The following is a 57,671-nucleotide window of genomic DNA, read 5'->3' as shown; positions in this document are numbered from 1 at the left end:
GTTCCGTGCGCATCCGGCTGCACTGTGAAATACCGGTTCCGAAGGAAGCGCTCTGTTATGTCAAGAAGCAGGATGCCGTGCCGCTGCACGCGGATGACGGCACAAGGTACCCGCTGCTTCGCGATTTGCCGGCGGGAAGGTCGGAGCTGCCGGAGATCGAGGTCGGACGCCGCGATCAGGTGCGGATTTTTTTGACCGACGGAAGAACGTATGGGGACCAATTCGAGGTCGTCCCGGAGTAAGTACCCGAAGCTCAGCAGGCTTTGCGTGTAAGCAAACCGGGGAGAAGGAGTTAAGGAGGAACGTGCATGCTGGACTTTTTCAAGAGCATATTCGATAAGAAAGCGCCCGTGAAGGAACGGCCGCCGTATTACAGCATCGTGTGTCCGTACTGCTTTGCCAAATGCGAGCCGTCGGATGTGGTGTTCCGCGCTGCGCACGTCAAGGAGAACGATGACGAGTTCGCCCTGCAGGAGGACGAGCGCCTCAACGCATGGCGCCGCAAGTTCCGGCTCGCCCTGCCCGACATGGAAGCGATCGTCGATCCCGAGTTGATTCCGGAGGAAAACCGGATCTATGCCGGGCAGGTGCTGGTCGCGGTGACGGACCGTTACGGCGTGACGACGCGCCGACGGCTGTGTCCGAGCTGCCACAACGAGCTGCCGATTACGGCCGGGCAGGTGCCGAGCAACATCATCTCGATCGTAGGCGCGTCGCAGGTGGGCAAGTCGGTCTATATGACGTCGCTGATCCATACGCTGCAAACGGAGACAGCGGCGCACTTTCAGGCAGCCTGCATGCCGCTGAGCGCAGACATCTCCCGCAAGTTCCGGCACAATTACCACGAGCCGATCTTTGAGCGCGGCAGCATGCTAGCGTCGACCAACCCGAACGAGCAGCAGGAGCCGTTTATTTTTCAATTCGTGTTCAAGGACGAATCGAAGCCTCCGCTGCTGCTTGTTTTTTTCGATGTGGCGGGCGAAGGCATGGTCGAGCGCGACTACCTGGACATTTATGCGGCGCATATCCAGAACTCGTCGGGTATTTTGTTTCTCGTGGACCCGCTGCAGGTACGCACGATCCGCGACAAAATCCGCCTGAACCTCGGCGGGGAGGAAGGGGAGTTCGCGGGACGATACGACGAGCCCCGGGAAGTCGTCATTTCCCTGTACGAAAACTTCATCTCGCACCAGCAAAGCGGCAAGACGGACATTCCGACGGCCATCGTGCTGACCAAGAGCGATATGCTGCAGTATTTACAGGAGGAGGACAGCGACTACATCCGGCCGAACAGCAACGTGTTCCGCGATGTGAGGCACCGGGGCTATCTCGACCGTACGGAATTCGAGAATATTAACGGCGAAATCCGGCGTTTCCTCGAAAAGGTGGACCGGCCGTTCAAGGATGCGGTCGACGTTTATTTCCGCAATACGGCATACTTTGCCGTATCGGCGCTCGGTTCGAACCCGGTGAACCGGCGCGTGCATGGCGTGATTAGCCCGATACGGGTGGACGAGCCGTTCATCTGGCTGTTGAACCAGCTCGATTATATCGACAGGAGAGATGCCCCGTGAATGCAAATCCGCATCGCAGCATTCAACAGCATTATTTTACGCGGGAGCGGGAAGGCGTCTTTCGAACGAACGAAGGCTTCGATACGGTAGCCGTGTCGCCCGGTCTTGACCCGGCCTTCATCAAAAACGCGCTGCATCCGTACTGCTTCTACAAGGGTCCTCGCGACCTGCCGGAATCGGGGGACGGGCCATCGGAAGCGGCGTACCCGGCGGCGCTGTCCGTGTATCATGCGGACAACGGCGACCTGGTGATCGGGCAAACGGTCTATACGTCCTCCGATTTCACCGGACAGCGGAGCGCGTTTTTCACCCATCAATACGTCGTGCCTTCCGAACGGAAGGATGAATGGCTGCGCCATCCCGAACGCCTGTTTGTGTTAGGGGGCTTTGCGACTTCCTACGATATCGCGCAGGGCAAAAGCTTGCCGGAGATTCACGATCCATCCGCCGTTTACGGCCATTCGGAAGCGGGGAAGCGGGTGGAGACGGATCGGCTGCTGGCCCGTTTCGGCCTCACGCAAGAGGTGTTCGAACAGCTGCTCGCGTCGCTGATGGTATCCGTAACGAACCGGCGGAAGGTGTACGTCGTGCTGGACGCCGAGGCGGCGCAGGCGGAACCGGACGCCCGGCAGTTGATGAGGCTCCTGTTCGATTGTCTGCCTTACGCGTTCCGGCGACGACTGGGCGTGTTGACCTTTGCGGGAGAACCGGAAGGGAAACAGCATATTCATGTGACGTTTCTGGAGAAAGGGGCGCTGCGCCAAGCAGACCGGCAGCTCGAACGGGACATGCTGTTCGAGCTGCCGGCCGGGAAGACGACGGGGGCCGAGTCGGCAGGGACGGCGCGCAGACTGCTCGATACGATATGGACGCTGCGCAAGGAGGCTGAGCGTTTGCAGGAGCTGTTCGCGTTCTGCGAGGAGGCGCTGCTCGGGCAGGATGCGGTGCAGTCGCTTTCCTTGCCGGCGTACGACGAGCTGTCCGTGCTGTTCGGCATCGAGCAGGGCGAAGACGCCTTGTACGACGCCGACCGTGTCGGCGTGTGGAAGGCGCTCGGCGTATATAGCAGCGGGCCGGGAGCCGGTCGCGGCAAGCCGCGGCTCCGCGAGCTGCTCGTCCGGCTGCTGCGCCTGGAGACTGCCGACGTCAAGCGCATCGCCGACCGGGCGCAGATCGAAGCGATGCTGGGCTGCGAAGCCTGCTTGGAACGCGGCGAACGGGCCCTGCTTTGCCGCGCGCTGGCGTTATACGTGCTGCGGGCGGCGGCAGGCGGGGATATTCGCGCTGCCGCTCCGCTGTTGGAGCCGGTGCAGCAGCGGCCGGAGACGTTCCGGGCCGTATTCCGCGAGCTCTGCGGACTGTCTCCGCGAACGGCCGAGCGCTGCGCAACGTTCGCGCTGGAACGGGCCGAGGGGGCTCGCGCCTTGCAGACGGTGCTGACATTCTGGCTGGCCTATGCGGGTGCGCTGCCGGTGACTTTCCTCGCCGGCGAGACGCTGACAGCCGTCAAGCGGCTGCTCGGCAAGGAATCGCCGGCACGGAAGACCGAGACGGCCTCGGCGCTGTTCCGCTTCTTCGACGAACTGGCCGAACGGGAAGGCCTGCAGCGTTACGTGGATTACGGAGAGCTGATGAAGCTGGAAATTCAGCTGGGGTTGCTGGAAGAGGTGCCACTAAGCGAGCTGGGGGCGGACGATTTGGTCCGATTGGGCTTCATGCTGGACCCGCCGGCTCCTGAGCTTCTGCCTCACCTGACGAAGGGCCATCGGCTGACGCTTGAATTGTGGGCGGCGGTGTACCGCGTGCTGACCCTGGAACGCGGCGGTGAGGCCCAAGCGGAGGCCTGGCTTGCCAAGCTTGGACCGCTGGAATTGGAACGGGCGCAAGCCTTCCTTCGCAGCGCGTGGGACGACGGCCTGTCTCGCTCCGTATTTTCACGCATCGCCTTCGGCTTCTATCAGGGCGGAGACGGGGTGTCCGGAAGCCGCGGATCGTACGATTTCGATTCCTTGCTCGATTACTTGGCGGCACAAGGCGGCAAAGAGACGGTGTACGATTTCATCGAGTGGAGCGCTGCGGAAGAACGCTTCCCGGGAGCGCGGGGCGGAATCGATCCGCATTACCGGGCTGCGCTGAACCGCTATTTCGATCGGTACGACAAGGGAGCGATGCGTCAGAAGCAGGTCCGGCAGCGGCTGATGGCCGTGCCGAATGCTGCATTTGCCGCGCTGTTCCGCGATATCCGGAAGCGGCAGGCTCCCGCGTGGCAGCGTTTCGCGCTGCGCAGGAAGAAATCGACGCTGCTTGCGGCGATTGTCGGGACGGCAGCGTTGATCACGCTGCTTCTCGCCTGGAAGCCGGTCGTGGCGTTCTTCATCGAGCCGATTCCGGAGCTTCAAGTCGATGAGCTGCCGGAGCGGACGACATCAGGCATTGTGACGCTGAAGGCGCAAGCCACGGATGGTTACGACCGCTCGCCGGGCATTTATATCAATGGCGAGCTGGCCGGCAAGAGCAGCGTCAGTCGAGACATTGTGCTCTCGTCCGGCTCGAACGTCATTACCGTGAGGGCGGAAAACAAGTACGGCGGCAGCAGCGAGCCGGTTCAGAAGACGATCGTGCTGGAGTCGCCGATCGGTCCTAAGCTGCCTGCCGCTCCGCCGAGCGGCATCAACAGCGGCGGCCGGTAGGACGGTATGACAAGAAGGGGCTGCGCGAGCGGCCCCTTCTTGTCACTGCTATCGGTCCTGTTAAACACCGTCTTTTTATGTGACGGTGTCAAGTAATAGCTGAGTTCCTGCTTCAGCTAATTTTCAAAATGGGTTTGATAGCTACCCCTTTTTTTGAATCTTCAAATGCATCATTAATTTGAGTGAAATCATAGAATTTGACCAATTTATCAAACGGAAACATTCCTTTTTTGTAGTACTCAACCAATTCAGGAATGAACAATTGAGGTACAGCGTCGCCTTCAATGACTCCTACCATTGTTTTTCCTTCTGCCATAATTTCTTCATGAACATTGATATTCATCTCAGGGGTGACCCCTACAATCGCTAGTTGACCAAGCGGACGCAGTGCTTGCAGACCTTGACGCACCACAATAGGAACACCTGTAGTGTCAATGCCATAGTGGGTTCCACCTTTGGTAACTTCCTTAATCTCTTTAACAACGTCCGCATGTTTACTGTTGATTACATAGGTAGCTCCCAATTCTTTAGCAAGCTCCAAGCGGCTTTCATGGATATCAATGGCAATTATATGTTTACATCCAACTATTTTAGCTGCCATGATAGCACTCAAACCTACCGCACCCGTACCATAAATAGCAATAGAACTGCCAAAAGGCGGTCTTAGTTTGTTTAACACGGTTCCACTACCTGTTTGAATACCGCAGCCTAATGGGCCTAATAAGGCTATATCAACATCTTTGTCCACTTTTACTACGTTTCTCTCATTTGCTATGGCATAAGTACCGAATGAAGACTGTCCAAAAAAAGTAGAAAGTTCATGATGATGTTGATGTAAACGGTGTGTACCATCTTCCATTTTGCCGCCAAAGTTTAATGCGTTAAAATCCACACAAACAGATGGATGGCCTGTCAAACAATTTTCACAGTGCCCGCAAGATGCATAAGATAATACAACATGATCTCCTGGTTGGACGGTTCTGACACCTTCCCCTACTTTTTCTACAATCCCGGAACCCTCATGTCCAAATACGGCTGGAAATGGGGATAACCCTATATCGCGAGCAACTGCATCCGTATGACATACACCAGAAGCAACAACTTTAATTAGTACCTCATTTGCCTTAGGATCGGATAATTCCACTTCTTCAATTTTAAATTCTTCTCCCATACTATGAGTAACTGCAGCTTTTATTTTCATTTTTTTCCCTCCTGAAATTCATATTTCATTAAATAAGGAACATAGGGTAACCAAAACCGGCATTCAAGATTTCATTCAAAAATGATTATGTCCTTCTTAAAGTTGTTTGATACTTATTGAACCAGCTTTTTTCTTGAGCGATCTTGAAAATCTCTCATAGCAGAGACTACCCGGTATTTCCAAGGATTCTATGAAAACTCGAAATGTTCTGTGACCCATAACGATCATGTTTCTGTTTGGCATGTTTATTATTGCTCTTTTAACATACATCAGTAATAACAACAAGAGAAAGTAAAAACCCACCCCAAGTTTGGCAACGCGGAAGGTGGGTCTTTGTCTTTCGAGAGCTCAGAAGGGAATCCCATCCAAGCCAATTGTACGAGGCCAAGTGTTAGCAGCACTTGGTCTTTATTAAATAAATCATAACATATGATGAGCATCCCAGCAATTATTAGTTACCATGACCGAACAACGGATTATTGTAGATGATGCAGCGGACTGAATCGGGGCTCTCGCTGCGATGATGTTCGACCGATGTGTTTGTCATCTTCCGCCTCATGCGGACAATTGAATAATCAATTCCATTGCTTCTTACTTAGAATTGCGATAAGATTAGAATAATTATAAATAGTGAGATTCATTTCGCGGACAATAAAAAAATTTACGCGCGTCGAGACTAAAGGAGAGTGCATCCATGATGGTATTGGAACAACTCGACAAAATCAATCGGCAGTTGAGGAGCAGCAACTATAAATTAACCCCCCAGCGCGAAGCGACGGTTCGGGTTTTATTGGAGAATGAGCAGGAACATCTGAGCGCCGAGGATGTGTATATGCTCGTGAAAGACAAATATCCCGATATCGGCCTGGCTACTGTATACCGGACGTTGGAGCTGCTGGCCGAGCTTCATATCGTGGAGAAGATGAACTTCGGAGACGGGGTTGCCCGCTTCGACCTCCGCAGCGAAGAACATACGCATATGCACCATCATTTGATTTGCACGGTATGCGGGGCGCTCAAGGAAATCAAAGACGATTGGCTGCTTGAATTGGAGAATCGACTTCAACAAGAATATGGCTTTAAAGTAACGGATCATCGTCTCGACTTCATGGGCACCTATCACACCTGCAAAAGTAGCGAATGTAAAAGAGCAAGCAAGGCAATATCTTAAAATGCCTTGCTGACGGGGAGTCTTTCGATCTTGGAAAGACTTCTTTTTGTTGTGCAGGAGAAGACCCGCCTGCATAACCGTTGCGAAGTTACCGGAAGACCGAGAGGATCTATGGAGCTGGCAAAATCAGCCTAAACTCGTCGGCGAGGTAAAAACTTCAAGCTTCGCAGTTGACTGGCCGTTAAGGTTAAGGTATGATGTGAAGTAATCGTAAAAATTACAAATATTATTGTCGTGAACGGCCCCGGTCCAAGTTGTAGTGACAAAAATGCTAACATCCGGTCAGGGAATTGTGCCCTAACCCTGCGTGCTGGGTTTATAGCGGTTTACATGGGGGGGTGTGATATTGAAGAAGAGCACACAAAACGATGATGAGACGATCATTAGTCATCACTCCCAGACACAATGGCAACGCCGGGAACAGGAATTGGCCTGTTGGGTGCAGCGGGCGAAGCCAAGAAAGCGTCCCAAACAAACCGTTATTTTGGGGAACACCCCGGTTGATGCCGAACTGCTTATGGCTCTTACCCTCCTTAAGCGGACGCGCATCCAGACGGAATTTTCTTGCGCGGGCGTAAGTTTATTGGATGAACCTGAAGATCATTCGCTCTATGCGTATATAACCATCACCGGCTCGGCGACAGCGGATCGATTCGTACAGCTGGCCCTGACACGGATGAGACACCGTCTGCTTGTAACATGGGAGCCGCGCCGGAACCGGTACGATCTTTCTTCATTTTTTATCGGACACAACCGTTCTTTCTGCTTGCTGATGCAACGATGCGCGGAAATATTCGCTGAGCTTGAGGACGAGCAATCAAGGTAATTGGCAACTGTAGAGGAGGTGAACAGGATGAGGGTAATCGTAACATTGGCTTGCACGGAAACGGGAGATCGTAACTATACGACGACAAAAAACAAAAAGAATCAAACCGGACGATTGGAAATGCGCAAATATTGTCCGCGTCTCCAAAGACACACCTTACATCGGGAAACCAGATAAACATATTTCCTTGACTTATCAAAAATGTTTGTATATCATAAACGTACGCTTAATTTCCGGTTTTCGAATCGGAAAGCGGGGGAACCAATGTAATTGGGGCGAATCATGTAACGATGTAGGGAACCATCTTTCCCGAGCCCGGCAGCTAACCTCGTCAGCAGGAGATGGGTCAAGTTTCTACATGCATTAACCTGCATCTATTGACCCGAGATCAGGGTCTTTTTGTTTGTTTGAAGACCCTTCGAATGACGATCGGTTATCGCCATGCTGCGATATCGTTCGTCTCGATCGGGTCTTTTTTGTTTTACTTGTTAAAAGAAAGCACAAATCGTTTATTCCAGGAAAAGGAGGGAACAGATCAGGTCTGTGGTTTGAAAAAACTCGTAGTAGGAGGAGCAAATATGACACAGCCGAAATATATAACGGATATTGATAAGATACTGGAAATTCCTGAGGATGAAAGAAAGAAGCTTAAACCGATTACAGATAAGTTTGTATTTCGGGTGAACGACTATTATTTGAACCTGATTGATTGGGACGATCCTGAAGATCCGATCCGAAAGCTGGTCATCCCTAATGAAGGGGAGTTATCCGAATATGGGCGCTGGGATGCCTCCGATGAGGATACCAATTACGTAGTGCCGGGCTGCCAGCACAAATATCGGACTACGGCTCTCTTGCTGGTTTCTGAAGTATGCGGTGCATACTGCCGATATTGTTTCCGGAAGCGACTCTTTCGCAATGACGTTCATGAAGCGACGAAAGATATGGATCCCGGTCTAGCCTACATTGCGAGTCATCCGGAAATTAACAACGTGCTGCTTACCGGAGGAGATAGCTTGATTCTGGCAACAGCCAAATTGGAAAGCATCCTGAGCCGGTTAAGAGAAATCGACCATGTTAAAATTATACGGCTCGGTTCGAAAATACCTGTTTTTAATCCGATGCGGATTTATGAAGACGAACGATTGCTGGAAGTCATCCGCCGTCATTCAAGCGTAAACCAGCGGATTTATGTGATGGCGCATATCAATCATCCTCGCGAGATTACCGCCGAAGCCAAGAAAGGCTTTGAAGCTCTTCATCAAGCCGGCGCTATTGTTGTCAATCAGACGCCTATTCTTAGAGGGATCAACGATAACCCCGAACGATTGGCAGAGCTGCTGGATAAGCTGTCATGGGCCGGCGTAACCCCCTATTATTTCTTCGTCAATCGTCCGGTGGCCGGCAATCGCGAGTTCGTTCTGCCGCTGCAGCAAGTGTACCGAATCGTGGAAGAAGCCAAGGCGCGCACTTCAGGCTTAGGTAAAAGGGTGCGTCTATCCATGAGTCACACCTCCGGCAAAATCGAAATTCTGGCTATTGATAACGGAAAGGCCTATCTGAAATATCACCAGTCGCGGGATAACGAATACGGCAAGTTCATGGTGTTGGATTGCCCTGAAGATGCGGCATGGTTCGATGATCTGCCAGGTAGCGATCAATATTGGCAGAAGCCCCAAAAGAAAACCGATGAAGTTATTTCGGTGAATGAGCTCCCTGATCTGCCGCGAGCGCATGCTAGATGAACAACCACATAAGTCATGTAATAAAGCATCGCTGTGCTATATTCTAACTTGATATAAACAGGATAATAGGATAAGATCTTAATTAATTACAACTGAAAACCTGTGGGAACAAGGTGCTCTAGCCATAGCTAAAGCTTAATAGGGAAGTCCGGTGCAAAGCCGACGCGGTCCCGCCACTGTAACGGAGGAGTCTCAGCTATACTGCCACTGATCTTGATAAACGTGGATCGGGAAGGCCGCTGATGATGTGAATTCCGGAGCCAGGAGACCTGCCTGTTCTGACAACACTGCTTCAACCTACGGAAGATAGGAAAGTGTTAATGACGGGCCGCTGCTTGTTCGCATGCAATCATAGGCATCTTTTCCTTCTTTTTGTTGAGGTGAAGATGTCTTTTTTGCATGGTTTTTCATTTGGATCATCCTATGTGGAGTGAATCCGGCTTCACTACATCCTATTTTAGAAGAGGAGATGTGCAAAATGACGGCAGTACTGGCTAAAGGACCATTCCGGGCAGATCATGTAGGTAGTTTTTTAAGACCGGAGCGACTTAAACAAGCGCGTTTACAAAAGCAAAATGGGGAAATTACAGCAGAGCAATTGCGTATCATTGAAGATGAAGAAATCGTCCGGCTTGTTGACATGCAAAAAAAATTGGGCTTGGCCGCTGTGACGGACGGTGAGTTTCGACGCGCTTGGTGGCATTTCGATTTTCTATCGCAGCTTGTTGGTGTTGAGCTCTATGAAACGGAGCAAGGGATTCAATTTCAGGGTGTTCAAACCAAAGCTCACGGAGTGAAAGTAACAGGTAAAGTAGATTTTCATAACCATCCTATGATCGAGGATTATAAATTCCTTCATCAAATTGCAGGCAATCATGTTGCTAAATTTACAATTCCTAGTCCGAACATGTTATTTTTTAGAGGGCATATTGAAGAAGACGTTTATCCGAATTATGATGAATTTTTTAATGATTTGATCACAGCTTATCAAAAAGCGATTCAGGCTTTCTACGATGCCGGTTGCCGCTATTTACAATTGGATGATACCTCGTGGTCCGTATTTTTCTCCGAGAAAGGTCAGGAACAAATTGCGGCAAGAGGCTTTTCTGCGGAACAATTAGCACAGCTGTTCACCAGGGCTATTAACGAATCGATAGCCAATAAGCCGGAAGATATGAAGATTACGATGCACATATGCAGGGGCAATTTTAAATCTACTTATGTGGCCAGTGGCGGGTATGATCGCGTATCCGAATTTATTTTTGGCAAACTCAAGGTAGACGGACTGTTTTTAGAATTTGATGATGAGCGATCCGGCGGATTTGAACCTTTACGTCATGTAAATAGAAAGGATATCCAACTTGTATTAGGATTAATCACGTCCAAATTCGGTGAACTGGAAAATCCGGAGCGTATCAAAGCAAGAATTCATGAAGCTGCCCAGTATGTAAGCTTGGATCAGCTCTGCTTAAGCCCCCAATGCGGTTTTGCTTCAACGGAAGAAGGCAATCTTCTCACGGAAGAGGAGCAGTGGGACAAAATACGTCTTGTCGTTAATATTGCACAAGACGTTTGGAATTAATACGGGAATGGTGTGACAAAACCTTGAGAAATCAAGGTTTTTTATTTTTTTCCAAATAATAGTCCGGTTGAGGAGTCAACCGTCAATCATAATTTTTATCTCTTTAACGAAAAATAAATAACAATAATTTTAAATTAAGGAGTCCGATAATGCGATGTTGAAAATTTTGCTTTCTTTGGCTTACTTGATCATCGTTATTTCTTTGATCGCTTCCATTGTATTGATCCGGAGGCAGCGAACCAAAGAAATGGATAAAGGAGTGAATCCCACTTCAGTCAAGCATTACTTCATCGCTAACCCCATGATGATAGCTTATGTGCTGTTTCCGATTGTTCTTGCGATCGGAGCCGCTATTTGGATGTATTATTTTTATTAACGCGGAGGACTAACATGGAGAGAAATAAGTATTATGTATCGGTTCAATCCAGGTCGATCATGTCTAATCAAGGCGATGCCGCCTATGAATTAGAAATCGAGGCAACCGACGAAGAAATTAAGCAGCTTCAGGAGTTGTTTGAAGTCGAGGAAGATTTCGAGATAGACACTTTTTGGAGAGCGCATGCGGCAGGCATTCCTTATCATTACGACCAGGCCAACGTCGGATACGATATGGCCTTACAAGAAATCTATCGAAAAATTCACGCTCTAGGGACGAAGGAAACGAAAGATCAAATTGAAAAAATGCAAATTTTGAATCAATCTTTAACCGGAAAGAGGGACTAGGGTCCCTCTTTTTTAGTCAGGAAAGCGTTAAAAACAAGCAGTAGACTCTATTCCGGAATATCCGGAAAAAGGTCTATTTTTTTTGCACATATGATTTTACAAACGATTTCAATGTAATAAAAAATGACACAATATTTATAATCAATCGTTTTTTGTTAAAAAGACACAATAAAAATCCACATTAATTGTTGAATGATGATAATGAAATCAGGTTTTTTACGTCATATAATATAACAATAAGGGACGGGGATCATACATTAACAACCTTTTCCCAAACATTTGTTAAGTTATATATCATCGTTTAAGCAGGGAGAAAGGGATGTGATTTTATGCAAGTGGAAGCGAACCCGTACAACTGGCCGTTTGACGGGAAGATTGTGCCGGAGAAAACGGCACTTGTCATCATCGATATGCAAATCGATTTTTGTGGAAAAGGGGGGTATGTGGATCGGATGGGCTATGACATTTCCTTGACGGCAAGAGCCATTCAGCCTATTCAAGCGCTGTTGGAGAGGGTACGGAAAATTCCAGGTTTTACGGTCATTCATACGCGGGAAGGGCATAAGCCCGATCTTTCCGATCTTCCTGCGAACAAAAGATGGCGAAGTAAACAGATTGGTGCGGAGATCGGTTCTCCCGGGCCCGCGGGCCGTATTCTTGTTCGGGGGGAGCCGGGCTGGAACATTATTGAAGAACTAAAGCCTTTGGAAGGGGAACCGGTGATCGACAAGCCCGGCAAAGGAAGTTTTTATGCGACGGACCTGGATTTGATTTTGAAAAACAAAGGCATTACACATTTGATTTTAACTGGCATTACCACCGATGTATGTGTGCATACGACGATGCGGGAAGCGAACGACAGAGGTTATGAATGTTTGATTTTGGAAGATTGCACCGGGGCGACGGATATCGGCAATCATCAGGCGGCTCTCAAAATGGTAACGATGCAGGGTGGGGTTTTCGGCAGTGTATCCGACTCTTCCCGGGTGCTGAAAGCGTTGGAGCATTTCTAAACGGACAATTCGGCTATCTATCGTTGAGGAGGACATCACATGATCACGGGAAATGAAACCAAAGTTATTGTTGGCGATGAGATGGAATGGGAGCTAATGCCCAACCACAGAGAGCTGTATCACCGGGAAATCTTGAATGCACAGCAGGCGGATGGGCTGGGAATAAGGACCAGCTCCATCCTCTGGGAAAAAATCGGTCCGGGCGGACAGGTGCTCCCGCATTATCATGATGTAGCGGAAATCATCCATATTACGGTTGGGAAAGTAAAGCTGCTGTGTAATGGGGAGTGGAAAAACTATCAGGCCGGGGATACCTTTCACGTTCCGGCAGGAACCGTACACTCCGTACTTAACGACGATATCGTTCCGTCGGAGCAAATCAGTATCTTCCTGCCGGTTGAGGAAGCTGTGCCGCCGAATCAATTTTTTAACACGCACTTGGTAAAGGATGTTACAAAAAAGGATGGTGATAATGGATGAACACCCGCATGCTTCCGAGAGAATTGTCGATTTCTTGGTTACGGGAAATGTATCAAAACAATGTTTGGAGTCCTGAAGAAGTTGTGAATGAAATTATAAACCGGGCCGCCGAAGATGCGGAAATGAATATATGGATTACGCCGCCCAGCATGAAGATGATTCAGCCTTACTTGGACCGTCTGAAGCTTTTGGACAAGGGACAAGCGCCGCTGTGGGGGATTCCTTTTGCGATCAAAGACAATATTGACTTGGCGCATGTACCGACAACGGCGGGTTGCCCGGATTTTGAATATACGCCGACAGAACATGCGACCGTTGTAGAACGATTAATTGAAGCTGGAGCTATTCCCGTCGGCAAAGCGAACCTGGATCAATTCGCAACCGGTTTGGTGGGAGTAAGAAGTCCTTACGGCGAGACAAAAAACGCCTTGCGTGGAGAACTGATCAGCGGGGGTTCAAGCTCAGGTTCCGCAGTTGCTGTAGCGCGCGGTCATGCAGCTTTCGCTCTGGGGACGGATACTGCGGGGTCAGGACGTGTACCGGCTGCCTTGAACAGGCTTGTCGGTTATAAGCCGACGCTGGGAGCGTGGTCGACAAAAGGCGTTGTTCCGGCCTGCGCCGGCTTGGACTGTGTTTCGGTGCTTGCGCACAGTTTGGAAGACGCGCTCGCGGTAGATGCTGTAGCGCGGGGCGTTGATCATGCGAGTCCTTGGTCACGAAGCTTTCCGGCTCCGACGCCTGCGCTCCCTCGAAAAATTTATTTGCCTAAAGAGCCGCTGAATTTTTTCGGAACCTTTGCGAACGAGTACAGCCAAGCTTGGGATTTGGCTGTAGAAAGATTGAAGAAGCTGGGCATCCCCGTCGAATATACGGATACAAGCAAGCTATCTCAAACGTCGGCGCTGTTGTACGACGGACCGTTTGTCGCTGAGCGGTGGGCCGGATTAGGCGATTTCGTCGAAGCGCATCCGGGCAGCGCTCTGCCGGTGACGGAACAAATTTTGCGCTCAGGTGCGACAACGGATTACAGTGCCGCTTCGTTGTTTAAAGCCTGGCATACGCTGCAGGCCCATAAGCTTGAAGTAAGAAGATGGTTGGCAGACGCCGTTCTGATCTTGCCGACTTGCGCAGGGACATGGACTCTTCAAGAAGTAAGGAACAACCCGATTACGGCAAACAGTGCTATGGGGCTTTATACCAATCATTGTAACTTGCTTGATCTTTGTGCGGTTGCTGTGCCGGCGGAAGACGCCGCGCCGAATACACCGTTTGGAATCACAATGTTTGCGCTCGCGGAGAACGAAGCGCTGATATGCGGCGCCGCTGCTTGTTTTGCCGATTCCTCTGCCAATCTGGCAGGAGTTGGCTTGACGACGGAGTTGAAACCCGTCTCCCGGGATATGGTTCCTGTCGCCGTTTGCGGCCTTCATATGCGCGGGTATCCGTTGGAAAAGCAAATGAAGGAGTTTGGTGCGCGTTTTGTACGTGATGCCGCAACGGCGGCGAAATATCAAATGATCAAGCTGCCGACGGATCCTGCCAAACCGGGTTTGATCAGGAAAGAGCAGGGAGGGGCTTCCATTCGATTGGAATTGTGGGAAATGCCCAAGGACCGTTTCGGTGCTTTTGCCGCAGCCATACCTGCTCCGCTTGGGATCGGGAAAATCGAGCTGCTGGATGGAGTGGAGGTTCCAGGATTCATTTGCGAAGCTTATGCCGCGGCAGAGGCCGTAGATATAACGAGCTATGGAGGTTGGCGTAATGCCGTTGAAGCGGTATAGCTGCGGGAATGGATGGATAGGAGCGGCAGTTTTTGCCGTATAACATAACATGAAAGGCTGTCTCAAAAGTGAGCTTTGGAGCTGGAGAGACAGTTTTTTTTAACGGTAAAGCCCCAAACCTGACATTTAAAATGGGATTTTATTGAAATTATATGTTATATATATGTTATTTTTATAAAAAATCACTAAAAAATAATTGTTGATTTTGTAACAAATTCATAAAGATAAAGCGATTGAAAGGTATTATAATAATTAATGTAAATTAATCATTCATTTTAATGTTATGATATATAACATATTTAAGGTGGGTTGGAAGATGAATCATTCTCGGGATACCGCCGATTTCTATCTGTTACGGACCGAAGGCTTAACCAAACGTTTTGGTTCGCTGGTTGTCAATAAAGACATCAATCTGGAGGTGAAACAAGGCTCTATTCACGCCATTCTTGGAGAGAACGGCGCGGGTAAAAGCACTTTAATGAAAATGCTGTACGGGGTATATGCCCCCGATGCAGGCGCCATTTATATGGATGGCGAAGCCGTTTCATTGCATCCTCCCCTTAAGGCGAAGGCAAAAGGCATTGGCATGGTGTTTCAGGATTTTCGTCTGATTCCGGCAATGACTGTATTGGATAATATCGCACTTGCCATGTCGAGTGGTGGTTGGCGCCTTCGGAGAAAGCAGCTTCGTGACAGCATTCTGGGAATTTCCGAAAAGTACGGATTATCGGTTGATCCCGATGCGCATGTATGGCAGCTTGATTTAGGTCAACGCCAGCGTCTTGAAATCGTGAAGGTGCTGCTGATTCCCGGAACGCGCGTGATTATTTTTGACGAACCGACCAGTGTGCTTGTGCCTCAAGAAGTGGAAGCCTTCCTTCAGATGCTGGGTTTGCTTAGACAAGACGGATACGGCATTCTGCTCATTACACATAAGATTAATGAAGTTCTGGCTTGCGCAGATCAGGTAAGCGTTCTGCGCAGCGGTCAAATCACCTATACGGCGAGCCGCGAAGACGGATTGGATGGGAATGTGCTGATTGCGGCAATGATGGGGGCCAAGACGCTGAAGCCAGTGAACAAGCAAACCCAAGATGCCGCACGGGAAAACCCGGTGGTGCTTCAAATCGAACGCGGGACTATCCTGGGAAACCATGGCGAAACGGTGCTTAAGGATATTCAATTGACTTTAAGACAGGGGGAAATTACCGGTGTAGCTGGAATTTCCGGGAGCGGACAACGGGAATTGGCCGAAGTGCTGTTCGGTCTGCGTCATTTAACGTCCGGCAGGCTTACGGTTGACGGGAAAGAGTTAGAAGGCGGCACAAAAGCGTTTATGGAGGCCGGGGTCAGCTTCGTCTCTGAGGATCCGCTCAAGGAATCGGTGATCCCGGGTTTTACTATACTTGAGCATATGGTCTTGGATGGAATTCCGATGAAGCCTAAAGGAGCCGGTATCGATTGGCAGCATGTCCGAAGCTTGCTGGAGGGTAGTGAGGAGGCCCGGGCCCTCGCGTTGGCGGCTGCCGATCGGCGCGCGGATCAGCTTTCCGGAGGAAATGTGCAGCGAATGGTGCTTTCCAGAGCCCTGATCAGAAAGCCCAAAATCCTGATCATCAGTTACCCCAGCCGGGGACTGGACATAGGAACGACGCGTACGATCCAACAGCAGTTGATCACATTAGCGGAGAGAGGAACGGCTGTATTACTGTTTTCGGAGGATTTGGATGAATTGTTCAAATTATCGGACAGGCTGGTTGTTCTTTCCGGCAAACAATTGCGCGGGCCTTATCGTCCGTCGGAAACCGATGCATCAGAAATCGGCTCCCGCATGTTGAAAGGAGAATTGGCATGAAGCAGCAAGCGGATACGGTTGCATTACCCGGGCGGTCCTTTTCGCTCGGCGGCAAATTAAAGCTGTTCGCATTTCAGGTCGGTGTATTGATCGTTCCTTTTATGATCTTTGGCGCGTTCCTGTTGTTTTTCGGTGTAAACCCGGTGCAATTGTACGTTTCGATGGTTCGTTCCACATTCGGGAGCGCCTATGGCTTTGGCGAAGTATTGCTGAAGGCAACGCCGTTCATTTTGACGGGCCTTGCCGCAGCCTTACCGGCCAAAGCGGGTTTGATTAATGTGGGAGGAGAAGGACAACTTGCGATCGGTGCTCTGTTTTCCACATGGTTTGCCGTGTTTTATCTTGACCATTTCCCGGCCTGGGCTGGCCTAATGCTAATGCTCGCCGCCGGCGCTCTGGGAGGGGCGGTCTGGGCTGGAGTCACGGCTATTCTTAAGGTCAAGGGTAAGCTTAATGAAACGATCACCAGCCTGCTGTTGAATTACGTCGCCTCCTTTACCGTCGGATTCTTTGTACACGGATTATTAAAAGATCCGAAATCGTTCAATTGGCCCTTTTCCCCCGAGATTGCGCCTTCCTTGCGGCTGCCGGTTATGGATGGCACGAGGCTTCATGCAGGCATTGCAATCGCGTTTGTTCTGGCGGCAGTCGTTTGGTTCGTCTTGGCGAAGACGCAGCTCGGCTTCCGTATTCGGGTGCTTGGCGGTAACATCTTTGCTGCGGAGCGCGCCGGCTTTAAGGTGAACAAGATGTTTTTTTGGGTGCTGATTGCCGGGGGCGCTTTGGCGGGTATAGCCGGGATGATTGAAATTGCAGGTATTGAAGGCCGCCTTCGCCCAGCGACAGGGGTCAATTACGGGTATCTTGGCTTCTTGGCCGCCTGGATGGCCTGGAATCACCCGCTGCGTCTTATCGTTTCGGCGTTTGTGCTCGGGATGATCAGCGTTGCCGGCAACTCGCTTGAGATTGGTTCCGGACTTCCATCTTCTTCGGTCTATATTTTGATGGCGCTGGTTCTGTTCTTTCTGCTCGGCAGTGGAAGGAGGTTGAATAAATGATAGCGGATATTTTGACAGGGGCATTTCGTTCGGGAACATCTGTCATGCTGGCAAGCCAAGGGGAATTGATCTCGGAACGTGCCGGCGTGATCAATCTGGGGACGGAAGGCTCCATGCTTGCAGGGGCACTCGGAGGATTCGCGGTTACGGCTTGGACCGGCAACCCGTGGCTCGGTACGCTGGCAGGCGGATTATGCGGCTTGCTCATCTCTGCAATCCACGCCTTTCTGGTTCTCACCTGCCATGCCAATCAGCTGGCGACCGGACTAACGATCATGTTTTTCGGTATGGGGCTTACTTCGTTTTTTGGACGGGGATTTGTCAGCAAGCAAATCGTCGGTTTTAATCCGATACCTATCCCTTACTTATCGGATATTCCGTTTCTGGGCCAGATTTTATTCAATCATGATCCGTTAACTTATCTATCCATAGTTCTAGTGCCTTTGTTATGGTATTTGTTGTTTCGTACCCGGCTTGGAGTCATTCTCAGAGCTGCCGGCGAAAGAGAGGAAGTGCTCTTTGCCAACGGATTCAATCCGAAGCTGGTCCGGTATGCAGCCGTATTGGCCGGAGGTTTTTTGGCCGGCATAGGCGGCGCTCAGCTTTCGGTAGCTTATACCCACAGTTGGGTGGAGAATATGGTGCAAGGGCGGGGCGTTGTAGCGGTCGCGCTTGTGATCTTCGCTTCCTGGAAGCCGGCAAGGGCGATGCTCGGCGCTTATTTGTTCGGTGCCGCTCAAGCTCTGCAGCTTACCGTTCAGCAGACGCAGCTGCCGATTTCTCCGTTCTTCCTGTTCATGCTGCCTTATCTGCTGACCCTTGCGGCTCTGCTGGTTGTGGAGCTTCGACAGCGAAGCCAAACCCCTGAGGCTCTGGGTAAAGTATTTACCGGAAACTCGGCCGGGTCATAAGGTTTCACTTGAATTTATATATAAAAATGGAGGGAATCACACATGAAATGGAACAAAATGAAGAGCTTTTTGGCATTAACGCTGGCTTCTGTCATTCTTTTGGCCGGCTGCAGCCAACCCGGATCGAATCAAGCGCCAACTAGCGGCAGCGGGGCGGAAGCCGCCAAAAGCACCAGCTCCGTCACTCCGGGAACAGGCGGGACTGCTGTCGGTTTCATCTTCGTAGGCGCGCGTGATGATTACGGGTATAACCAGGCGGCTTATCTGGGCAGTGAAGCGGTCCAAAAGGCGTTCCCGGATTTAAAAGTGCTGCGGGCCGAGAATGTCCCTGAGACGGCAGAGGCTGAGCGGGTCATGGAGCAGATGATCCAGGAAGGGGCCAAAATTATTTTCCCGACCTCTTACGGACACCTTGATCCTGCGCTGAACGTGGCCAAGCGCCATCCCGAAGTTGCTTTCTTTCATCAGGGGGGTCTGAAAACGGCGGACAATTTGGGTACCTATTTCGGTACGATCTGGGAGCCGATTTATCTTGCCGGCGTTGCAGCGGGCAAAATGTCCAAAACAGGGAAATTGGGTTATATCGTTTCCGTTCCGATTCCTCAGGTGCTGCTGAACGTAAATGCTTTTGAGCTTGGAGCCAAATCGGTAAATCCGGATGCGACGACATCGGTTGTCTTTACGGGAAGCTGGTGTGATCCGGGACAGCAGGCGAATGCGGCCAACTCGCTGATCGACAACGGTGTAGATGTATTGACGCAGCATCAAGATTGTACCAAAACGATCATCGAAACCGCCGAACGCAGAGGCGTCATGTCGGTTGGCTATCATGCGGACGCTTCCTCTCTGGCGCCGAAAGGATGGATTACCGGATCTGTATGGAACTGGCCGGATTTATTCGTAGATATGGTGAAAACCGCTGTCGACGGTAAATTTAAAGGCAGCAAGTACGAAGGTAAATATCGTGGAACCTTGAAAGACAACGTCGTTCAAATGACAGCGCTCGGTGCGGGGGTTCCGGATGATGTGAAAAAGTTTGTGGAAACGAAAAAAACGGAATTGCTTGACGGTACGCTGCAGCCGTTCAAAGGGCCTATTGAAGATCAATCGGGCAAAATTCAAATCAAGGAAGGAGAAATACCGCCCGTTGAAAAATTGGAAGCCGCCGATTATTTAGTGAAGGGCGTCCTCGGAAATATACCGAAATGAGCACCGTAAACCATTTGTATCGTCAGGCCCGGGTAAGGAGCGTGCGGCGAATTTGAAATGGCATAGACAACAAGGACAATCAGGTAGAATAACCGTTCCGTCTTATCCTTATTCATGGCCTTATGACGGGGAGCTTGTCCCCCGGAAAACAGCGCTGCTAGTCATTGATATGCAAAATGATTTTTGCGGAAGAGGCGGCTATGTAGAACGGATGGGGTACGACCCGCATTTAACGGCGCGTACGATTGATCCGATCCGCAGATTGCTTGAGGTCGTTCGGTCCATCCCCGAATTCACCGTCGTTTTTACCAGGGAAGGACACCGGCCGGACCTTTCCGATTTACCGGACAATAAACGGTGGCGCAGCCGGAGAGCGGGTGCGGAGATCGGAAGCGTCGGCCCCTCGGGCCGAATCTTGGTAAGAGACGAGCCCGGTTGGCGGATTGTGACGGAACTTACCCCCTTGCCGGATGAGATTGTTGTGGATAAGCCCGGCAAGGGCGGTTTTTTCGCCACGGATCTTGATCTGATTCTGAGATCGCGCGGAATTACGCATCTGATTCTCACCGGAATCACCACGGACGTCGGCGTTCATACCACGATGCGGGAAGCCAATGATCGCGGGTATGAATGCTTGATACTGGAGGATTGTACCGGCGCAACCGATGTAGGCAACCATGTGGCTGCGCTGAAAATGGCGACGATGCAAGGCGGTGTTTTTGGGGCGGTGTCCAGTTCGGATAAATTAATCGGCACGCTCCTCAGGCTTCATCTGCATAACTCGAACTGAGCATTGGTTCGCCTGCATTCAAAAATTGCCGGAGACGAGGGAAATCAAATGATGAAACCAACCCTAACGCTGAATGAGTCCCTGCCGTATCCGTTTGTGTTTCGTCCCGACCGGACAGCTCTTGTCGTCATTGACATGCAGAATGATTTTTGCGCACCGGGAGGTTTTGGGGAACGGCTTGGAAATGATATTTCGTCCACACGGTCCATTATCCCGGTCATCTCGCGCGTCATGGCCGCTGCCAGATTCGCCGGCCTGATGATCGTTCATACCCGGGAGGGGCATCTGCCCGATTTGTCCGATTGTCCGCCGTCCAAGCTTAGGCGGAGCCGGAGACAGGGGGCCGGGATTGGAGACGAGGGACCGATGGGGCGAATTCTGATTCGTGGAGAAAGGGGACATGCTATCGTTCCCGAACTCACCCCCGAAGCGGGGGAGATCATAATCGACAAGCCTGGAAAAGGAGCGTTTTTTCAAACGGATTTACAAGCGATTCTTGAAGAAAACCGGATAGAAGCGTTAATTTTATGCGGGGTCACGACACATGTTTGTGTGCATACCACACTTCGGGAAGCGAATGACCGGGGGTATGAATGTCTTGTGCTGGAAGATGCAACAGCCGCCTTTGATCCTGAAGATCATGCGGCTGCACTGCGGATGATTTGGCAGCAGGGCGGAATTTTCGGGTGGACGTCGATGTCGGAGCCGGTTGTAAAAAGCCTGCGAAACGCTTGACAACGACTGCATTGAAAACAGACACGAAGTGCGCACCGGGAGGAATAAACGATGGAAAAGGAAGCTGTGTACGGCTTTACTGTAAAAGATCTTTTCTCGATCCCTCATTTCAAGGAGGCTGTTCTTCTTGGGGGACGGTCCGGCTTGGAGCAGACGATAAGCAGAATCAATGTGATGGAAGTTCCCGATGTGATTAATTGGGTAAAGCCTGGCGAGTTCTTAATGACAACGGGGTATCCCTTAAAACATAATCCGGAATTGTTTGTCACCTTAATTGAGCAGCTTGTGCAAAAGGGCGTAGTCGCTCTGGGCATCAAGACGAAACGATTTATAGACACCGTGCCCGACTCGGCTGTGAAGGCCGCCGAGTTTCATGGACTCCCCTTAATCGAGCTTCCCCCGGATACCGCATTCTCCGATGTTGTCCGCGAAGTGATGGAACGCGTTCTCGTCACGGAAGTAAGACAGCTAACGCTTCTTCAAAGCCGGGTCCAACGCCTGTCCCAAGTGCTATTGCACGGGGATGGGCTTCATGCGTTTTTACACCATCTGCAGCTTCTCATTCAAAACCCGGTTGTATTGCTGGACCCGGGCAATCGCTGGATGGCTTCACCTTCAGCTGAGCATTTATGCAGGCAGGTAGACGAGGCCGGATGGGAGAGACTCAGGGAGGACCGAACCCTTGAAACCAGTTTCATCCAGGCAGGGGAGCAAATGATTCGCGTATACATTACATCGGTGCCCGATGGACAAGTGCAGCAGCCGTCTCTTTTGCTGATGCTGGAGCAGCAAAGCGAATACGGAATTGTCGATACGTTGACGATGAACTGGGCCAGCGAGCTAATCGGCTTTGAAATAAACAACTCGCAAGTCAGGAAGAAAATTGAGGCCAAGTATATCGACCAATTTCTGCAGGATTGGATAGCCGGGCGCATCGTTTCCCCCGCGGATTTGCGGATGAGGGCAGAAGCATGCGGACGCCCGTTCATCGAGGGATCGTCCTTTTTGGTAGGCGTCGTAACCTTTCATGAACGAAAGCCGGAGGTGAGCGACCTTCAGGAAATAGCCCGAAGATTAAACTGGGATGCCGCCGGTAAAAAAGATATGATTTGGACGGTTCTCGAAGAGAGCTTAGTCGTCCTTATCACGTTGATAAACAGCGGTGAGAAAGATCAGAAATGGAGAAAAGATGCGCTGGGAGACGTATGGTCTCTGCTGCGCCCCAAACTTCTGGAGAAGCGCGCGACATTATGCTTGGGCCGGGAGGCTCAAGATCAAAGCGGTGTACCGGCCAGCTTTCGCGAAGCCAAACGCGCAGCGGAAGTATGCCGTGAAAGCCATGTGAATGATGCGATTGTTCATTATCGCGATTTAGGCATATATCTTTTGCTGTACCGCTTGCAAGGAACCGAGGAACTGGAGGAATATAAGCGAATTTTTTTACAGCCGCTAATCGAATATGACCGTAAGCATCAAGGCTCGCTTTTACAAACATTGCGAACTTATTTTCTTAGTAATTGCAATGTAAAAGAAACTGCGGAGCGTTTGTTTATTCACTATAATACCGTCAATTACCGGATCGAACGAATACGCAACGAGCTGGGATTTCATCTTGATGATCCGGAAACGAGGCTGCAGCTGCAAATTGCCGTCAAATTGGACGGATTAAATGGATAGAGGGCAGCAGACATGCAAAAAAGCGCGCAGTCTATCCATTCGATAGAGCTGCGCCTGAGGAACTATTGCCAACTCCGGTTCAGGAAGGCTTTCGTTCGGTCAAACCGGGGAGTTGTAAAGAGCTGCTCCGGATGGCCGGTTTCGATGATCTCTCCATGATCCATGAACATCACCTGATTGGCCACTTCCTTGGCGAATCCCATTTCATGCGTCACGACAATCATCGTCATATGCTCTTCGGCGAGACTCTTCATCACCTGCAGTACCTCGCCGGTCAATTCCGGATCGAGGGCGGAGGTGGGTTCATCGAACACCAGGATCTCGGGATTCATCATTAGCGCCCGGGCAATGGCGACACGTTGCTTTTGGCCGCCCGAGAGCTTGGCCGGGTAAGCCGACGCCCGTTCGGCGAGACCTACCTTTTCCAGCAGCCCGGTGCTTCGTCTGCGAAGTTCCGCACTCGGCTCTCTTTTGACCATTTTGGGAGCGAGCTCCAGATTTTCCTGGACCGTGAGGTGCGGGAACAGATTGAAATGCTGGAACACCATGCCCATCTTGGAGGTGATCCGCTTGATCTCCTGAGGCTTGGAGTAGACCCCGTCCTTGACAAGATAGTCTCCGGCTACGTTGATGCTGCCGCCATTAATCTGTTCGAGATGAACCAGACTTCGGAGCATCGTGCTTTTCCCGGATCCGGAGGGGCCAATCACCGCAACCACATCGTTTTTATTTACTTGAAATGTAATCTGCTTCAGCACATCCAGCGTGCCGAATGATTTTTTGAGGTTGGTTACTTCAATGATAGCCACGTTCGCCATTCCTTTTATTCAAATTTAAATCTTTGTTCCAGCCATTTGAAGAGTGCGGTTAGCAAGAGCGTCATGAGCAGATAAATCATACCGGCTATAAAGAAAGGCACGATCGTAAAGTCCCGGTTCACTGCCGTCTGGGCAAAGTGCAGCAGCTCCGGAACGGCAACGGCATACAGAAGCGCGGTATCCTTGATCAGCGTAATCGACTCGTTGGACACTGCAGGCAGTGCAACGCGGAACATTTGAGGCAGAATAATTCGTGTCATGGTCTGCCATTTGTTCAAACCCAGCACCTGTGAGGCCTCATATTGGCCTTTATCAATCGCCAGCAGACCGCCGCGGAAGATCTCGGCAAAATACGCCGCATAGTTCAAGATAAAGCCCAGGCATGCAGCGGTAAACCGGTCCAGCACCAGATATTCGCCGACCAGCGGCAGCATCGGCAGCCCGAAGCAGATAAAGAGCAGCTGCAGAAGCAGCGGCGTCCCGCGCATGATGTAGATATAGGAATGGGCGAGCCAAGCGATAGACTTGATGCTGCTTTTTACAGCTAGCGTGAGCACGAAGCCCAGCGGAATGGATACCACAATGGCGATTAGAAACAAGAGGACCGTCATTTGGGCCCCTTGCAGCATCGGCTTGATCATGGTGGTGATGTAATCTGCGGACATGAAGAAATTCCCCCAAAAACAAAACAGGATTTCCGAGAAGAAATCCGGCTTGCCTGATCATCATTCGGTTTTGTTTACTTTAATACTTTGTCTTCGCCAAACCATTTTTGCGAGATTTTCGACGCGGTGCCGTCCTGGTTCATTTCGTCAAGCGCTTTTTGCAGCTTCTGAAGCAGGGCGTCGTTGCCTTTCTTTACGCCGATTCCGTACTCTTCCGGAGCAAGAGATTCACTGAGCAGCTTGAAGGTGCCCGTTTCCTTGGCCATATAATACTTAATCACGACCTCATCAATGACCACCGCATCGACACGGCCGATCTTCAGATCGCTCAGGGCGAGGACGTTATCCGAGAACTCCGTAACGGTTTTGATCCTGGATTTGATAGGGTGGTCATTCAAGGCATCTGCTGCGGAAGAAAGCGATTGAAGCCCTACAACCTTGCCTGCCAGATCATCGAGCTTGGTCAGGTTGGATTTTGCCAATGTCACAACCACCTGCGCATTTTTGAGATAGGGCTTGGTGAAGAGGACTTTCTCTTTGCGCTCGTCCGTAATCGTATATCCGTTCCAGATCAGATCGATCCGCCCGCTGCTCAGCTCGGATTCTTTTGTTTTCCAGTCGATAGGTTGAAATTCCACCGTGGTGCCCATTTTCTCGGCAGCCGCTTTAGCATAGTCGATATCAAACCCGACGATCTCATTCTTCTCATCCCGGAACCCCATCGGTGCAAATTTGTCGTCAATGCCAATCACCAGTTTGTTGTCCTCGCCAACCGAGCCCTTCGAACCGGAGCATCCTGCAAGGAGGGAGAGCGATGCTGTGATAACCATAACCATAGTTGCCAAACGTTTCATCGAATGAAAAACCACCTTTTACTAAGTATCCATTGCTTTATTGCGTTACCACTTTATCAAGAATTATATGATATCACACTCTTATAAATAGTGTCGATAGTTGATAATGAATGTCATATATTTCCTAATGTTTAAATGGGGACGAGTAGGGAACCGGAAAAACGAATAGTAGTATATAGATAGGAAAAGGATCGGATGGGGGCGGATTGAAAGACTAAATAAAATAATTAATCAAACATTGTCATATTAAGGGGCGTAAATATTCCGTAGCTGACTGGAGGAATTGACATGGCCGAAGACAACGCAGCAAACAACAAAAGCCATCCCGTAGGATGGCTTTCTCACGCAGCTTGCTGAGGATTAATTAAAAAACGTCACTAACTGTTTCTTTATTTCTTCGTTGGACCCGCCGACAACGGTTTGGATTTGCGGTTTGTCGAACAGCGCCTGGATTTGCTCGGGGTAGGTCTGACTGATATTGCGCAGCCGGATGGCTTCGTCGAACTTCGCCGGGTGGGCGGTTGACAGAACAACCGTGACCTCTCCCTCCGCCGCTAGCTTGTCGGATGCTGCTGCGCCGCAGGCGGTATGCGGATCCAGCAGATAACTGTACTTCTCATAATACGCACTGATGGTGTTTAGGCATTCTTCGTTCTCCACGCTGTAGGCCGAGAAGTCGGCTTGCACTCGCTTCAATACGTCTCCGGTAATGACGATGCGGCCTTCCGCTTTGAACTGCGCCATGAGAGAGGTCACGGTGTCAGCGTCCTCTCCATACAGGTAAAACAAATATCGCTCGAAGTTACTTGCTACTTGAATGTCCATGGACGGACTGTATGTTCCTCGGAAAGCGCCCGGTTGATATACGCCTTCATTCACAAAGCGTGCCAAGATGTTGTTCTCGTTCGTCGCCAAGATCAGTTTATGGATGGGAAGTCCCATTCTTTGAGCCAGGTAACCGGCAAATATATCGCCGAAGTTCCCTGTCGGTACGCTGAAGCTGATCTTATCGGCATGCTCTTTGTTCGCTACCTGGAAGTAAGCATAGAAGTAGTACACCGTCTGTGCGAGAATCCGGGCAATATTAATGGAATTGATGGCACGCAGGTGGTACCGGTGTTTGAAACTAACGTCGGCGAATAGTTCCTTAATGATTCGTTGGCAGTCATCAAAGGTGCCTTCCACGGCGAGGTTAAGCACGTTGGCGTCATTGACCGTGGTCATCTGAAGTTCCTGCACCTTGCTCACCTTCTGGTGTGGATGCAAGATACAGATGCGGATTCCTTCTTTGCCGCGCACGCCCTCGATCGCCGAAGCGCCTGTGTCACCCGACGTCGCTCCAAGAATGTGGATGATGGAGTTCGTTTTACGGGAGACGTAGGAATACAGATTGCCAAGAAATTGTAACGCGACATCCTTGAAGGCGAAGGTTGGGCCATGGAACAGTTCCAACACATATCGACCGTTGTCGAGCCGGCGTACGGGTGTTACATCCTCGTGGCGGAATGTCGCATAACTGTCGTCGACCAGTTTCTTCAGATCCGCACGTGGAATTTCATTGTTTACATATAAGGAGAACACCTCTAGGGCGAGCTCCGGATAAGTGAGTTTCTGCCATTGTTTAAGGGTATCGTCCGATAATTGCGGAATGTGCTCAGGCACGAGCAAGCCGCCGTCGTCGGCCAGTCCCATCAGAATCGCGTCGATAAATCCTGTGGGGGATACTTGTCCCCGGGTGCTGATATATTTCATAAATGATCCCCTTTTGCTATTGAGTTAGTATTATTGTAACTTATATGGGGTCCAGTGGTCGACAAAAAATTTGCCGTTACAGACAGTTAGGAGAATTCGAATCGCAGTAAACGAGAGGAATTGGTTAAACTTAGCATATTCGGGGGTATATTTCCCTTAGATTATGTGACAGAAAATATAGGCATCCTACTGACATTGACAGTCAAAAAAAAATCCGATATAGTAATTTTATCCATTATGTAAGCGCATACAATCATAGATTATATTTAAGTATATAGACTATTTTAGGGGGGGATGGACGGTGAATGAAAAGAATGAATTACTCGATTATTGGGTAAAACTTGCGCCTAAAATAAAAGAGGGAATTCCTTTTGATGTGATGATTGGAGTAACCGATACCGAAAAGTTTCTATTATATCTTCCTGCTTCAAACCTGAACCTTGGTGCTATTGACGGGATGGCTGTTCCAGAAGGCGATGCTATTTATTTAGCTATGAAGTCCAATAAAGCACAAATGGTTAGTGTGCCTAAAGAGGCTTTTGGCATTGCTTTTAAAGCAAAGAGTGTACCCATCACAGATGAGCATGGAAAAGTTATTGGGGGTTTTGGAATCGGTATCAGTTTGGAAAATCAACAAAAACTAAGTTCTGTAGCTCAGCATTTCGCCTCTACTTCGGAAGAAATTGCTGCATCTACCCAAGAGCTTTCTTCCTCGGCTCTCGAGTTAGCTAATTTTATGGAATTATTGGGCACTGCGCAAAAAGAAATGAGCGAACAAGTTGATAAAACGGCAAAGATCTTAACATTCATCAACTCAGTCGCAGGGAAGTCTAAAATTCTTGGTTTAAACGCAGGTATTGAAGCAGCCAGAGCAGGGGAACATGGAAGAGGCTTTGCCGTTGTTGCCAAAGAAATTAGAAGCCTTGCTGAAGATAGTGCCAGATCGGTAGATGAAATCCGTGGTATACTCCGTTTACTCAATCAAAAAGTAGAATTTATCGCTAATTCAGTGAAAAAAGCAACTGAAATCTCACACAAGCAGTCGGCTGCGACAGGAGAAATTTCCTCCGCAATTCATGGGTTGGTCACTTCAGCTGAAGATATAGAAGAATTATCCAGGCTGTTATAAGTGAATTTTCATAGTAGACAAACCTTTTTGCTAACGAAGAACGATAGCTCAATAACAGCGGCAGTCCAGGCTTCCGTGAATAGATTGTTGCTGCTGGAGGGATCTGCTATGATTTGGATAGTACGCTTGTTTGCAAAGGTTGAGTACAAAGTCGGTCGTCGAGCGCGAATTTAAAAATGTGAACAAAGATGTCATCGTGGACTTTACGTATGCTTCTTTACCGGCAGTTACATTGACCGGACAGGAGATCCGGTTTAACCCCGAAACCGAGGAAGGGCTCGGGAGGGTGTCTGCATTTGTAGCCGGATTTGTGGGAAATTGGATAACGCCGAACGGAGTGGACCGCTTGTATAACGTGACGCTCAACAACTCCAGATTTCCGGAGGAGGACATCCGTTACTTTTCCGGTTTTTCGGCAGGCTCTTCGAACGAGCGGGAAAGCGGCGAGCTGGCTTTACTGGAGCTCCCCGCGTCCCAATATGCGGTTTTCCACTATAAAGAAGGCATGGGCAGCGTATTTCAGACCGCCATTCATGACTTGTATAAATCGATCAGCGTGTCCAAACTGATGCTGAACCCGGTCGGCATGGACTTTATGGAGGTTTATGAGAGCGATTATGCAGAAACCGGGGCCTTTTACATTTATGTTCCGATTGTTTAAATGCCCGGCGCTGGCCGGGCTTTTTCTTTGGCTATGTTAAATTTTGTTGTTGATTTTGGGGGCCAAAAAGAAAACCGCCAACTGAAAAGGCGGTTAATCAACTATAGATATCCGTTTGTTGAATGAAAATCCATTACCGAATGTTCTATTAGGCAATCGGTGTACCATTTTTAACTGGTTCATCTGGTTTTAATAGTACAACATCACCTTCCTCTGGAACACCTCCAATTACCAACACTTCAGATTCAAAACCAGCAATTCGCCTTACTGGAAAATTTACTATTGCGACCACTTGATTACCTATAAGTTGTTCTGGTTCATATCTTCTCGTTATTTGGGCAGAAGAGCGTTTGATACCGATTTCACCAAAATCAATTTCTAATTTTATTGCAGGTTTTCGTGCTTCTGGAAAAGGTTCTGCTTTAGTCACAGTACCTATACGGATATCTAACTTTAAAAAATCCTCAATTGTTGCCACGACGTGTATTCACTCCACCTTTTATAGATTACTTTACTTTAACTTTCTTACCCGTTTAATTGAGACAAAAGAAGTTTGTCGAAGTTTGGTGTTTGTCTCTTTTACAGTAAGCAGGCAAGAGGTGACCAACATATTTTTCTTATTCGACGTTGTGTTCTCATTTCCTTGCTGTCTAAGTAGCGGAACCAAGCCAAATAATGTTGCAAATACTTGGTTGCAACACCATTAAAACGGTCGATCCAACGTTTCAAACGATTGTGATAGCTGGTTTACATTCTGAATGCGGTAAACTCCTTTAACCCGTTGTTTTTCATCGGACTTAAAGCGGTAATGGTCTAAGCCTTTCGAATTCGCATAGGAACTAAATGCCCTCCACGAATCAGTACAAAGTACATTTGACTCAGTTAAATGACTGCCAATAGCCTCATCCAATTTCATTGTCCGAATTCGTTCACGCCCAAGTACGCCAGAAAAAGTCATCTTCTGACGGTCACGAGCAACCAACACACATATTTGGTCATTACTGATGCCACGATACTTAGCTTTGCCACCACGTTTACGAGGCTTGCGGTCAGAGATATTCCTATATGATTATACCCATTATTGTAGAACAATTGTTCGTGTATATCAAAAATCAACATTGAGAATTAACATAGCCTTTTCTTTTGAAAGGAATGAATTGCTGTAAAGAATGTCAAGAAGCGGGGAAAACGGAACGGTATACTGAAGTCAAATCAAATTGGCTTTGGAAGAAAAGGAGAGTAAACATGAGTACTGCTTGGCATATCTGTAAAGGCGAAACAAACTTCGTAGGCAAAAATCAAGATGTTATTTATGACGGGGTGTATATGTACACCAACCAGAGAGGGCTCGCCAAAACGGCATTCATCCTGCCGCCGGATCAGCCGGCATCTTGGGTGTCCATATATGGAAACTTGACCGTATCCCAAATCGGGAAGGAGTGCCCGAACGGCGGCATGAATGAGGAGGGACTCGTTGTCGAACAAACGACTCTATGGCAAGCCGCATATCCGGCCCCGGATGAGAGGCCGGCGGTATCGGAGCTACAATGGATTCAATATATGCTCGATACGTGTGCGACAGTTGGCGAAGTGCTGGAGGCAGCCTCCCGGGTTCGCATTGCCCAGAACCAATCGCATCTGCACTATATGGTGTGCGACAAGCGGGGAGACCGGGCGATCATCGAATTTCTGAATGGCGAAATGGCTGTGTACAAGGATGCCTCGCTTCCATGTCCCGTTATGGCTAATTCCCTGTACCAGGAAACGATTCGTACCAGGCATGAGCCGGCCGAGCAGGAGGAAGCGACCGGGGATTACGAAGCCAACTCCATGCACCGGTTCCGTAAGGCAGACCAATGGATTGCCAATAAGTTTGAGCTTCCGTCGATCAGCATCGAGGACGCATTCGAAGGGCTGCGGGAGATGCGCAGACCGGATACGGTGTTTAGTCTCGTGTACGATTTGAACCGAATGGAGATTCATTTTACGACAAGCCGTAATCCGGTATGTACAACCGTAAGAGTGACGGATTTCGACTATAGCGCCAGTTTGCCGGGCCATATACTTAACATGCAGCTTGTTCACGACCGTGGAAGCCGAATCGCTCACTTCGACCGTTACAGTGCAGCGGCTAACAAGCAGGCGGTCAGCGGCTTTTTTAAAGATCCGATTCTGACGGAGGTGTTCGGCTGGAGCATCACGGAAGAGATGATCGACTTTATCGCGACCTATCCGGACGCTTTCAAGAAAATATAGGGGAGGAATTAAAGGAGTCAAGCCCGCTATATAGATTTCATCCAGCATCTCGTGAATCACGGGACGTACCATCGAGGGAATGTCACCGCCATGCTCAGGCAGCTAGGACATCCTGGTACGGGTTGTAAAGCGTTGAGGCAAGAAACAGCCTGGACCTCATGTCCCAGGCAGTTTCTTGAGATTGACAAAGATCAGCTGTTCAGTAAAAATTAAGTATAAGACAGAAAAATAAGTTACTGGACGGTAAGTAACGGAGAACAGTAGCTCAATTAACGATGCAGCCTGCCGCGGATCCAACCGGGCAGGCTGCACAATTTCCATGAGTTTACAAAGTCTAGATTAGAGTTACGAAAAATCAATACTGGAGGGGTTATGAACACACTTGCAGTGAAAGGCAACAGGTGGAGGAAACGTTTGCTGGTTTTTATTTTTGCTTTAATGATTTTTAGTTTTTTTGCCTGGTATTCACGTACAACACACACTGGAGAAGTAGCAACTGTAGTAAAGGTAAACGAAAAAAATATTGAAATAAGGAATCTTGAAGGTCGCAGCACGGTGGTTTCATTACCAAAGGGTGTCAGTAAGTTAATTAATGAGAATGAAGAGTATTTTATTCAATATGAGAAACGAAGATGGGGACAACCAAGTCTAATTTCAATTGAACCAAACCCAGGTTAACGTAAAATGATTACACTATCGAAGAACTATAGCTGAATCATTCATTTCGAGCAGGTTGCCGCGGCAGCCTGCTTATATATATTAAACAGGGGCAGTAGAGCAGGAACGTAGTAAAAAGTAATTGCAACATCAAATGTTAAAACATGGGGTATCATAGGTGTGGATGAAGTGTAATGCTCTAATAGTATTGGCGGGGGTATTAGCTTGAAACACCTAATGTACATGATTGCCATTATTGTTGCGTTAACTTGCTTTAACGTACAAACTGTCCGCGCTTTTGATGGAGCTGAGGTGTTTGATATTGAGAAAGGTGAGGTTGTCCAAACAATAAACAACCCTACAAATTTGCAAAGTGAAGTTGAGAAATGGTTATCTTCTATTACTGGACCCGTTGGATCATTCAAAATTGAGCCAGATAACGGGATCGGGATAAAGATTGAACTCGCTCCCCCTTTGAAAATAAGCAATCAATGGATAATTGGGATAGTTACTCAGGTAGTATTGTTTGTTAGTCGGACGGAGACGTACTATCCAACTCTATTCATATTCACAAAGGAGAATAACGCAATCGCAGTAAATATCCATTGTGATTTAGAAATATTTTTGAAAACGAATAATATTTATGATCCAGAATTAAATCTTAACCATCCACCAAACAATAAATAACTCGATGATTACATATTTGTCGGATGGGTTTACTTTCGGCCCCTTTGCAATGCCCACAACACATTTCGCCCATGAAAAATCCCCTTTAAGTATAACGGTAAGAAATGATTCTTCTTACTGTCTACTTGAAGGGGATAATACCGGTTCAATCGCAGCCGGTTTTATTCATGCTACCCTAATCTATCTCGAATTGCACAAAGTCATTGGGGTTACTTCGTATACATGTACCTATGATTTTATGTGTTATCCATACGGCCTCGTGAAGGTTATCGAAAAGAGGTTTTACAAGAGACATCAATTCAGGATCATGATGTAGATCATTAGCTGAAACATCGAAATTTTCTAAACTCCTCGGGTGATTCCTTTTTTTAAGAATCTCTTCCAAACTCTCTAAGACATGCAGGGTGTTGCGATCACCGAAAAAACGCAACCCGCTTTTTAGCCCTGACCATCTCTCGGGTTGCGCCATAAAATAAGCACTCCACCAATAAAAATTAGCATCAGATTTCATGACGTGATTGTAATAAGCACGAAACACGAATAACGCTTTTTGTCCTCTTGATAGTTCTTTAAAAAGCCCTGTGCTGAAATCGTCTCCTCGAGTCTGGATTTCCTTATAAGCTTTGATGAGCGGATCGACACAAGCAGTCCCGAGTGCCTCATCGTCTAATGCGTTGAATGCCTCTTGCCTCATTTTAACTAACAATATATGATCGCTCCTTCAACCCAATTATATATGAATTGGATAGAAAGAGGCTAGAATTGCATTTTCTACGGAATCAAGCAACGGGAAACGAAACGCAGTTTATCTTTGCCGGCTACATGAGGGCTATATAACGACGGGTAACCCCGCTTGCCAAAGTGGAAGTTGTTAGCATACGGATGGCCTCGTCGAAGGGAATACGGCGATAAGTCTCGGCTGCACGTCCGCCCTCCATTAACGCATCACGTTTCGCGCACAGCTGCTCGCGCTGCTCGGTGGTCAAGCTTTCGGAACTGTTGATCGAGGCGATGACAACCTGTTCGGCAGCCAAACAGCTTCGTATGAGGACATCGGCCCGGCGGGTTCGGCCGGTCGAAGAATACGCCACAGCGGATAGGATGCGCTGTTCGGCGCTGCTCACCGTTTCTTGAAGAAACGTTGCCGCCGACGGATTTATTTGATCCTCACGAATGGCCTCATACAGGGTAACGGCTGTTACGGGCGGGGTGTCCGGAACGAGCAGACGGGTTATTGCGCGATCGTTAATCGCTTCCAGAATTTGCTCGGGATCGTCGATAACCTCGACTTCCTTGTGCGGCGGCCATATATCCATCCAATAATGATCCATATGCCTCTGACCGACATGAAACACGTAGAACTCCGGATAAATCCTTAACTTACCGGGGGTATTGCCAAGCTTAGGCCGATAAAAGTCATAGACTTTGGCCATCGCCGCCATGATCAAAGCGCTGGCGCCAATACCTCCTCCGGACTCGCGAACCACGATGCCTACACGATCATGGGGCTTCATCCCGGGGAAGATGTCCTCAAGGGTTGCAGGCTGACCGTCAATGACGAAATCAAAATCGGCAGAACTGATCATATCGGTAGTATGCATGCGGCGATCGCTCCTTTTTATCCCATCTTGCAGTTATTTTATCCAGATGGTTTGACTTGCGATAGGCCGTTTTACGAATAAATGAGAAACATGGAAAAAATCAATGGTTCGGGAAATGAGTTATGTATATGTAATGGATAGTAACATAAAAAGGTGAATCTGCGAAAAAAGTTACGATATTATCAATAGTTGGGAAAGGAAGATATCTACAAACTCAAATTCATGAAATAATAATGTCATGTAAGATTACAAAAAAATAACTTTGATGAGGGAGTGGATGGTGTGGCGGTCGATAAAGCAATCGATGATAGTCTGCTGATGAAAATTCCTGCATGGTGGAACTGTTTGCCCGGTTTTGAGCAAATGCATGCCGAAGCCAAGCTGATCGGCGAACAAGTTCTTCGGCCCAATGCCGACATCTCCGATCGGGAAGGGGTCTATCCCAGAGTCAGCCTGCAAGCCATTGCCGATGCAGGGTTTGGCGCCGTTACCGTACCGGAAGAATATGGCGGACTTGGGGCCGGTTGCAGCGGATTTGCGGTATTGGCCGAAACTTTCGCCCAGTACTGCGGTTCAACTACGATGGTTTGGGTGATGCATACGGCCGCCGTTCAGACGCTGTTTATGGCTGGATCGCACGAACAACGGCTTCGCTTCATTCCGAAGGTTGTACGGGGGGCCGTCGGAGGTCTGGCATTTAGCGAACCGGCCACCGGAAGTCACTTTTGGAATGTGGTAAGTAAAGCGCCCCGTAGTGGCGAAGGATATATGCTGAACGCGGACAAATCGTTTGTGACAAGTGCGGGCGAAGCGGATTGGTACATTGTGGAGACGAATTCGCCGGAAAGCGCCAAGGCCGACAAGCTGATGTTTCTGATTGTGGAGAAAGGTCAGGAAGGTGTGGAGGCCTTCCCGTTCGATGCACTCGGCTTAAGGGGGAACAATAGCGGTCCGATGAAATTCAAGGATGTGTTCGTTCCGGCTTCTAATCGTCTGGGAGAAGAGGGCGGTGCCGGTTACTGGAACGACATAGTCATCGATCCGTTCTTCCTGCTAGGATCAAGCGCCTGCTGGGTAGGGATTGCCCAGGGAGCCATCAGCGCTGCGGTCGAACAAGCGAAAAGAAAAGTTCATGCGGATACCGGTAAATCGGTGGCCGGTTACCAAGTGATTCGACATGAGATGGCTAAAGCGCAAATTCTCGTAGACAGTGCAAGAAGCATGTTGTACCGGGTCGCTGACAAGCTGGATCAGGCGGCGCTAAAGGGAGAAACGCTGGCTTCCTGCCTGTACCCGCTATGGGAGCTGAAGACGCATGCAGCGGATATCGTCATTGACGTTACGAACAAGGCTTTGCAAATTTCCGGAGGTCGCGGTTACTTGCGCGGGAATGTAGAAAGGTTTATGAGAGACGGAAGAGCGGGCGCTATAATGGGGCCTACGAATGAAGTTTTGCGTGAATGGATCGGGAGAACATTAATCGGCGTACCGTGGCTGGAATAGTACAAACCATCTACTAGGAGGAATTGACCATGGCAATGAAAGTTGTGAAAGAAGCGATCAAAAGCGAGAAGCCTTCAATGGGAGTACCGGATACGAAAGCATTTCTTGTGGATACCCTAACGTCCGCTAACCCTGAAAAAACAATTACGAGCGGATTTTTCCGGATGGAAAAGTCCAAGCCGCTTTCCTATACCTATACGTACGATGAAATGAAAATTATTGTTGAAGGCGAGATTTGGATTACGGATGAAACGGAAAGGACAGTGAAGGGCATTCCGGGCGATGTGTTTTATTTTGAAAAAGGCAGCGAGATTACCTTCGACTCACCCGACTATGGAATCGGATTTTTCGTAGGGCTGCGCAAGGTTGGGGAGGCGTAATCACACAAAAGAAGATTTGATGCGGATGAAGACGATCTATCTGACGGACTCTGCCCAATCTTATGCCGCGGATAGATCGTCGTGCGCGATGATCAGGGGGGGACATGATCAACAGGCCCCGGCCATTCAAAGAACGCCTAGGCATTCTTGGGTGTACGGCGCCTGTTATTTGTCATCACTAACATTGGAGGAATAAGGCATGGATCAAATGATGGATATATCCGAAAGCAGACAGATGAACAACTGGCAGCTATTGGAAAGGTTTCCTTTTCCGTTTCAAGGGGACTCCTATCGGTACTCGAACAATTCCTGGGCATTAGTGCCCCCGATTTGCACGGACATTACGCTTGAGTATGTGGAGGAAGTGCTCGAGAAGAGGCGGCTTCTGGAGCGTTATCCCGAACGGACCTTCCAGTCGTTTGCTCATACGCTGAATGCCCAGTGGGAAATTCTAGATATGCTGATGCATGAGCTTTCCGGTGTCTATGCCGATTATTTCAGTTTGGATAAACAAGGCGATCGATGGACATTTCGCAATCATTTGTTAAATGAAGAGCAGGCGTTCACCTTCGGCGACGTCTCCACGCTTCCGTGTGAGCCGCTCGATTTCATTGGGCGTCACATGCAGGAAGATTTGATTTATTTGCAGCAGCGGGACGGCGATTTATATATGGATGCCGGGCAATTGTGCTTTCCTGCGAATTGGTCTCTCGCTTTCGATCTGGGGATGACCTATCTGCAATTTCATTCGCCGGTTCCCATCTATTCGGACAGCGGCCTTGCGGAAAAGGTGCGCGGATTTCTTCTGAGAATGGAGGCCGGCAAGCCGTGGACGCGGTTAAACTGGACGATTAACGTCGGAACCCGGCTGGATACTTCTCCGGAGGCGTTTGGAGAGTGGGGGCGCGGTAAATTTGACTTGAATGCGGAAAATGTAGGCCGTGAGGTTCATCTTCGGACGGAGGATCAGCGATTATTCCGTATTCCAGGCAGCAATGGCATTTTATTCAGCATTCATACCCATCTGCTTCCGCTTGAGATGTTAGTGCAGAACCCGGACTGGGCACAAAGGTTTTATAAGGTCTTGGAGGATCTTCCGGACCCTATTGCCGAATACAAGGGATTTATATCCTATAAACCGTTGATGCTTGAATACTTGCGGACATTCGCAGGGGCTGAGGGATAAGATCGGGAGGTTTTCAAGGTGGAAACGGGTTATCATATCTTGCAGCCGGGAACGATTAGGTCCTCGCCGTATGTTTATTTCACCGCTGAATTGACTCATGGGGAACTGGAGGCTCCGGTGGGTGTGGTTCGGGGTCTGCGGCTCCATAATGTGCGGATCGATCAAGAGGCTTCATTTGTCCGTTTAAGCACCGGGACAGGCGTTCAGGTAAGGCTGTATGTGGATCTGAACGATTGCCCGGATCAACAGACGACCGAGCTGCTGCGCGAATCACATTCGGGAGTGATTCGTTTAGATCCGCCGGCGCGGAAGATTTTCGTGAATTTGCATAAACATAAGTATATTTTGTTTGTCGATGAGAAGGGTATTCTTGGCTCCATCCCCCTATTACTGCTGTTGGCCAAACAGGGCATTCAAACGGAAGTATACTATGTTCAGAGCTATGCAAAGGATTCACCCAAGACGCTTAAGAGGTACGCCAAAAGTCTGGACATTCCGGTCCGCATCATTCGGGAGTGGAAGAGACCGTCCTTATCCTTATTGCTGGCTGAGCGGACGATTGACACCCAGCTCGTCGTGATTTGCCGCTGGCCCTTGTACAATAATTTGGTCAAGCTGGCGAGGGAATTAGGGTTTGCGAAGGAAGATATCGAAGGATATGATAACGGCGACAAAGAAGAAAGCGTGTTTTGCGTACGTTGCTATAAGCTACAGAGAAAGCCTGTCGAATCGGAGACCTCTTGCTTGCATTGCGGGGCCTCTCTTTCGATTTCCAATCATTATTCAGAGCGGTTAGAGGCTTATCTGGGTTATGTTCTGTGTAAGGAATAAGAGTGATCGTAAAAGGAGGCGGGTAGGCTTGCAGAACCCGAGGCTAAAGGTAACCGTAGCTGAAATCGTCCAGGAGACGCCTGTGGTCAAAAGCTTTAAGCTGGTCGGCGCTCGCGGGAGGCTTCCGCGTTTCTCAGGCGGTGCGCATATTACGACGTATTTTACCGTGAATGCCGAAACCATGGAACGCCACTATTCCCTGGTTGGCAACCCTCAGCGGGATGATTATTATACGATAGCGATTCGGCGCAGTGAAACCTCGCGTGGCGGCTCCGCGCACTGGCATGACCAAATTCGAACCGGCGATGAAATCGAAATCAGTTATCCTAAGAATCACCTGCCTGTAAGCTTTGAAGCGAAGCATCATGTATTCATAGCCGCCGGAATCGGCATCACGCCTTTCATGGCCATGATGTCGGAGCTTGCGGCGTCCGGCAAGTCCTTTGAGCTGCATGATGCGGCCGCTTCCGAGGCGTATTGCCCTTTCTATGAAGAAATCCGCAAGAGGTACGGAGAACGGGCCAAATTTTACTTCTCCGGCAAACAGCAGCGTCTGCCCGTCGCCGTCATGTGGAAGCAGCCGATCGGAACGCATGTGTATTTCTGCGGACCGGAGGAGATGATTTCGCAGTTCAGACAAGCGGCGATTCATTATGGTTACCCGGCATCCAATATCCACTATGAGCTGTTTAGTCCGCCTAATGTGGGCCCGAGCTATCCGTTTCAAGCCGTTCTTGCGAAAAGCAACGTCACGTTACAGGTGCCGGAAAGCAAGAGCTTGCTTGAGGTGATGCTGGAGCAAGGGATCGCCGCCGCCTACTCCTGCAAAATCGGCGGCTGCGGAAGCTGTGAGATTGAGGTGGAGGACGGGGAAGTGGATCATCGCGATTTCTTTCTTTCGGAGCAGGAAAAAAAGACGCGCAAGGTGATGATCCCATGCATCTCCCGCGCCAAGAGCCCGTTGATTATTAATCTGTAGATGCTTAAGATACGTGTTACGGGAACGACGATCAGCATAAAAAAGAGCCGTCAGGGATCATCATCCCGGGCGGCTCCTCTCTTTGCTATTGGTCCAATGCTTCCTGGCCGTGCTGGCCGGTACGGATACGGATGACGTCGAGCACTTCCGTGACGAAGATTTTTCCGTCGCCGACTTGACCCGTTCTTGACGCATCGATGATGACTTCAATGGCTTTCTCATAAATCGCGTCGTTAACAACCGTTTCAATTTTACATTTCGTGACAAAGTCTGTTTGGTACTCGACGCCCCGGTAAATGGTTTTCACACCCTTCTGGATGCCGTGGCCCCGGACATCGCTGATGGTCATGCCGGTTACGCCGATCGTATACAAGGCAGCCGTAATATTGCTGATTTTCTCCGGCCTTACAATAATGGTCAGCAGCTTCATCGGATCTAGCTCCCTTCAACATGGTATGCGCGGACCTTGCTGTTTAATTGGTTTGGGTGATCGGACTTTTCTCGATTTCGAATGAGGCAAACGATGGCGCCGCCATTTCGCTTCTTCCGGATTCAAGCTCATTGTAAGCGTGCTCGCCATGGTGGCTTATATCGAGACCCGCCTCTTCCTCTTCGGCAGGGACGCGAAGCGTTGTGAATAGTTGAATCGTCTTCAGGATGACGAGGGTTCCGGCCGCCGCCCAACCAATGGCTATGAGGATATCGATGGCTTGAATGACAAGCTGGCTGGGATTGCCGTACAGCAGGCCGTTGTTCCCCGCCGGGTTCACTTCCTTGCTGGCGAACACTCCGGTGAGGAGCGCACCCCATATGCCGCCGACGCCGTGAATGCCGAATACGTCGAGTGCGTCATCGTATTTGAATTTGGCCTTGAGTGTGTTGACGGCCCAATAGCATACGAAGCTGGCGCTGCCGCCAATCGCCATAGCGGATAATACGGATACGAATCCGGCTGCCGGGGTGATGGCAACAAGGCCGGCTATGATCCCGGTAACCGTTCCGACTAGCGTAGGTTTCTTATGGAAGATCCACTCGATAAGCGCCCAACCGGCACCTCCGGCACATGCGGCCATATGAGTGTTGGCGAAGGCGAGAGTAGCCAAGCCTCCGGCGGCAAGCGCGCTTCCGCCGTTGAAGCCCATCCATCCGAACCAGAGGCACATGGCGCCTATGAAGAAGAAGACAATATTATGGGGAGGGAGCGTTTTGCCGGGAAACAATTTTCTCGGACCGAGCACGATGGCCGCTGTTATGGCGCTCACGCCTGAAAGGATATGTACGACGGTGCCTCCTGCAAAATCAAGTCCGCCTAATTTGAATAACCATCCGCCTCCCCAAACCCAATGCGCGAAGGGCGTATAAATGAAGGTAACCCAGAAGATGGAGAAGACGATCCATACGGAAAATTTGATTCTCTCGGCAACCGCCCCGGAGATGAGCGCGACCGTAATGGCCGCAAATAAAGCCTGGAATATAGCGAATATAAGATGGGGGAATGTGAGCGTGCTGAAAGGATCCATACCCACCCCCTCGAAGAACAGAAAGTCAAGTCCACCGATGATACCGAATTGGTCGGTGCCGAACGTCAGCGTGTGACCCCACAATACCCATACGATGCTGACGACAATCAGGCTGCCCGTGCTCTGCATGATGGTGGAAAGAACGTTCTTGCGGCTAAGCAGACCACTGTAGAAAAGAGCTAGTCCGGGGAGGAACATGAACAGAACAACAGTCGTCGCGACGAGAAGCCAAGCCGTATCTCCGGTATCTATCTTGGGCGGCTCCGATTGGGCGAAAGCCGTCATGGGAAAGCTAAAGCACAGCATACACAGCATACTGATTCGCATAAATATGGATTTAAACATCTGTGGCATCGTATAACCCCTCCTGGATAATGATTCAATTTTGGCCCCTTGCATAGTACTCACTCCCTCCTTAATGTCATGTCATTAATAATAACGTTATAATGACATGTGATTTTGCGGTTTAATAGTTATTCATCCCAGAATGTGGTATGATGTCTAAAAAAATAAAAATAACCCATAAATATAACATTAATGTTACATTGAATAAGCTGCGGCAGCATGGTTTCCTTTTGACACCAGGGCACTTAAAAGTGTGTTCTTGCTCTTTGCTAGCCTTATAAGTACCATATAAATACAATGATTATCCAGAAATACCAGATTTATGGTCTAGGAGGTGTGTTGCTGATTGTGTAAGGAAACATCACATTATGACTTGGGGTGAGATCTATGTGCGGAGTCATTTCAAAAGCTATTCAAATTTTGGATGTCCTTGTTCCGCAAGGCAGCGAAAAGGAAATGAGTGTCACGGAAATCAGCAGGGAGCTCGGTATGCCGGTGCAAAGTGTCCATAGAATTCTCAATTCGTTGTCCAGACATGGATTTGTTGCCCAGAACAAAAAAACGAAAAAGTACAAGTTAGGTTTATGTGTGATGAAATACGGCTTTCTCATGTGGGACAGCTTAATGCTCAGATCTTTGGCGAGGCCCTTTATGGAGGAGCTTTCGCAAAAAACGAAAGAATCGGTTTATCTCGCAACCCGAGAAAATACGGAAGGGGTTTATATCGATTCTATCGATTCCCCGCAGATGCTCAAAATATCCGAGCCGATCGGGCTAAGGCTGCCTCTGTTCGTTGGGGCGTCCAACCGCGTCATCCTTGCTTATCTGTCCAAAAAAGTACAGGATACGCTGCTGATGAATGTAGATTGGGATAAAACTCCTTCATTAATCCGGTTATCCGCAGACTATATCATGAAAGATTTGGAGGTCATTCGCGCTCGCGGTTATGCCATGACCTCTGGCGAGGCAACCGAGGGGACGACCGGAATTGGCGCCCCCATCTTCTCGTTTGAGAACACCGTAATCGGTTCGCTGAATGTAGCGGGTCCTTCGCTGCGGTTTACGCCCGAGAAAATCGAGACCTATGCGTATCAAGTGAAAAAATATGCCGATTTGATATCTAAAGAGCTGGGCTACAGAAACAAATACAGATGGAGTTAATCAACCTCATTCATCAAACAGGATGGATCAACCTGACGGAAGATTTTGGCTTGTTTTTTTTGTGCGCGCCTGCTTTTCCCAAATCGTGAGAAAATGCGAAAATTCATTTGAGGTATTCCATTATTCGGGAAAAGCAGCTAAACATGGTTATCTTTATGTTATATGATCGTTACATAACTTAACACACTTCATGAGCATTGGTGTTCAAAGTTGACATTTTAAAGAGAGAGGGAGAGCTTACATGGCTGAAACTATCGTTAAACATCCTCTGGAGCCGCTTAGCAAGGAAGAAATTCAGGCGGCAGTCTCCATCGTGAAAGTGCAGAAGCAATTGGGAGCCTATGACCGTTTCGTCTCGATCGAGCTCAAAGAGCCGAAGAAGGAAAAGGTACAAAGCTTTGATGGCACCCAGTCCATTCCGCGTGAAGCCTTTATTATCCTCTTGAACAATCGAGCGGGCGCTTGTTATGAAGCGGTTGTTTCCCTTAACGAGGGGAAGGTGACTTCTTGGGAACTGATTCCGGGCGTTCAGCCGATGATTATGCTGGATGAACATATCGAGTGCGAAAAAATTGTACAGGAGAGCCCCGAATTCCATGAAGCGTTGAAGCGTCTAGGCATTGAAGATCCCGGTTTGGTTATGGTCGATCTCTGGTCGGCGGGCAACTTCGGCACCGAAGAGGACTCGACCGTTCGTCTGGCGCGTCCGCTGTGCTTTCTTCGCAGCGACGCGAAGGATAACGGCTATGCCCGCCCGCTTCCGCTCGTACCCATTGTAGATCTGAACAAGATGGAAATATTGCGTGTCGAGGAATACCAATATACGAGAATCCCCGCCGAGGCATCCAATTACACGCCGGACCGTGTAGGCCCGCTGCGCACCGGTATCAAGCCCGTTGAAATTACACAGCCGGAAGGACCGAGCTTTACGGTGAACGGCCATGAGGTCGAATGGCAGAACTGGAGTTTCCGCATCGGCTTCAATCCCCGTGAAGGTCTGACGATCCATAACGTTTCCTACGAGGATCAAGGACGTAAGCGTCCTGTTATATACCGTGGCGCTCTGTCGGAGATGGTCGTGCCATATGGTGATCCCGGCGCGATCCAAAACCGTAAAAACGCATTTGACAGCGGTGAATACGGTATCGGTCAGCTTGCGAACAGTCTGGAGCTAGGCTGCGATTGCGTAGGGTATATTAAATATTTCGATGCTCCGATGACCAACAGCAAGGGCGAGCTGGTCACTATCAAAAATGCGATTTGCATGCATGAGGAGGACTTCGGCATTTTGTGGAAGCATACGGACTGGAGATCCAACGATGTCGAGGTGAGACGTTCCCGCCGTCTGGTCGTTTCTTCCATCTCCACGGTTGCCAATTATGAATACGGGTTCTTCTGGTATTTTTACCAAGACGGCAATATCCAGTTCGAAGTGAAGCTGACGGGTATTTTGTCAACGGCGGGTTTACATCCGGGCGAAACTTCGAAATATGGCACGATGGTAGGGCCGGATCTCTATGCGCCGAATCACCAGCATTTCTTTAACGTGAGAATGGATATGCAAATAGACGGCAACGAAAATTCCGTATACGAAGTCAATGTGCTCGCGGAGGAATTGGGCGGGGACAACCCGCGAGAGAATGCATTCTACGCCAAATCCACGCTTCTTGAAACCGAGCTGCAGGCAAGAAGGAAGCTCAAGCTGGAAACGGCAAGGTATTGGAAAATCGTCAATGACAATGTGAAGAACAGCTTGGGTCAATCGGTCGGATACAAGCTGGTGACGGGCGAGAACTGCTTCCCGTTCGCCTCGGAGCAGTCCAGTTTGCTTAAGCGTGCGGGGTTCATCAAGCAGCACCTATGGGTCACGCCGTATAACGAAAAAGAAATGTACGCCTCCGGCAATTATCCGAACCAGAATATCGGCGGAGAAGGACTGGAAGCTTGGACCGCACAGGACCGCCCGGTCAGCAATACCGACATTGTGGTCTGGTATACGATGGGTCACACCCATGTGCCTCGTCCGGAGGACTGGCCTGTCATGCCGGCGGCTTATATCGGCTTTATGCTGAAGCCGGTCAGCTTCTTTGACCGCAGTCCGGCAATCAACCTGCCGCCGTCCCCGAAGAAAAATTATTGCAGCAGCTCGGTCAAAGCGAACGGCTGTCAAAGCTAAGGAGTGATTCGTGATGATGCAGAAATTAAGACATATGGGGACAGAAATGAAATATGCGATGGTGTCTACGCTTTCGGTGCTTCTCGTCTTGGCGCTGCATCTCGTTCACTGGTTATCCGCCCCGCTGCTGATGGGAGCCATGGAAATGCACGAACACCATCATGGCTTGAACCATGATGCTTCCGGCTATATGGAAATGTTCACCGTAGTGCTGCTTATTGCCAATGGAGCGGGCATGTACTTTGCCCTCCGGCAATTGGCGTTGGCATTGAAACAAAGAAAGCGCGGATGGCATCATGATGCATGCACGGTGATTTCGCTTGGAGTCCTGGTCATGGGCGTCTATACGATCACGACGGTTTCATGGCCGTTATAGCTGGAATAATTTCCACCGCTGAGCAATCAGCCAAGACTTGGGAGCACATTCCCGGGACTTGGCTGTTTATTATTTTCGGATGATTTTTCGCCCGAATCGTGCTACATTAAGGTTTACAAAGTTTTCATTCGATGGAAGGAGACATTGGCTCTTGAAGAAGAAACACGTACTTTCTTTTACCCTGCTCGCAGCGCTTTTGGCGGCCCAGGAGCATACGGCGTCAGCACAAGTATCCGGCACCAAGCTGCATTTGCAGTTGCAGGACAAGCAATTATCCGCGACAGTCAACGGCTCTGCCGTATCTTTAGAGACAGCGGCTCAAATTGTGGACGGAAGCTTCTACATACCGATTCGTTGGGCTGCCCAGCAGCTTGGAATGGAGATGAAGTGGAACGAGGAACGAAAGACGGCAGGACTTACCACGCCAAGCGCCTATTTGGAGTGGGATTTGGTGCGCCAAACGGTCAGTGTCAACGGAGCATCGACGCCTTTGAAGGAGACGTCCTTTATGGATGAAGGGGCACTGCTGGTAAAGCTGAGCTGGATCGCGCCCTACTTACAGGTGCAATATGCATTTCAACCGAATCCTGGCCGAGTGGACTTAGCCTACATACAGCCCTTTGATACCGCCTATCGTGAGTCCCGCTACTCCGAGGACACCCAGCCGAATTCGCGTCCCATCGCTATTTTTGTTACCGACAAGCCGTCGTACCGGCTCGGTGAGCCGATCACTTATATAGATTTGAGCTATGACCCCGATGCCGAAGGGCTTCCGGAATATCGATGGTCCGGCAATAAGATGGCCTTCTTTGAACCGGGGACCTACTCGGTTTCCTTGCAGGTGCGTGATGGGAACGGGAATTGGAGCGAGCCTGAGGTTCAGAGCGTGAAGGTGACGGATGAACCCTACTTAAGCAAAGCGGAATTTCCTTGGTATACCCAACCGGCCGGCACCGTAATCAAGGACGAATCCGAACAATGGAATCGCGCGCTTTCTAGCGCTCCTCAGCTTTCTGCTATTGTGAAGAGGTCCACGGAGAGAAAGCGAATGAGCAGCGGGGAAAACCGGGTGATCCGACATACAGGGCTCATTGGGCAGCAATCCGTGAACGGCAAAGCTCGCCTATTTATGCATCACAGCAATGGGATGGCGGAAAAGGTGCAGTTTGCAGCTGTCATCCATAATCCGGATCAGAGCAAGACTCGAACGGTACATATCACGCGTGAAGGACTGCTTCAGCCGACCCTCTTGCATCAGGCGAATGCGAGAGAAGCGGCGGTCAATTATATGACCCAGCCGGCCTTGGAGGAAAGCATCGAGGTGAAGCCGGGGGAGACGGCGGTTTTAAAGCAAGTTACGCTTGAGCCTGGGCAAGGCTTTGCAGCGATTCAGGACATCGAGGCGGATGGCCAGGCAGTAATCGGCTTTGTCGCAGCCAAGGAGAGCGAAACGATGAAGCCCTATGGCTCCAATTCCGCAACAAGTGTCGTCGAGGCCGTTTATGATGCTGCTGCCGACATTCGCTTCGACGCGGATATCGATAGGAAGAGTTTGCCGGTGTTGTCCAAATGGACGCTGGACACTCCCCAAACCTCCGATAGAGGTACGGTGTATGCCATGCACTTCTATCATCCGCATCAGGCCGTCATTGCATTTCGTGCGAAGGAAGGCTATGTCAACGGCATCGTAAGAGTCAATGGCCAAGTGCTGGCTTTGCCCCAAGGAGGCTTGACGGATCAGGATGGCGCCTTCGTGGTCTACAGAGCGGAGGGATGGGAGTCCGAAGTACATATCGATTGGTTGGCCGCCCCTGGAAGCACGTCTCCGGTCGAGTGGATCTTCTATCCTTTAGAAGAAAAGAAGTAATCATAGAAAGGATTTCATACGCTGATGCAACCATTACGTCAACTCTTGCTGTCACTTTCGGCGGTCTTCGCTTTAGGGGTCGTGAGCGGACAGGCCGCGGCTGCCCCGGAGGATAGCCACTTGTTACTCTATCCCGGCAATACGGCAGTCTATATCAACGGGTCGAAAACACAAACCCAAGTCGCAACGCTTGAACTGAACGGAAGGTACTACTTGCCCGCTGCGGAACTGACCGGCTGGTTCGGTATTCCTGTCAAGTGGGATGAAGGGAAGCAGGCGGTGCAAATCACGACGCCGAAGGCGTTTCTGGAGTACTCGCTTGCCGACCGGACGGTCCTTGACAACGGTACAAGCCGCAATTGGGGTACCGATGCTGATCTTCAGGGAGATAGGCTGTACCTTGAATTGACCTCGCTGCAACCCTATATTTCTTTTCAAGCCAAGGTCGATCAGGAGCTGAAACGAGTCGAACTGCGCTATGTAAAGCCGGAGGCGAACCGGACGCTGTTTACGAACGACGCGGCGCCAAACATCAAGCCTGTTGCCAAGTTCACCGTGGACAAGGAATCGTACCGGATCGGCGAACCGATACAATACAGCAATCTCAGCTACGATCCGAAGGGAACGGAACTCACGGACATCAATTGGATCGGTAATGCGCGTACGATTTTCACGCCGGGCCTGTACAAGGTGTCTCTCACGGTAAAAGACAGCCTCGGCAATGTCAGCGATACGTATTCCCGCAATATTCTCGTCAAGGACGAGCCTTACTTAGATGCGTTTGAGCACAAGGTCTATTACGAGCCTGTTGGCACCTACGTCCGAGAGGAAGAAGCGGTGCTTCGCAAATATTTGCGCGGAATCCCGCAGATTCCCAAACAAGAGCGGAAGCCTGCGGACCGTCCTCTGATTGTGAGCGATAGTCCGGAGACGTTTACGGAGAAGGGCATTTTGTACCAGGAGAAAGTAAACGGGAAAGCCCGGCTGTATGCAACCCATGTCAACGGTATGGATCGAAAAATGAAATTTGCCATCCTTGTACGAAATAGCGATCCGACCCGCAGCGTTACGATCAAGACGACCAATCAAGGGGAAGTGTACCCTTCGATCTACGCCAACCTGATGGGGAATGAACCGACGATTGAGTTTCTGCAGGGGAAGAGGGCTGAGCAAACGATGGTGCTTAGGCCGAACGAAACGGCTTATTATAAAGCCATGCCTGATTTCTACCCGGGACAAGGGATAAATGTGCTGTATGATGTGGAAACGGATGGAGAGGTGTTCTTTTCCTTCGTAGCGATGGAGCAGGAGGATGAGCTCGATACGATCGGCTTATTCCCAAGATTGGCTTACAAAGGGAATGTACGAGGGACGTTCAGCGGTTCGGAAGTTCAATGGAACATCGATGCTTCCTCGATCAAGAGTCCTTCCAGCTTCGCGATCGGCGACGGCACGTCGGATCAATTTGTGACCGGAACGGATTTCTTCAGTAAAGAGCCTGCGCTCAATCTGGGCAACTACGGTGTGGTATACAAAATCCATATCAAGGCTCCGCCGAAAATGTCCGTGCTGATTCTCCCGCGCGGCGGCGTGTTTAAAGGGCCATTCCTGGTGAATCAAAAAATCGTGCAAACCCCGCCGTCGGGAGTCATGATGGATTATCAGGGGTATACGATCATTGCCAGGACGAACGGGACCGAGCCGTCACTGGACCTGGAATTTTCTCCGGCCTCGGGATCGGCATTCCCGATCGACGTCATTTTTTATCCGCTCAATCGTAAATAGAACAAAGTACCCGCCTCTACACGGTGATCGCTCTTTATGACCGGTCTCGTGTAGAGGCTTTTGTATTGGCATGAATCGTGTAATAATAGATTAAAATATTCACTTTTTTACAATGAATTAAGATTGGGATCAATCAGAGTTAACAAAGCGCCTGTATGATTGGATGGTCTAGACATCCCAAAAAACTTAATGTGACATGACTTTTTTGATACGATTTAAGAAAATGAAGGAGAAAGAAACGTATGATGGCTTTATGAAGCATAACTACCTTAGAATTAAAGAAGAACTGGAACGGCAAATGCGTACGGGGGAGCTCGCAGTAGGAACCAAGCTGCCGTCAGAGCCCGACATGGCCAGCGAATTCAAGGTCAGCCGCGAAACGATTCGAGCCGCTGTCAAGCAGTTGGAACGTGAAGGCAAGCTGCGGGTGCGCAGAGGAATCGGCCGATTCGTTGTCCGCCCATTGGCTGTAATTCCCAGCAGTATAGACCATCTGAGCTCCACTTCCGAAATGATTAATTCCTCCTCATTAAAGGAAGGGGAGCGCCACGAATCGATACGGATTGAGCCGTGTCAGGAGGAATGGGCACACTTTCTTGAAATTAGCCCGCAGGATCCCGTAACGATCATTGAGCGTATCCGAATGGCGGATGGGGAACCCGTATCTTTCAATATCAACATTATGCCTTATGCGCTAGTTGGAGAAGTGTTTCAAACGAAACCTCTGCAAGGTTCTCTGATGCAGATGCTTGAGACCGAATGCGGTATTCGGATAGTAAGCGCCAACACGGAGCTGATTGTGCCTCCTCCCTCGGACAGGAATTGCGACAAGCTCAAGGAAAAGCCTGAAGCAACCGTCATTTTGCTGAAACAGACGCATTATGATGAGGATCAGGTACCCATTTTATTTTCATATGATTATTTCCGCAATGACGTATTCAAATTCTGGGTGCGTCGTGTAAGGTAGGGTAACCGGATATCAAACAAAGCATAACCGCTCTTCTTTGGATAACAAAGAGGGGGGGTTTTTTCTGGTTTACAAATGATTTATATCCAGTTTACACCGCGAATACAGTTAGCCTGCATAATGGAACAAGAGGATGTCTAGACAACACCTAAAAGCTTGATGCCTTGCGTCAGACCGGGATGCATCTCGATTATTGAAGAAGACGACTTCCGACCATATCAACGGACTTCTGGATATCGCCAAGGCTAAGCCGGTAAGCAGAGCGGTTCTTCCTTATGAGCCATTCGAGCTTGTTTCCGAACAACGGGTTCAGGAACACGGAAACGATTTTACAATGCGAGTATTTCGTATGTTGGCCTCCTATCTGGAGCTGATCCGTTTGTTAACAGAACAAGGTACTGAAATCAAATGGCGGAGCGAGTATGGATCGAACGATCAATCCGTCCTCTGGTCTGACGATGGCGTTGCCTTAACCCATCTATATCCATGGCATGGAGACCCTCTTCCCGCCTATGAGGCCCTAATAAAAGCTGTCTCCAACAATAGGAAATCTTCGGAAGACCATGTGTCGGAGACATTGGAACGCTTTTGTGATTTGTCTAATCATGACAGCTCCGTTTACCGTCTGAGCTTCGAGCAAGAGCCTGAAAATTGCATTTTGTTTGGCGGGGATCAATTAGAGCCGGGATGGGAACGTCTGGCGCAGCGCACTGACATCAAAAGCCGGATCTGGAAGGTTTCTCACCATGGGATGCAGGATGGCTTCAATTCCCGTATTTTATCCTGGATTCAGCCTGAACACTGCGTCATTCCTATCAGCGAGGGGCGCTCGCATGCTCTTCAAGCGAAATGGAACGAGCTTCGTGCTTGTACGGACACTGCCCTTCATATGACGGGCAGTTTGGCAAGAGGGAATACTCGCCGCATAGATAACGGTACCGTCTCTGTTGAAATCGGCTACTAGCATCAGGCTTTTCGCAATGGCGAAAAAATAAATGAATATAATTCTCAAAAATTGCTTTATGGAGAGAACAAAATAAAAGGAGGATTATGATGAAAATTACACTAACCAGCGTATTTGTTAACAACCCGCACGAAGCGTTTAAGTTTTACACAGAAGTTCTGGGCTTCCTCAAGAAAACCTACGTTCCCGAATACGGATTGGCCATCGTTGTTTCACCTGAAGAGCCGGACGGTACGGGGTTACTTCTTGAGCCAAGGGGCGAATCATTTGCCAAGACCTACCAGGAAACCTTGTACGAGGCCGATTTACCTGTAATCGTTTTTGGTGTTGAAGATATTCACAAGGAATATGAAAGATTGATAGAGCTTGGGGTAAAGTTTAGAAAAGAGCCAACAAAAACGGACTGGGGAGTAGAGGCTATATTTGAGGATACTTGCGGTAACCTCATTCAGTTAGCGCAGAATTAGAGCCGCTCTATAACAATCGACCGGAGGGCCGGAGACGTTCAAAATCTTAATCTGAAACAAGGTTCGGATTGAGTTTTTTTGAAGGTCTCTTTTTGTTATCCCAATCTGTGTCAGTTCGAGGTGCTCTGCCTGCCGTATGTTACCCGGTCAGCATCCGGTCAGCATGCTTAGAGCCCATCGATTTTATGGTCCATGCGGCTCCGAGCAGCGTGAGGCCTGTAACTAGAAAGACAAATTGAATGCCCAGCCATCCACCGAGAACACCGCCAAGAAGCGGACCGGCCACTATGCCGAACTGATGCGACGTTTGGCTCAAGCTGACAGCCCGGCCGCGGAATTCTGTGCTTGCATATTGAATGATGAGTGCATTCAAAGCCGGAAAAACGGCCGCAAAAAACAGTCCGTAACTGAAACGGAGGATGCCGAAGCCGACAAGGTGATGAAAGCCGAGCTGCAGCAGATTGCCAATGCCTCCGCCTAACAACCCGATGAAGAGTGTTTTGTCATACCCGATTCGCCCGCCGATCCTTCCCCATTGGGGACCCATAATGACCGTAGCAACGCCTACTGCAGAGAAAACGATGCCCGAGGTGAGCGCAGCGCTGCTTGCACTGCTTCCGATTTGCACCACATAGATCGTGAGCAGCGGCTCCAGAATGGTAACTGAAGTCGAGACTAATAAGATTAGCCCGTAGATCCGCATCAATCTCGGGTTGCCGGCGGCTTGTTTCAGATCCTGCAGAACACTGGAACGGGGTCCTGTAGGTCGTACATGAACCTCTTTAACGCCCAATAAAATGATGAAGGCGGAACCTAACGTTATTAGACCGGATGCTATGAAGCACTCGCGCAATCCCACCCAATGAATCAGCATTCCGCCTGCGAGTGGACCGAGAATTCCCCCCGCAGCAGTCGCTGTCGAGATGACGCCCAGTGCATAACCGACATGCTTCTCCGGTGTATTCGTTCCAACCAAGGCGATGGAAGCAGGACTAAAGCCTGCCATGAGTCCTTGAAAAATTCGAACAAGTATAAACATGTAAGGATCATACACGAAATAATTGGCGAGATGCGCCGCACCTAAGCCTATGCCTGAGCGAATAAGCATGAGCTTCTTGCCGTATTTATCGGCGAGCGATCCCCAATAGGGTGCGCACAAGCCGCTGATCAGAAAGCTGATCGAGATGGAAACGCCTGACCAGGCTTCCAGCCCACGCTGAATCCCGAGGTCATTCTCCAAGAAAATGGGGAAAAATGGGACCGAAAGGGTATACGCCAAGTGGTTGAAAAATAAGCCCAGCCATAAGATATAAAGATTGCGTTTCCAGTATAGCTCCATGCTGTCACCCCATTAGAGAAAGACTAGGCCGCTCCTAAGAAGCGGATTTATTGGCGTAGGCAAAATAAGCGTCCGCCAATATGTTTACGCCTCGAACGATTTGTTCTTTACTCACATAGCTGAAGCAAAGTCTCAAATAGGAGTAGCCTTCCGGGTTATGGAAGAAGCTTTTTCCATCTACGAAGCTAACGCCCCGATTCGCGGCATCCTGTAAGAACTCACTCGTATTCACATGATTCCCGAAACGAAGCCAGATATAGAAGCCTCCCTCGGGCAAATGAAACGTCACATGATCTCCGAAGCTGCTCTTGATAGCCTCTGCCATGACATCTCTTTGTTTACGGTAATGCCGGCTAAGGCTGTCCACATGCTCCTGGAAAGCAAAGTGCTCCAACAGCTGCGCCAATATTTCTTGCGCAAACACACCGATACTGCCGCCCAGATTCAATAGCCTCATTTTATCAATAACACGTTGATCCGCAATGACCCATCCTAGACGCAGGCCGGGACCAATAGTTTTGGAGAATGTGTTCAGATAGATCACTCTTTCCGGAAGCAGCGTATAGAGGGAGGGGTATTTGTTGCCGGTAAAGTTCAATTCAGAGTAAGCATCGTCTTCGAGAATGAAGAAGTTATACGCCTTAGCCAGCTGTACCAGACGGTTCCTGCGCTCGATGGATAACGTTACGCCGCCGGGATTATGGTAGGTTGGCATGGTGTATAGGAATTTAGGGATAGGCGTATGATTGCGCTTCGCTTCGACCAGGGCGGACTCGATCAGATCGACACGCAAGCCATCCTCATCGATGGGAAAAGAGGTGATGACAGCTTCCGCAGTTCGAAAGGCTTGGAGCGCACTGAAGAAAGAAGGAGATTCCACCCAGACATGATCTCCCGGATCGAGCAAAATTCTTGTGGCCAGATCAATGCCCTGCGTAGAGCCGTAAGTGACCAGTATTTGATTCGATTCCGCCTTGATCCCATGGACAAGGGAACGATTCTGAATCCACTTGAGTATTTTCCCGGGCCCGCCTGAGCCTGAATATTGCAGGGCTTTTCTCCCATGCTGTGTTACTGCGTCGGCAGCAGAGGCAGATAGCTGTTCAATGGGGAATAAATGCGGCGCGGCGAAGCCGAAGGACAAATGGATATGATCCGGCTTCGTTATGGTCGTGCTGCCGATGGACGGCGTAGAGGGGATTCGTTTGGCAAAAGAAAATGAAAATGACTGTAATTGTTGAGACATAGTATTCACCCGCCTATACAGAATTTATATCGAATAAGACAGCTTTCTGGACAGAACCGGGTCCGCATCCGCTGGTTCCTTATTCAACACTCGATTAAGAATCAGGTTCTCAAAATGAACGAAGCCGTTATCCCGTTCTCTTGGCCGCGCTAAAGTAATCCGGGTATCAAAAGCGATTTTTCCTTGCTCTATCAATAGCACTCGATCCGCCAGGGCGACGGCTTCACTGACGTCATGGGTGACCAGAATGACCGTAAATCCTTGTTCCAGCCACAAACGCTCGATTAATTGCTGCATTTCAATTCTTGTTAAAGCATCCAATGCCCCTAATGGTTCATCCTGCAGCAGGAGTCGCGGGCGGCTCACCAACGCTCGAGCCAAAGCGACACGCTGTTTTTGCCCTCCCGAGAGCACTCTCGGCCAATCGTGGCTGCGTTCAGCCAATCCGACAAGCCCCAGTGCCTCTCCAGCACTTGATTTATCCTTGTTGGTAGCGCCGATGCGCACATTATCCAGCACCCTTTTCCAGGGCAGAAGACGTGCCTCCTGAAACAGGACACGCGTATCCTCATGCGTTGAGCCGACAGCTTGACTTTCCAGGTAGATGGAGCCCTTTGAAGGTTGATCAAGGGCCGCGATCAATCGGAGCAGCGTGCTTTTGCCGCAGCCGCTTCGACCTACGATGGCGATAAATTCTCCGGGCTCAATGGTAACATTCACATCCGTTAATACCCGATTTTCCTTGAATTGCTTCGATACTTGATGGATCTGAACGCGAGAGCCCTTTTTTTTCTGAGGCATGGTTCTTACTCCCCCTTTACTTGATTACCGTGCCGTATAATTCGGATTCCATTGCAGCCACCAGTTCTCCAGCAGCTTGGCCGCGATGTCCGACAGTTTTCCTAACAGCGCATAGATCAAGATGCTGAGTACGATGACGTCCATTTGGAAAAATTCCCTGGCGTTCATAGCCATATACCCTAAGCCGGATTTGGCTGCAACCGTTTCGGCTACAATCAGCGTGAGCCACATGATGCCGAGGGCATAACGGAGGCCTACCAGAATCGAAGGGAGCGCTCCCGGCAAAATGATGTGCAAATAGAGAGAGAAGCCTCTCATTCCGTATACTTGACCCATCTCGATCAACCCCGGATCAATCGAGCGGATGCCGTGGAGCGTGTTCAAATAAACCGGGAAAAATACGCCCAACGATACGAGCACCAGCTTGGCCGGTTCCTCAATCCCAAACCAGATGATGACCAGCGGAATCAGGGAAAGGTGGGGGATGGTTCGTATCATCTGGATAGACGAGTCTGCTAATCTTTCGGCTGTGCGCCAGAAGCCGTTCATTAATCCGAATAGAAACCCAAGGCTGCCGCCTATAATCAAACCGCTGAATGCCCGCTTGGCGCTAATTCCGACATGGGTGAACAGCTCGCCGGATTGCAGCATGCTGATCAAGACGCTCAACACCTTCAACGGCTGCGGCAATACATTCGAAGGAATAAGCTCCGCGCTGGTAAGCACATGCCAGGCCAACAGGATCAGCACAGGGAAGATCCAGGGGGCAACTTGATGAAAGCGCTGCTTGGCTTTTGACTCTTTCAACTGTAAGTACACTCCTTTCATCGGTCTCTTTATTTGGCTGCTGCCGTTATTTTTTTCAGGTCTTCTTCAAAAGCCGTGCTCCAAATGTCGCTGACCTCTATTTTGTTCTTTAAGAGTCCTACACTGGTCAGAGTATCAGCGACATCCTGCTGGGAAGCGATCGCCTTATCGAAGTTTGCGGAGAGCTTTGACGGACGCTGCTCTTCGCCCTTCTTCAACGTGTCAAGCGCCTGCTCGACGGGCTGCTTCGTATGGGTTGCAGTAATTTCGGCCCACTTCTGCTGGTTGCTGCGGGTCCAAGCGTAAAACTTGTCCAACCGAGTTAAAAAATCGACGATAGCAGCGTGTTTACCCGGATCGTTAATCGCTTCGGGTGTAGCTTCATACAAGAAATTTCCCGATAGGATATCCTTGGCGCTGGCCAGTTCTGTCGCTCCGTTCTGATGAGCGGAAATAATGGCGTTGCCGTAGCTTGCCAATGCGTCGACTTTGCCGCTGATGAGCGCGCTTAAGCCGTCTGATGTCGATAATGGCACGGCATCAATATCCGTCCAGGACAAACCGGCATTCTGAAGCATTTTGACTAAAAAATAGTGAGCCGTCGTGGCGTTTACGTAAGCTACCTTTTTTCCCTTCAACTCGGCTACGCTCTTGATCGGCGAGCCTTTTGGAATGACGAGCTCTTGATTTAAAGTAGTAGACTCGAAAGAAGCGATGATTTTGAAGTTCCCCCCGTTTGCCGCTTGAGAAGCGAATATGGGAGGGATTTCACTGGTGGAGCCGAGATCCAGATTGTTCGCTGCCATCGCTTCAAGCTGCAGATTACCGCCCTGAAATACACTGTACTGCACTTTATAAGGAGTATTGCTGAGTCCGGCCTCTTTAAAGCCTAACTCCAAATTGCTCCAGCCGGTCTGACCGACGCGCAGGGTGACTTTGCTAAGGTCGACGGAAGGCGAAGCGGGAGCAGTGCTGGCTGCTGCCGCAGGTGCCGAAGATGCTGACTGGGATGCTGATTCTCCGGAAGAGGCTGGCTTGCTGTCGCACCCGGCGGCTAGAGCAACGATGAATAAAGAAATAGCGGTTTGACTGGCGAGCTTTCTGAACACGGTCATGATCGAATATGCACCCTTTTCCACGTAATTTATGTATTATCATTTCGCATAAGCTTCCTGAATGATGCGGCGGCCCCATTGATCCGCTTGTTGAAGCGCTTGGATAAGAAGAGACTCATTCACCTCGAAAGACAAACCTTTATCCGCATTTTCCCGCAGCTGAAATCTCCTGGCTATCTCAATCGCAATAATTGCGGGGTCTTGAACGATTCCAAGCTCTTTTAATGTAAGGGGGAGGCCCAGCTTATGGAGCCAAATGGCAAGCTGATTGATTTCCGCTTCTGTTCTCTGTTCAAGCACGACCTGGGTTAGAAGTCCGAATGCAACCTTCTCCCCATGCAGGGAGCCGCTGGTTTGCGGGATAAAGGTCAGGCTGTTGTGGATGGAATGGGCGATGGCGGCGCGGGCGGTTGAACCTTGGAGGGTTCCGGCCAATCCTGCGAGAACGATGACGGCATCGATCGTTTCCGTAAAGGCAGGAGTCACTTTTCCCGTCCCGGCCGTTTCATAAGCTTGTAAAGAATGAGTGTGCAGCCTGTCTAGCGCAAGTTTGGCCGTTTGAGTCGCGAATCGGATATCTAATCCGTCGGGATCGTCATTGCTGTTTACGACGGTTTCATACCATTTCACTATCGTGTCGCCGATGCCTGAGGCCAGATAGCGTTTGGGGGCTGCTGCCAGAACACGCGTATCTGCAAGCACTAGCGCGGGCGAGCGTTGATTCAATAAGTATCCGGAGGAACGCCCCAGATCGTCATAGAGCACGGAGACCGCTGCCCAGGAAGCGCAGGTTGCCGCCACTGTCGGTACAGCGACAACAGGAAGGCTGAGCTTGCCGCCAACCGCCTTGGATAGATCCAGGGCTTTTCCGCCGCCGATGCCGATGACCACGTCAGCCTTTTTCTCCAAAGCGGTAACCGTATAGGCTTCGACTTCCGAAGTCGTGACCTTCCCGCCGAACTCGAGAATCGAGTAGGCAATCCCTGATTGGTCTAAACTGTCAAGGAAAATGGACCTTACGGTGTCCAGTGCTTTTTTGCCGGCGATGATCAACGCTGTCTTCCCAAGAGGGGCGATCAACGATCCGCTTTTGAACAATAGGTCAGGTTCATTCCAATATTGCTCAGGCGCCTTAACGGTAATCATTGTTTCCTTCACTCCTTATAGAGATTGTTTTGGATAAAAATTCTATTATTCCCATGTTTTAAGTGTGGATATATGGCAACACTATCACCCGTGCTTTAAAGCGTCTAATTGATGTTTTCTATCCAAGCATAGACTGCTTCTATGTAAACGTTGTCAAATAAAAGGTACCCTGCCTTATAAATGTTCTCTATCTATGAATAGAACTTGTGTATTAGACGAAGTGCAAGGGATCAGGTAAGATTAGGCAACACATAACTCATAAAACTCATTTGAAAAGTTGGATTTATTTGAAATCGATCTAGCCGGCTGGAAATCTGGAGGCTAAGGTTGCCGTCGTATGCTTTACGCGGACGACCTTAGCCTTCAATATTAACGAAAGGATTTCGAGGTTATGGTGAAACGTAATCGTGATGGGGAGCTTCATCTATCATTATCTTTGCTGGACACTGCTTATTATCCCGGCAGTTGGAGACACCCGGAGGCTGAACCGGAAAGGCTGCTCGATCCTGTTTTTTTCTATAGGTTGGCACAGACGGCGGAACGCGGGAAATTTGATCTTCTTTATGTAGATCATACAGGTCAAAACGATTATGTTAGAGCCACCGGCAA

At 49.6% G+C, this 57,671-nt stretch carries 56 protein-coding genes, 2 pseudogenes and 2 riboswitches (2 of these 60 cut by a window edge); of the genes and pseudogenes, 41 read left to right on the top strand and 17 right to left on the bottom strand.

Translation table 11 applies throughout. From position 1 onward, the window contains the following. The 3 genes from PVA01S_RS00535 to PVA01S_RS00525 form a co-directional block, all read left to right on the top strand. Positions 1 to 242 carry the end of a hypothetical protein gene (locus PVA01S_RS00535; protein ID WP_127604308.1) on the top strand. Its footprint begins 394 nt before the window's first position, so only the last 242 of its 636 coding nucleotides appear in the window; its start codon lies beyond the left edge, outside the window; it ends in the stop codon at positions 240 to 242. 66 nt (positions 243 to 308) lie between these two features. Next, positions 309 to 1,574: a TRAFAC clade GTPase domain-containing protein gene (locus tag PVA01S_RS00530; RefSeq protein ID WP_127604306.1), complete on the top strand. Its 1,266-nt coding sequence runs from the start codon at positions 309 to 311 to the stop codon at positions 1,572 to 1,574. Then, positions 1,571 to 4,264 (top strand): GAP1-N2 domain-containing protein, encoded by a 2,694-nt coding sequence (locus tag PVA01S_RS00525; RefSeq protein WP_127604304.1) that lies wholly within the window; start codon positions 1,571 to 1,573, stop codon positions 4,262 to 4,264. The genes PVA01S_RS00530 and PVA01S_RS00525 overlap by 4 nt, the downstream gene beginning before the upstream one ends. Positions 4,265 to 4,376: 112 nt before the next feature. On the opposite strand, the gene PVA01S_RS00520 is transcribed toward PVA01S_RS00525, so the two are convergent. Then, the gene (locus tag PVA01S_RS00520; RefSeq protein WP_127604302.1) at positions 4,377 to 5,465 is read right to left on the bottom strand and encodes an NAD(P)-dependent alcohol dehydrogenase; all 1,089 of its coding nucleotides are present in this window, start codon (positions 5,463 to 5,465) and stop codon (positions 4,377 to 4,379) included. Between the two features lie 226 nt (positions 5,466 to 5,691). On the opposite strand from PVA01S_RS00520, the gene PVA01S_RS27115 reads away from it, so the two are divergent. The 18 genes from PVA01S_RS27115 to PVA01S_RS00430 all read left to right on the top strand — a co-directional run bounded on the left by PVA01S_RS27115 (position 5,692) and on the right by PVA01S_RS00430 (position 23,021). Beyond that, on the top strand, positions 5,692 to 5,760 hold the full coding sequence (locus tag PVA01S_RS27115; RefSeq protein WP_269103461.1) for a putative holin-like toxin: 69 nt from the start codon (positions 5,692 to 5,694) through the stop codon (positions 5,758 to 5,760). Between the two features lie 399 nt (positions 5,761 to 6,159). Then, positions 6,160 to 6,636, top strand: coding sequence for a ferric iron uptake transcriptional regulator (gene fur, locus PVA01S_RS00515; protein WP_054796706.1), 477 nt, complete (start codon positions 6,160 to 6,162; stop codon positions 6,634 to 6,636). Between the two features lie 340 nt (positions 6,637 to 6,976). After that, the gene (locus PVA01S_RS00505) at positions 6,977 to 7,462 is read left to right on the top strand and encodes a hypothetical protein (RefSeq protein ID WP_372813713.1); all 486 of its coding nucleotides are present in this window, start codon (positions 6,977 to 6,979) and stop codon (positions 7,460 to 7,462) included. A 27-nt stretch (positions 7,463 to 7,489) separates the two neighbouring features. Next, entirely contained in the window at positions 7,490 to 7,639 is a 150-nt protein-coding gene (gene rpmG, locus PVA01S_RS00500) for a 50S ribosomal protein L33 (protein WP_127604297.1), read from the top strand. A 36-nt stretch (positions 7,640 to 7,675) separates the two neighbouring features. Then, positions 7,676 to 7,815: riboswitch (cyclic di-AMP (ydaO/yuaA leader) on the top strand. 225 nt (positions 7,816 to 8,040) lie between these two features. Continuing rightward, entirely contained in the window at positions 8,041 to 9,207 is a 1,167-nt protein-coding gene (locus PVA01S_RS00495) for a KamA family radical SAM protein (RefSeq protein WP_127604702.1), read from the top strand. A gap of 93 nt (positions 9,208 to 9,300) precedes the next feature. Beyond that, positions 9,301 to 9,498: riboswitch (cobalamin riboswitch) on the top strand. A 187-nt stretch (positions 9,499 to 9,685) separates the two neighbouring features. Further along, complete coding sequence (locus PVA01S_RS00490) at positions 9,686 to 10,789, top strand: 5-methyltetrahydropteroyltriglutamate--homocysteine S-methyltransferase (RefSeq protein ID WP_127604295.1); 1,104 nt, start codon at positions 9,686 to 9,688, stop codon at positions 10,787 to 10,789. 154 nt (positions 10,790 to 10,943) lie between these two features. After that, positions 10,944 to 11,165: a hypothetical protein gene (locus PVA01S_RS00485; protein ID WP_054796705.1), complete on the top strand. Its 222-nt coding sequence runs from the start codon at positions 10,944 to 10,946 to the stop codon at positions 11,163 to 11,165. 14 nt (positions 11,166 to 11,179) lie between these two features. Beyond that, entirely contained in the window at positions 11,180 to 11,512 is a 333-nt protein-coding gene (locus PVA01S_RS00480; protein ID WP_127604293.1) for a hypothetical protein, read from the top strand. A gap of 329 nt (positions 11,513 to 11,841) precedes the next feature. Next, on the top strand, positions 11,842 to 12,525 hold the full coding sequence (gene biuH, locus PVA01S_RS00475) for a biuret amidohydrolase (protein WP_127604291.1): 684 nt from the start codon (positions 11,842 to 11,844) through the stop codon (positions 12,523 to 12,525). A 39-nt stretch (positions 12,526 to 12,564) separates the two neighbouring features. Next, on the top strand, positions 12,565 to 13,005 hold the full coding sequence (locus PVA01S_RS00470; protein ID WP_127604289.1) for a cupin domain-containing protein: 441 nt from the start codon (positions 12,565 to 12,567) through the stop codon (positions 13,003 to 13,005). Then, positions 13,002 to 14,786, top strand: a complete 1,785-nt coding sequence (gene atzF, locus PVA01S_RS00465) for an allophanate hydrolase (protein ID WP_412760922.1) — start codon at positions 13,002 to 13,004, stop codon at positions 14,784 to 14,786. Before PVA01S_RS00470 ends, atzF begins: the two co-directional genes overlap by 4 nt. A 316-nt stretch (positions 14,787 to 15,102) precedes the next feature. After that, a complete protein-coding gene (locus PVA01S_RS00460; protein ID WP_164751688.1) occupies positions 15,103 to 16,641 on the top strand; it encodes an ABC transporter ATP-binding protein in 1,539 nt (512 codons plus the stop codon). Next, positions 16,638 to 17,699 carry an ABC transporter permease gene (locus PVA01S_RS00455; RefSeq protein ID WP_127604286.1) on the top strand — a complete coding sequence of 354 codons (1,062 nt, stop codon included), beginning with the start codon at positions 16,638 to 16,640 and terminating at the stop codon, positions 17,697 to 17,699. The genes PVA01S_RS00460 and PVA01S_RS00455 overlap by 4 nt, the downstream gene beginning before the upstream one ends. Continuing rightward, entirely contained in the window at positions 17,696 to 18,610 is a 915-nt protein-coding gene (locus tag PVA01S_RS00450; protein ID WP_127604284.1) for an ABC transporter permease, read from the top strand. Before PVA01S_RS00455 ends, PVA01S_RS00450 begins: the two co-directional genes overlap by 4 nt. 42 nt (positions 18,611 to 18,652) lie before the next feature. Further along, positions 18,653 to 19,819, top strand: coding sequence for a BMP family ABC transporter substrate-binding protein (locus PVA01S_RS00445; RefSeq protein WP_127604282.1), 1,167 nt, complete (start codon positions 18,653 to 18,655; stop codon positions 19,817 to 19,819). Between the two features lie 52 nt (positions 19,820 to 19,871). Next, positions 19,872 to 20,609, top strand: a complete 738-nt coding sequence (biuH, locus tag PVA01S_RS00440) for a biuret amidohydrolase (protein WP_236595873.1) — start codon at positions 19,872 to 19,874, stop codon at positions 20,607 to 20,609. Positions 20,610 to 20,657: 48 nt separating this feature from the next. Then, positions 20,658 to 21,344, top strand: a complete 687-nt coding sequence (locus tag PVA01S_RS00435; RefSeq protein WP_196426864.1) for a cysteine hydrolase family protein — start codon at positions 20,658 to 20,660, stop codon at positions 21,342 to 21,344. 51 nt (positions 21,345 to 21,395) lie between these two features. Then, positions 21,396 to 23,021: a PucR family transcriptional regulator gene (locus PVA01S_RS00430; protein WP_127604280.1), complete on the top strand. Its 1,626-nt coding sequence runs from the start codon at positions 21,396 to 21,398 to the stop codon at positions 23,019 to 23,021. A 62-nt stretch (positions 23,022 to 23,083) separates the two neighbouring features. Here PVA01S_RS00430 and PVA01S_RS00425 read toward each other — a convergent pair whose 3' ends face one another. The 4 genes from PVA01S_RS00425 to thrC all read right to left on the bottom strand — a co-directional run bounded on the left by PVA01S_RS00425 (position 23,084) and on the right by thrC (position 27,110). Beyond that, positions 23,084 to 23,830 (bottom strand): amino acid ABC transporter ATP-binding protein, encoded by a 747-nt coding sequence (locus PVA01S_RS00425; protein WP_127604278.1) that lies wholly within the window; start codon positions 23,828 to 23,830, stop codon positions 23,084 to 23,086. Between the two features lie 14 nt (positions 23,831 to 23,844). Further along, positions 23,845 to 24,504: an amino acid ABC transporter permease gene (locus tag PVA01S_RS00420; protein ID WP_054799498.1), complete on the bottom strand. Its 660-nt coding sequence runs from the start codon at positions 24,502 to 24,504 to the stop codon at positions 23,845 to 23,847. A gap of 74 nt (positions 24,505 to 24,578) precedes the next feature. Beyond that, positions 24,579 to 25,358 (bottom strand): amino acid ABC transporter substrate-binding protein, encoded by a 780-nt coding sequence (locus tag PVA01S_RS00415; RefSeq protein WP_127604277.1) that lies wholly within the window; start codon positions 25,356 to 25,358, stop codon positions 24,579 to 24,581. Positions 25,359 to 25,718: 360 nt separating this feature from the next. Continuing rightward, positions 25,719 to 27,110: a threonine synthase gene (gene thrC, locus PVA01S_RS00410; protein ID WP_127604275.1), complete on the bottom strand. Its 1,392-nt coding sequence runs from the start codon at positions 27,108 to 27,110 to the stop codon at positions 25,719 to 25,721. A 301-nt stretch (positions 27,111 to 27,411) separates the two neighbouring features. Between thrC and PVA01S_RS00405 the strand changes: the two genes are divergently transcribed. Beyond that, positions 27,412 to 28,239, top strand: a complete 828-nt coding sequence (locus tag PVA01S_RS00405) for a methyl-accepting chemotaxis protein (protein ID WP_127604273.1) — start codon at positions 27,412 to 27,414, stop codon at positions 28,237 to 28,239. Positions 28,240 to 28,369: 130 nt separating this feature from the next. After that, positions 28,370 to 28,900, top strand: a complete 531-nt coding sequence (locus PVA01S_RS00400) for a GyrI-like domain-containing protein (RefSeq protein WP_127604271.1) — start codon at positions 28,370 to 28,372, stop codon at positions 28,898 to 28,900. 148 nt (positions 28,901 to 29,048) lie between these two features. Here the strand turns inward: PVA01S_RS00400 and csaA are convergent, their stop codons facing one another. After that, entirely contained in the window at positions 29,049 to 29,378 is a 330-nt protein-coding gene (gene csaA, locus PVA01S_RS00395) for a chaperone CsaA (RefSeq protein WP_127604269.1), read from the bottom strand. 33 nt (positions 29,379 to 29,411) lie between these two features. Next, positions 29,412 to 29,963 (bottom strand): annotated as a pseudogene (locus tag PVA01S_RS00390) (IS1595 family transposase); the annotation flags it as partial. 182 nt (positions 29,964 to 30,145) lie between these two features. On the opposite strand from PVA01S_RS00390, the gene PVA01S_RS00385 reads away from it, so the two are divergent. The 4 genes and pseudogenes from PVA01S_RS00385 (at position 30,146) to PVA01S_RS00370 (ending at position 32,500) form a co-directional block, all read left to right on the top strand. Next, complete coding sequence (locus tag PVA01S_RS00385; RefSeq protein WP_164751687.1) at positions 30,146 to 31,156, top strand: linear amide C-N hydrolase; 1,011 nt, start codon at positions 30,146 to 30,148, stop codon at positions 31,154 to 31,156. 27 nt (positions 31,157 to 31,183) lie between these two features. Then, positions 31,184 to 31,369: pseudogene (locus tag PVA01S_RS27110) on the top strand (DinB family protein); the annotation flags it as partial. A 159-nt stretch (positions 31,370 to 31,528) separates the two neighbouring features. Next, positions 31,529 to 31,834, top strand: a complete 306-nt coding sequence (locus PVA01S_RS00375; RefSeq protein ID WP_127604265.1) for a hypothetical protein — start codon at positions 31,529 to 31,531, stop codon at positions 31,832 to 31,834. A gap of 204 nt (positions 31,835 to 32,038) precedes the next feature. Next, positions 32,039 to 32,500 (top strand): hypothetical protein, encoded by a 462-nt coding sequence (locus PVA01S_RS00370; protein ID WP_127604263.1) that lies wholly within the window; start codon positions 32,039 to 32,041, stop codon positions 32,498 to 32,500. Between the two features lie 175 nt (positions 32,501 to 32,675). Here the strand turns inward: PVA01S_RS00370 and PVA01S_RS00365 are convergent, their stop codons facing one another. Further along, positions 32,676 to 33,206, bottom strand: coding sequence for a hypothetical protein (locus PVA01S_RS00365; protein WP_127604261.1), 531 nt, complete (start codon positions 33,204 to 33,206; stop codon positions 32,676 to 32,678). A gap of 112 nt (positions 33,207 to 33,318) precedes the next feature. After that, entirely contained in the window at positions 33,319 to 34,101 is a 783-nt protein-coding gene (locus tag PVA01S_RS00360) for a hypothetical protein (RefSeq protein WP_127604259.1), read from the bottom strand. 282 nt (positions 34,102 to 34,383) lie between these two features. On the opposite strand from PVA01S_RS00360, the gene PVA01S_RS00355 reads away from it, so the two are divergent. The 5 genes from PVA01S_RS00355 to PVA01S_RS00335 all read left to right on the top strand — a co-directional run bounded on the left by PVA01S_RS00355 (position 34,384) and on the right by PVA01S_RS00335 (position 38,980). Beyond that, a complete protein-coding gene (locus PVA01S_RS00355; protein WP_127604257.1) occupies positions 34,384 to 35,604 on the top strand; it encodes an acyl-CoA dehydrogenase family protein in 1,221 nt (406 codons plus the stop codon). Positions 35,605 to 35,633: 29 nt separating this feature from the next. After that, entirely contained in the window at positions 35,634 to 35,984 is a 351-nt protein-coding gene (locus PVA01S_RS00350; protein ID WP_196426840.1) for a cupin domain-containing protein, read from the top strand. 199 nt (positions 35,985 to 36,183) lie between these two features. Continuing rightward, entirely contained in the window at positions 36,184 to 37,170 is a 987-nt protein-coding gene (locus PVA01S_RS00345) for a heme-dependent oxidative N-demethylase family protein (RefSeq protein WP_230875954.1), read from the top strand. Between the two features lie 18 nt (positions 37,171 to 37,188). Further along, positions 37,189 to 38,001 carry a hypothetical protein gene (locus PVA01S_RS00340; protein WP_127604255.1) on the top strand — a complete coding sequence of 271 codons (813 nt, stop codon included), beginning with the start codon at positions 37,189 to 37,191 and terminating at the stop codon, positions 37,999 to 38,001. A gap of 28 nt (positions 38,002 to 38,029) precedes the next feature. Next, on the top strand, positions 38,030 to 38,980 hold the full coding sequence (locus PVA01S_RS00335) for a PDR/VanB family oxidoreductase (protein WP_230875953.1): 951 nt from the start codon (positions 38,030 to 38,032) through the stop codon (positions 38,978 to 38,980). Positions 38,981 to 39,065: 85 nt separating this feature from the next. On the opposite strand, the gene PVA01S_RS00330 is transcribed toward PVA01S_RS00335, so the two are convergent. Then, entirely contained in the window at positions 39,066 to 39,410 is a 345-nt protein-coding gene (locus tag PVA01S_RS00330; RefSeq protein WP_127604251.1) for a P-II family nitrogen regulator, read from the bottom strand. 43 nt (positions 39,411 to 39,453) lie between these two features. Continuing rightward, positions 39,454 to 40,752, bottom strand: a complete 1,299-nt coding sequence (locus PVA01S_RS00325; RefSeq protein WP_412760927.1) for an ammonium transporter — start codon at positions 40,750 to 40,752, stop codon at positions 39,454 to 39,456. A 480-nt stretch (positions 40,753 to 41,232) separates the two neighbouring features. Between PVA01S_RS00325 and PVA01S_RS00320 the strand changes: the two genes are divergently transcribed. From PVA01S_RS00320 to PVA01S_RS00285, 8 genes are all read left to right on the top strand, one after another. Beyond that, entirely contained in the window at positions 41,233 to 42,006 is a 774-nt protein-coding gene (locus PVA01S_RS00320; RefSeq protein WP_127604247.1) for an IclR family transcriptional regulator, read from the top strand. Positions 42,007 to 42,247: 241 nt separating this feature from the next. Beyond that, entirely contained in the window at positions 42,248 to 44,182 is a 1,935-nt protein-coding gene (locus PVA01S_RS00315; protein WP_127604245.1) for a primary-amine oxidase, read from the top strand. A gap of 13 nt (positions 44,183 to 44,195) precedes the next feature. Further along, positions 44,196 to 44,558 (top strand): hypothetical protein, encoded by a 363-nt coding sequence (locus PVA01S_RS00310; RefSeq protein ID WP_054796689.1) that lies wholly within the window; start codon positions 44,196 to 44,198, stop codon positions 44,556 to 44,558. Between the two features lie 151 nt (positions 44,559 to 44,709). Beyond that, positions 44,710 to 46,425 (top strand): stalk domain-containing protein, encoded by a 1,716-nt coding sequence (locus PVA01S_RS00305; RefSeq protein WP_164751686.1) that lies wholly within the window; start codon positions 44,710 to 44,712, stop codon positions 46,423 to 46,425. Between the two features lie 24 nt (positions 46,426 to 46,449). Next, a complete protein-coding gene (locus PVA01S_RS00300) occupies positions 46,450 to 48,210 on the top strand; it encodes a stalk domain-containing protein (RefSeq protein ID WP_127604241.1) in 1,761 nt (586 codons plus the stop codon). A 223-nt stretch (positions 48,211 to 48,433) separates the two neighbouring features. Beyond that, positions 48,434 to 49,177, top strand: coding sequence for a GntR family transcriptional regulator (locus tag PVA01S_RS00295; protein WP_164751685.1), 744 nt, complete (start codon positions 48,434 to 48,436; stop codon positions 49,175 to 49,177). Positions 49,178 to 49,370: 193 nt separating this feature from the next. Further along, positions 49,371 to 50,141 carry a ComEC/Rec2 family competence protein gene (locus PVA01S_RS00290; RefSeq protein ID WP_127604238.1) on the top strand — a complete coding sequence of 257 codons (771 nt, stop codon included), beginning with the start codon at positions 49,371 to 49,373 and terminating at the stop codon, positions 50,139 to 50,141. A gap of 89 nt (positions 50,142 to 50,230) precedes the next feature. Continuing rightward, the gene (locus PVA01S_RS00285) at positions 50,231 to 50,608 is read left to right on the top strand and encodes a VOC family protein (RefSeq protein WP_127604236.1); all 378 of its coding nucleotides are present in this window, start codon (positions 50,231 to 50,233) and stop codon (positions 50,606 to 50,608) included. A gap of 139 nt (positions 50,609 to 50,747) precedes the next feature. Here the strand turns inward: PVA01S_RS00285 and PVA01S_RS00280 are convergent, their stop codons facing one another. The 6 genes from PVA01S_RS00280 to PVA01S_RS00255 are packed head-to-tail and all read right to left on the bottom strand — an operon-like array spanning position 50,748 to position 57,062. Next, positions 50,748 to 51,947, bottom strand: a complete 1,200-nt coding sequence (locus PVA01S_RS00280; RefSeq protein ID WP_127604234.1) for an MFS transporter — start codon at positions 51,945 to 51,947, stop codon at positions 50,748 to 50,750. Between the two features lie 34 nt (positions 51,948 to 51,981). Beyond that, positions 51,982 to 53,193 (bottom strand): aminotransferase-like domain-containing protein, encoded by a 1,212-nt coding sequence (locus PVA01S_RS00275; RefSeq protein WP_127604232.1) that lies wholly within the window; start codon positions 53,191 to 53,193, stop codon positions 51,982 to 51,984. 24 nt (positions 53,194 to 53,217) lie between these two features. Beyond that, a complete protein-coding gene (locus tag PVA01S_RS00270) occupies positions 53,218 to 53,994 on the bottom strand; it encodes an ATP-binding cassette domain-containing protein (protein ID WP_127604230.1) in 777 nt (258 codons plus the stop codon). A 24-nt stretch (positions 53,995 to 54,018) separates the two neighbouring features. Next, positions 54,019 to 54,801, bottom strand: a complete 783-nt coding sequence (locus PVA01S_RS00265; protein WP_412760924.1) for an ABC transporter permease subunit — start codon at positions 54,799 to 54,801, stop codon at positions 54,019 to 54,021. A 29-nt stretch (positions 54,802 to 54,830) separates the two neighbouring features. Next, positions 54,831 to 55,916 carry an ABC transporter substrate-binding protein gene (locus tag PVA01S_RS00260; RefSeq protein ID WP_127604226.1) on the bottom strand — a complete coding sequence of 362 codons (1,086 nt, stop codon included), beginning with the start codon at positions 55,914 to 55,916 and terminating at the stop codon, positions 54,831 to 54,833. Positions 55,917 to 55,955: 39 nt separating this feature from the next. Then, positions 55,956 to 57,062: an iron-containing alcohol dehydrogenase family protein gene (locus PVA01S_RS00255; protein WP_127604224.1), complete on the bottom strand. Its 1,107-nt coding sequence runs from the start codon at positions 57,060 to 57,062 to the stop codon at positions 55,956 to 55,958. Positions 57,063 to 57,453: 391 nt separating this feature from the next. On the opposite strand from PVA01S_RS00255, the gene PVA01S_RS00250 reads away from it, so the two are divergent. Further along, a protein-coding gene (locus PVA01S_RS00250; protein ID WP_127604222.1) for an LLM class flavin-dependent oxidoreductase crosses the window boundary here: on the top strand, positions 57,454 to 57,671 show its beginning. It continues 970 nt past the right edge of the window; the window shows 218 of its 1,188 coding nt (coding positions 1–218); the start codon lies at positions 57,454 to 57,456; its stop codon lies beyond the right edge, outside the window.

This window comes from Paenibacillus validus NBRC 15382 (genome assembly GCF_004000985.1).
Lineage (GTDB): Bacteria > Bacillota > Bacilli > Paenibacillales > NBRC-103111 > Paenibacillus_G > Paenibacillus_G validus.
This window is presented reverse-complemented; position numbering and strand designations above follow the sequence as displayed.

Bases quoted from the DNA above. Each gene is read 5' to 3' on its own strand.
- PVA01S_RS00530 (WP_127604306.1), top strand. From the start codon at position 309: ATGCTGGACTTTTTCAAGAGCATATTCGATAAGAAAGCGCCCGTGAAG.
- PVA01S_RS00520 (WP_127604302.1), bottom strand. From the start codon at position 5,465: ATGAAAATAAAAGCTGCAGTTACTCATAGTATGGGAGAAGAATTTAAA.
- fur (WP_054796706.1), top strand. From the start codon at position 6,160: ATGATGGTATTGGAACAACTCGACAAAATCAATCGGCAGTTGAGGAGC.
- rpmG (WP_127604297.1), top strand. From the start codon at position 7,490: ATGAGGGTAATCGTAACATTGGCTTGCACGGAAACGGGAGATCGTAAC.
- PVA01S_RS00495 (WP_127604702.1), top strand. From the start codon at position 8,041: ATGACACAGCCGAAATATATAACGGATATTGATAAGATACTGGAAATT.
- PVA01S_RS00490 (WP_127604295.1), top strand. From the start codon at position 9,686: ATGACGGCAGTACTGGCTAAAGGACCATTCCGGGCAGATCATGTAGGT.
- PVA01S_RS00485 (WP_054796705.1), top strand. From the start codon at position 10,944: ATGTTGAAAATTTTGCTTTCTTTGGCTTACTTGATCATCGTTATTTCT.
- PVA01S_RS00480 (WP_127604293.1), top strand. From the start codon at position 11,180: ATGGAGAGAAATAAGTATTATGTATCGGTTCAATCCAGGTCGATCATG.
- biuH (WP_127604291.1), top strand. From the start codon at position 11,842: ATGCAAGTGGAAGCGAACCCGTACAACTGGCCGTTTGACGGGAAGATT.
- PVA01S_RS00470 (WP_127604289.1), top strand. From the start codon at position 12,565: ATGATCACGGGAAATGAAACCAAAGTTATTGTTGGCGATGAGATGGAA.
- atzF (WP_412760922.1), top strand. From the start codon at position 13,002: ATGAACACCCGCATGCTTCCGAGAGAATTGTCGATTTCTTGGTTACGG.
- PVA01S_RS00460 (WP_164751688.1), top strand. From the start codon at position 15,103: ATGAATCATTCTCGGGATACCGCCGATTTCTATCTGTTACGGACCGAA.
- PVA01S_RS00455 (WP_127604286.1), top strand. From the start codon at position 16,638: ATGAAGCAGCAAGCGGATACGGTTGCATTACCCGGGCGGTCCTTTTCG.
- PVA01S_RS00450 (WP_127604284.1), top strand. From the start codon at position 17,696: ATGATAGCGGATATTTTGACAGGGGCATTTCGTTCGGGAACATCTGTC.
- PVA01S_RS00445 (WP_127604282.1), top strand. From the start codon at position 18,653: ATGAAATGGAACAAAATGAAGAGCTTTTTGGCATTAACGCTGGCTTCT.
- PVA01S_RS00435 (WP_196426864.1), top strand. From the start codon at position 20,658: ATGATGAAACCAACCCTAACGCTGAATGAGTCCCTGCCGTATCCGTTT.
- PVA01S_RS00430 (WP_127604280.1), top strand. From the start codon at position 21,396: ATGGAAAAGGAAGCTGTGTACGGCTTTACTGTAAAAGATCTTTTCTCG.
- PVA01S_RS00420 (WP_054799498.1), bottom strand. From the start codon at position 24,504: ATGTCCGCAGATTACATCACCACCATGATCAAGCCGATGCTGCAAGGG.
- PVA01S_RS00415 (WP_127604277.1), bottom strand. From the start codon at position 25,358: ATGAAACGTTTGGCAACTATGGTTATGGTTATCACAGCATCGCTCTCC.
- thrC (WP_127604275.1), bottom strand. From the start codon at position 27,110: ATGAAATATATCAGCACCCGGGGACAAGTATCCCCCACAGGATTTATC.
- PVA01S_RS00385 (WP_164751687.1), top strand. From the start codon at position 30,146: ATGAGTACTGCTTGGCATATCTGTAAAGGCGAAACAAACTTCGTAGGC.
- PVA01S_RS00375 (WP_127604265.1), top strand. From the start codon at position 31,529: ATGAACACACTTGCAGTGAAAGGCAACAGGTGGAGGAAACGTTTGCTG.
- PVA01S_RS00360 (WP_127604259.1), bottom strand. From the start codon at position 34,101: ATGCATACTACCGATATGATCAGTTCTGCCGATTTTGATTTCGTCATT.
- PVA01S_RS00350 (WP_196426840.1), top strand. From the start codon at position 35,634: ATGGCAATGAAAGTTGTGAAAGAAGCGATCAAAAGCGAGAAGCCTTCA.
- PVA01S_RS00345 (WP_230875954.1), top strand. From the start codon at position 36,184: ATGGATCAAATGATGGATATATCCGAAAGCAGACAGATGAACAACTGG.
- PVA01S_RS00330 (WP_127604251.1), bottom strand. From the start codon at position 39,410: ATGAAGCTGCTGACCATTATTGTAAGGCCGGAGAAAATCAGCAATATT.
- PVA01S_RS00320 (WP_127604247.1), top strand. From the start codon at position 41,233: ATGTGCGGAGTCATTTCAAAAGCTATTCAAATTTTGGATGTCCTTGTT.
- PVA01S_RS00315 (WP_127604245.1), top strand. From the start codon at position 42,248: ATGGCTGAAACTATCGTTAAACATCCTCTGGAGCCGCTTAGCAAGGAA.
- PVA01S_RS00310 (WP_054796689.1), top strand. From the start codon at position 44,196: ATGATGCAGAAATTAAGACATATGGGGACAGAAATGAAATATGCGATG.
- PVA01S_RS00300 (WP_127604241.1), top strand. From the start codon at position 46,450: ATGCAACCATTACGTCAACTCTTGCTGTCACTTTCGGCGGTCTTCGCT.
- PVA01S_RS00295 (WP_164751685.1), top strand. From the start codon at position 48,434: ATGAAGGAGAAAGAAACGTATGATGGCTTTATGAAGCATAACTACCTT.
- PVA01S_RS00285 (WP_127604236.1), top strand. From the start codon at position 50,231: ATGAAAATTACACTAACCAGCGTATTTGTTAACAACCCGCACGAAGCG.
- PVA01S_RS00280 (WP_127604234.1), bottom strand. From the start codon at position 51,947: ATGGAGCTATACTGGAAACGCAATCTTTATATCTTATGGCTGGGCTTA.
- PVA01S_RS00275 (WP_127604232.1), bottom strand. From the start codon at position 53,193: ATGTCTCAACAATTACAGTCATTTTCATTTTCTTTTGCCAAACGAATC.
- PVA01S_RS00270 (WP_127604230.1), bottom strand. From the start codon at position 53,994: ATGCCTCAGAAAAAAAAGGGCTCTCGCGTTCAGATCCATCAAGTATCG.
- PVA01S_RS00260 (WP_127604226.1), bottom strand. From the start codon at position 55,916: ATGACCGTGTTCAGAAAGCTCGCCAGTCAAACCGCTATTTCTTTATTC.
- PVA01S_RS00255 (WP_127604224.1), bottom strand. From the start codon at position 57,062: ATGATTACCGTTAAGGCGCCTGAGCAATATTGGAATGAACCTGACCTA.